This is a genomic window from bacterium, from assembly GCA_037147175.1.
In the GTDB taxonomy this organism is placed as follows: Bacteria; Cyanobacteriota; Vampirovibrionia; order Gastranaerophilales; family UBA9971; genus UBA9971.
Map to the genome: position 1 here is coordinate 1 of JBAWVS010000016.1, position 49,334 is coordinate 49,334.

At 32.5% G+C, this 49,334-nt stretch carries 46 protein-coding genes and 2 tRNA genes; 25 read left to right on the forward strand and 23 right to left on the reverse strand.

Annotation, left to right across the window (positions count from 1 at the left end):
- The first annotated feature begins 153 nt into the window (after positions 1 to 153).
- Complete coding sequence (locus tag WCG23_05370; protein ID MEI8389298.1) at positions 154 to 1,365, forward strand: IS256 family transposase; 1,212 nt, start codon at positions 154 to 156, stop codon at positions 1,363 to 1,365.
- A gap of 245 nt (positions 1,366 to 1,610) precedes the next feature.
- Here the strand turns inward: WCG23_05370 and WCG23_05375 are convergent, their stop codons facing one another.
- The 4 genes from WCG23_05375 to WCG23_05390 form a co-directional block, all read right to left on the reverse strand.
- A complete protein-coding gene (locus WCG23_05375) occupies positions 1,611 to 4,538 on the reverse strand; it encodes a hypothetical protein (GenBank protein ID MEI8389299.1) in 2,928 nt (975 codons plus the stop codon).
- A 279-nt stretch (positions 4,539 to 4,817) separates the two neighbouring features.
- On the reverse strand, positions 4,818 to 6,674 hold the full coding sequence (locus WCG23_05380) for an AAA family ATPase (GenBank protein MEI8389300.1): 1,857 nt from the start codon (positions 6,672 to 6,674) through the stop codon (positions 4,818 to 4,820).
- Positions 6,675 to 6,676: 2 nt separating this feature from the next.
- Complete coding sequence (locus tag WCG23_05385; GenBank protein MEI8389301.1) at positions 6,677 to 7,165, reverse strand: ABC-three component system middle component 2; 489 nt, start codon at positions 7,163 to 7,165, stop codon at positions 6,677 to 6,679.
- On the reverse strand, positions 7,158 to 8,258 hold the full coding sequence (locus WCG23_05390) for an ABC-three component system protein (GenBank protein ID MEI8389302.1): 1,101 nt from the start codon (positions 8,256 to 8,258) through the stop codon (positions 7,158 to 7,160). The genes WCG23_05385 and WCG23_05390 overlap by 8 nt, the downstream gene beginning before the upstream one ends.
- 159 nt (positions 8,259 to 8,417) lie before the next feature.
- Between WCG23_05390 and WCG23_05395 the strand changes: the two genes are divergently transcribed.
- The 11 genes from WCG23_05395 to WCG23_05445 all read left to right on the forward strand — a co-directional run bounded on the left by WCG23_05395 (position 8,418) and on the right by WCG23_05445 (position 21,412).
- Positions 8,418 to 8,711 carry a hypothetical protein gene (locus WCG23_05395; protein ID MEI8389303.1) on the forward strand — a complete coding sequence of 98 codons (294 nt, stop codon included), beginning with the start codon at positions 8,418 to 8,420 and terminating at the stop codon, positions 8,709 to 8,711.
- 61 nt (positions 8,712 to 8,772) lie between these two features.
- Entirely contained in the window at positions 8,773 to 10,671 is a 1,899-nt protein-coding gene (locus tag WCG23_05400) for a TonB family protein (protein ID MEI8389304.1), read from the forward strand.
- 11 nt (positions 10,672 to 10,682) lie between these two features.
- Positions 10,683 to 10,955, forward strand: coding sequence for a cupin domain-containing protein (locus WCG23_05405; GenBank protein MEI8389305.1), 273 nt, complete (start codon positions 10,683 to 10,685; stop codon positions 10,953 to 10,955).
- Between the two features lie 39 nt (positions 10,956 to 10,994).
- Complete coding sequence (locus tag WCG23_05410; GenBank protein MEI8389306.1) at positions 10,995 to 13,646, forward strand: AAA domain-containing protein; 2,652 nt, start codon at positions 10,995 to 10,997, stop codon at positions 13,644 to 13,646.
- Between the two features lie 336 nt (positions 13,647 to 13,982).
- On the forward strand, positions 13,983 to 15,194 hold the full coding sequence (locus tag WCG23_05415) for a LuxR C-terminal-related transcriptional regulator (GenBank protein MEI8389307.1): 1,212 nt from the start codon (positions 13,983 to 13,985) through the stop codon (positions 15,192 to 15,194).
- A gap of 79 nt (positions 15,195 to 15,273) precedes the next feature.
- The gene (locus WCG23_05420) at positions 15,274 to 16,590 is read left to right on the forward strand and encodes a DNA methyltransferase (GenBank protein MEI8389308.1); all 1,317 of its coding nucleotides are present in this window, start codon (positions 15,274 to 15,276) and stop codon (positions 16,588 to 16,590) included.
- The gene (locus WCG23_05425; GenBank protein ID MEI8389309.1) at positions 16,574 to 17,011 is read left to right on the forward strand and encodes a DUF5681 domain-containing protein; all 438 of its coding nucleotides are present in this window, start codon (positions 16,574 to 16,576) and stop codon (positions 17,009 to 17,011) included. Before WCG23_05420 ends, WCG23_05425 begins: the two co-directional genes overlap by 17 nt.
- Positions 17,004 to 18,533 carry a phage terminase large subunit gene (gene terL, locus WCG23_05430; protein ID MEI8389310.1) on the forward strand — a complete coding sequence of 510 codons (1,530 nt, stop codon included), beginning with the start codon at positions 17,004 to 17,006 and terminating at the stop codon, positions 18,531 to 18,533. Before WCG23_05425 ends, terL begins: the two co-directional genes overlap by 8 nt.
- Before the next feature lie 106 nt (positions 18,534 to 18,639).
- Positions 18,640 to 19,086: a hypothetical protein gene (locus WCG23_05435; protein ID MEI8389311.1), complete on the forward strand. Its 447-nt coding sequence runs from the start codon at positions 18,640 to 18,642 to the stop codon at positions 19,084 to 19,086.
- A 206-nt stretch (positions 19,087 to 19,292) separates the two neighbouring features.
- The gene (locus WCG23_05440; protein MEI8389312.1) at positions 19,293 to 19,739 is read left to right on the forward strand and encodes a DUF2924 domain-containing protein; all 447 of its coding nucleotides are present in this window, start codon (positions 19,293 to 19,295) and stop codon (positions 19,737 to 19,739) included.
- Entirely contained in the window at positions 19,736 to 21,412 is a 1,677-nt protein-coding gene (locus WCG23_05445; protein MEI8389313.1) for a recombinase family protein, read from the forward strand. Before WCG23_05440 ends, WCG23_05445 begins: the two co-directional genes overlap by 4 nt.
- 234 nt (positions 21,413 to 21,646) lie before the next feature.
- Here WCG23_05445 and WCG23_05450 read toward each other — a convergent pair.
- Positions 21,647 to 21,719, reverse strand: a tRNA-Ala gene (locus tag WCG23_05450).
- Positions 21,720 to 21,864: 145 nt separating this feature from the next.
- Between WCG23_05450 and WCG23_05455 the strand changes: the two genes are divergently transcribed.
- Together WCG23_05455 and rpiB are read left to right on the forward strand one after the other, a co-directional pair.
- The gene (locus WCG23_05455) at positions 21,865 to 22,467 is read left to right on the forward strand and encodes an L-threonylcarbamoyladenylate synthase (GenBank protein MEI8389314.1); all 603 of its coding nucleotides are present in this window, start codon (positions 21,865 to 21,867) and stop codon (positions 22,465 to 22,467) included.
- Positions 22,467 to 22,904 carry a ribose 5-phosphate isomerase B gene (gene rpiB / locus WCG23_05460; GenBank protein ID MEI8389315.1) on the forward strand — a complete coding sequence of 146 codons (438 nt, stop codon included), beginning with the start codon at positions 22,467 to 22,469 and terminating at the stop codon, positions 22,902 to 22,904. The genes WCG23_05455 and rpiB overlap by 1 nt, the downstream gene beginning before the upstream one ends.
- 18 nt (positions 22,905 to 22,922) lie before the next feature.
- Here the strand turns inward: rpiB and WCG23_05465 are convergent, their stop codons facing one another.
- Positions 22,923 to 23,654 carry a hypothetical protein gene (locus WCG23_05465; protein ID MEI8389316.1) on the reverse strand — a complete coding sequence of 244 codons (732 nt, stop codon included), beginning with the start codon at positions 23,652 to 23,654 and terminating at the stop codon, positions 22,923 to 22,925.
- 270 nt (positions 23,655 to 23,924) lie between these two features.
- Between WCG23_05465 and WCG23_05470 the strand changes: the two genes are divergently transcribed.
- The 4 genes from WCG23_05470 (at position 23,925) to WCG23_05485 (ending at position 27,312) form a co-directional block, all read left to right on the forward strand.
- On the forward strand, positions 23,925 to 25,862 hold the full coding sequence (locus WCG23_05470) for a BamA/TamA family outer membrane protein (GenBank protein MEI8389317.1): 1,938 nt from the start codon (positions 23,925 to 23,927) through the stop codon (positions 25,860 to 25,862).
- Positions 25,863 to 25,882: 20 nt separating this feature from the next.
- Complete coding sequence (locus WCG23_05475; GenBank protein ID MEI8389318.1) at positions 25,883 to 26,359, forward strand: OmpH family outer membrane protein; 477 nt, start codon at positions 25,883 to 25,885, stop codon at positions 26,357 to 26,359.
- Positions 26,360 to 26,497: 138 nt separating this feature from the next.
- A tRNA-Phe gene (locus WCG23_05480) sits at positions 26,498 to 26,570 on the forward strand.
- A 112-nt stretch (positions 26,571 to 26,682) separates the two neighbouring features.
- On the forward strand, positions 26,683 to 27,312 hold the full coding sequence (locus WCG23_05485; protein MEI8389319.1) for a hypothetical protein: 630 nt from the start codon (positions 26,683 to 26,685) through the stop codon (positions 27,310 to 27,312).
- Between the two features lie 2 nt (positions 27,313 to 27,314).
- Here the strand turns inward: WCG23_05485 and WCG23_05490 are convergent, their stop codons facing one another.
- The 4 genes from WCG23_05490 to rlmB all read right to left on the reverse strand — a co-directional run bounded on the left by WCG23_05490 (position 27,315) and on the right by rlmB (position 32,590).
- Positions 27,315 to 28,478, reverse strand: a complete 1,164-nt coding sequence (locus WCG23_05490; protein MEI8389320.1) for a DNA recombination protein RmuC — start codon at positions 28,476 to 28,478, stop codon at positions 27,315 to 27,317.
- A gap of 26 nt (positions 28,479 to 28,504) precedes the next feature.
- Entirely contained in the window at positions 28,505 to 30,403 is a 1,899-nt protein-coding gene (gene mutL / locus WCG23_05495) for a DNA mismatch repair endonuclease MutL (GenBank protein ID MEI8389321.1), read from the reverse strand.
- Between the two features lie 254 nt (positions 30,404 to 30,657).
- On the reverse strand, positions 30,658 to 31,701 hold the full coding sequence (locus WCG23_05500) for a sigma-70 family RNA polymerase sigma factor (GenBank protein ID MEI8389322.1): 1,044 nt from the start codon (positions 31,699 to 31,701) through the stop codon (positions 30,658 to 30,660).
- Between the two features lie 136 nt (positions 31,702 to 31,837).
- Complete coding sequence (gene rlmB, locus WCG23_05505) at positions 31,838 to 32,590, reverse strand: 23S rRNA (guanosine(2251)-2'-O)-methyltransferase RlmB (protein ID MEI8389323.1); 753 nt, start codon at positions 32,588 to 32,590, stop codon at positions 31,838 to 31,840.
- Between the two features lie 76 nt (positions 32,591 to 32,666).
- On the opposite strand from rlmB, the gene aroH reads away from it, so the two are divergent.
- Positions 32,667 to 33,044: a chorismate mutase gene (aroH, locus tag WCG23_05510; GenBank protein ID MEI8389324.1), complete on the forward strand. Its 378-nt coding sequence runs from the start codon at positions 32,667 to 32,669 to the stop codon at positions 33,042 to 33,044.
- A gap of 190 nt (positions 33,045 to 33,234) precedes the next feature.
- Positions 33,235 to 34,614 (forward strand): peptidase T, encoded by a 1,380-nt coding sequence (gene pepT, locus WCG23_05515; GenBank protein ID MEI8389325.1) that lies wholly within the window; start codon positions 33,235 to 33,237, stop codon positions 34,612 to 34,614.
- A 1-nt stretch (position 34,615) separates the two neighbouring features.
- Here the strand turns inward: pepT and WCG23_05520 are convergent, their stop codons facing one another.
- The 9 genes from WCG23_05520 to speD form a co-directional block, all read right to left on the reverse strand.
- Positions 34,616 to 35,512, reverse strand: coding sequence for an alpha/beta fold hydrolase (locus tag WCG23_05520; protein ID MEI8389326.1), 897 nt, complete (start codon positions 35,510 to 35,512; stop codon positions 34,616 to 34,618).
- A gap of 254 nt (positions 35,513 to 35,766) precedes the next feature.
- Positions 35,767 to 36,921 (reverse strand): N-acetylglucosamine-6-phosphate deacetylase, encoded by a 1,155-nt coding sequence (gene nagA, locus WCG23_05525; protein ID MEI8389327.1) that lies wholly within the window; start codon positions 36,919 to 36,921, stop codon positions 35,767 to 35,769.
- Positions 36,922 to 36,939: 18 nt separating this feature from the next.
- Positions 36,940 to 37,530: a class I SAM-dependent methyltransferase gene (locus WCG23_05530; protein MEI8389328.1), complete on the reverse strand. Its 591-nt coding sequence runs from the start codon at positions 37,528 to 37,530 to the stop codon at positions 36,940 to 36,942.
- A gap of 9 nt (positions 37,531 to 37,539) precedes the next feature.
- Complete coding sequence (pyrE, locus tag WCG23_05535) at positions 37,540 to 38,100, reverse strand: orotate phosphoribosyltransferase (protein MEI8389329.1); 561 nt, start codon at positions 38,098 to 38,100, stop codon at positions 37,540 to 37,542.
- 11 nt (positions 38,101 to 38,111) lie between these two features.
- Positions 38,112 to 39,044, reverse strand: coding sequence for a dihydroorotate dehydrogenase (locus WCG23_05540; GenBank protein ID MEI8389330.1), 933 nt, complete (start codon positions 39,042 to 39,044; stop codon positions 38,112 to 38,114).
- Positions 39,044 to 39,811 carry a dihydroorotate dehydrogenase electron transfer subunit gene (locus WCG23_05545; protein MEI8389331.1) on the reverse strand — a complete coding sequence of 256 codons (768 nt, stop codon included), beginning with the start codon at positions 39,809 to 39,811 and terminating at the stop codon, positions 39,044 to 39,046. Before WCG23_05545 ends, WCG23_05540 begins: the two co-directional genes overlap by 1 nt.
- Before the next feature lie 78 nt (positions 39,812 to 39,889).
- Entirely contained in the window at positions 39,890 to 40,741 is an 852-nt protein-coding gene (gene speB, locus WCG23_05550) for an agmatinase (GenBank protein ID MEI8389332.1), read from the reverse strand.
- A gap of 286 nt (positions 40,742 to 41,027) precedes the next feature.
- On the reverse strand, positions 41,028 to 41,870 hold the full coding sequence (speE, locus tag WCG23_05555; protein MEI8389333.1) for a polyamine aminopropyltransferase: 843 nt from the start codon (positions 41,868 to 41,870) through the stop codon (positions 41,028 to 41,030).
- A 128-nt stretch (positions 41,871 to 41,998) separates the two neighbouring features.
- A complete protein-coding gene (gene speD, locus WCG23_05560) occupies positions 41,999 to 42,415 on the reverse strand; it encodes an adenosylmethionine decarboxylase (protein ID MEI8389334.1) in 417 nt (138 codons plus the stop codon).
- A 320-nt stretch (positions 42,416 to 42,735) separates the two neighbouring features.
- On the opposite strand from speD, the gene WCG23_05565 reads away from it, so the two are divergent.
- Positions 42,736 to 43,254, forward strand: coding sequence for an NAD(P)H-dependent oxidoreductase subunit E (locus tag WCG23_05565; protein MEI8389335.1), 519 nt, complete (start codon positions 42,736 to 42,738; stop codon positions 43,252 to 43,254).
- A gap of 194 nt (positions 43,255 to 43,448) precedes the next feature.
- On the opposite strand, the gene yihA is transcribed toward WCG23_05565, so the two are convergent.
- On the reverse strand, positions 43,449 to 44,033 hold the full coding sequence (yihA, locus tag WCG23_05570) for a ribosome biogenesis GTP-binding protein YihA/YsxC (GenBank protein ID MEI8389336.1): 585 nt from the start codon (positions 44,031 to 44,033) through the stop codon (positions 43,449 to 43,451).
- On the reverse strand, positions 43,984 to 44,295 hold the full coding sequence (locus WCG23_05575) for a hypothetical protein (GenBank protein MEI8389337.1): 312 nt from the start codon (positions 44,293 to 44,295) through the stop codon (positions 43,984 to 43,986). The genes yihA and WCG23_05575 overlap by 50 nt, the downstream gene beginning before the upstream one ends.
- Positions 44,296 to 44,544: 249 nt before the next feature.
- Between WCG23_05575 and WCG23_05580 the strand changes: the two genes are divergently transcribed.
- The gene (locus WCG23_05580; GenBank protein MEI8389338.1) at positions 44,545 to 44,733 is read left to right on the forward strand and encodes a ribbon-helix-helix domain-containing protein; all 189 of its coding nucleotides are present in this window, start codon (positions 44,545 to 44,547) and stop codon (positions 44,731 to 44,733) included.
- A 221-nt stretch (positions 44,734 to 44,954) separates the two neighbouring features.
- Here WCG23_05580 and leuB read toward each other — a convergent pair whose 3' ends face one another.
- Complete coding sequence (gene leuB, locus WCG23_05585) at positions 44,955 to 46,043, reverse strand: 3-isopropylmalate dehydrogenase (GenBank protein MEI8389339.1); 1,089 nt, start codon at positions 46,041 to 46,043, stop codon at positions 44,955 to 44,957.
- A gap of 23 nt (positions 46,044 to 46,066) precedes the next feature.
- Entirely contained in the window at positions 46,067 to 46,564 is a 498-nt protein-coding gene (leuD, locus tag WCG23_05590) for a 3-isopropylmalate dehydratase small subunit (GenBank protein ID MEI8389340.1), read from the reverse strand.
- 245 nt (positions 46,565 to 46,809) lie between these two features.
- On the opposite strand from leuD, the gene WCG23_05595 reads away from it, so the two are divergent.
- The 3 genes from WCG23_05595 to WCG23_05605 all read left to right on the forward strand — a co-directional run bounded on the left by WCG23_05595 (position 46,810) and on the right by WCG23_05605 (position 49,295).
- Positions 46,810 to 47,673, forward strand: coding sequence for a hypothetical protein (locus WCG23_05595; protein ID MEI8389341.1), 864 nt, complete (start codon positions 46,810 to 46,812; stop codon positions 47,671 to 47,673).
- A 48-nt stretch (positions 47,674 to 47,721) separates the two neighbouring features.
- Positions 47,722 to 48,255, forward strand: a complete 534-nt coding sequence (locus WCG23_05600; protein MEI8389342.1) for a hypothetical protein — start codon at positions 47,722 to 47,724, stop codon at positions 48,253 to 48,255.
- Positions 48,256 to 48,734: 479 nt separating this feature from the next.
- Positions 48,735 to 49,295: a hypothetical protein gene (locus WCG23_05605; protein MEI8389343.1), complete on the forward strand. Its 561-nt coding sequence runs from the start codon at positions 48,735 to 48,737 to the stop codon at positions 49,293 to 49,295.
- Positions 49,296 to 49,334 lie beyond the last annotated feature (39 nt).

Genomic DNA, 49,334 nt, shown 5'->3' on the forward strand with positions numbered 1-49,334 from the left:
GCTTAAATTAACGGAGTACTAAGTTTTAACTGTAAGAACAAATGGGGTAAGGTCACCGCTGCGATAGCGTTCTTTGATAAATTCGGGACCTTAAGAAATTTTATTGATTCTCCGATAAAAAAAGAAGAGAAAAAGTAATCGGAGGAAAAAAGAATGTCAAAGTTATTTACAAAGGAACAAGCAAGAAAATTTCTAAAAGAAGGAAATTTTAAAAATGCAGAAGGCATAGCAAGCGCCATAAAAGAAAGTTTCAAAGAAGTATTGCAAGAAGCCCTTGAAAATGAGCTTGAAGAAGAGCTCGGCTATTCTCGATATGATTGGGCAAACAAAAATACAGACAACAGCAGAAACGGTCATCATAAAAAGACTGTTCGCTCAGAGTTCGGCAAAGTGGAACTTGATATTCCGCATGATAAAAAAGGCGAATTTGAGCCTGTCATCGTGCCAAAGAACTCAAGAGAAGTATCTCCGAGCATAAATGATATGATAATTTCAATGTATGCCAAGGGAATGACAACTCCCGACATTCATTTTCATATGCAAAAAATATACGGGCTTGATATTTCAGAAGATTTAGTATCAAAGATAACGGATAAAATCCTCCCGAAGGCAAAAGAGTGGCAAAAAAGACCGCTCGATTCTATTTATCCTATAGTTTATCTTGACGGTATGGTTTTTAATGTTGTAGATAACGGCTCTGTCGTGAAGAAAACAGCATATATTGTTTACGGAGTGAACACAGACGGGCATAAAGATATTCTGGGAATTTGGATAGGAGAAGCAGAATCTTCTAAATTTTGGATGTCTGTTTTGTCTGACCTCAAAGAACGAGGGGTAGAAGATATTCTTATTGCCTCAATAGACGGACTGACAGGATTTAAAGATGCTATTAAGGCAGTTTTTCCTAGAACAGAAATCCAAAGATGTATTGTGCACCATATCAGAAATTGTACGAAACACGTTGTACATAAAGACAGGAAAGAATTTTGCAGTGATATGAAGCCTATTTACAAGGCAATAAATGAAGAAGCAGCAATTGAAGCTTTTGATGAATTTTCTGAAAAATGGAAAACAAAATATCCTTATGCCGTAAGGTCTTGGAACAACAATTGGAATGAACTTATGGCATTTATGAAATTTCCGGCTGAAGTAAGGAGGCTGATTTACACCACAAATCCGATAGAAGCTTTTAACAGGGGCGTAAGAAAAATTACAAAATCTAAAACTTCTTACAGAACTGACGAAAGCCTTTTTAAGATTTTATATCTTGCATCTATTGATATACTTGATAAATGGACTATGCCTCTTCAGAATTGGAGTTTGATTTTTAATCAATTAGTGATATATTTTGAAGGAAGAATTTAAAAGATGATAATTTCTTTTTACAAAAAAATTATCATCTCAAACAAAAAGTATAAATTTAATTTTTATCAGAATCAAAAGAATTATTTAAAATCCCATAAATTCTTCATTTACTAAGGGTGATTTCTTTTTGTTTCTCATGTGAAAAACCTCCGTTTTCTACTATACGTATTTTCGGAGGTTTACACAAAATTATTTATGGATTCAATTTTTGGAAAATTTTTGCCGCAAGTTTTTTTAGTTAAATTTTAAAATTTAAAATAAGTATTATCACGAGCTCTAAATGCAGGCATTGTACCCTCTAAAATATTTACCAATTTCTCGTTAATTACAGGGTTTTCAATTGACCCAACTATATATTTTATTTTAGGGAAATCAGTTGAGCTAAATTCTGAATATATAATTTGTTCTGAATCGCAGACTACAGCCAAGTTAGGGTTATGTGTAACAATAATTACTTGTCTTTTTTTCTTTGCATTTTTGATCATTGGTACTAATACATTATGAATAGTTTGATTATCCAAATTTTCTTCAGGTTGATCTAATATTAATGGAACAGTAGATTTATCAGCCAATAAAAAGAAAATCAATAACAGTAGACCTCTTTCTCCTGGTGATAATAGAGAAATTGTTTTGTGATTGAATTCTAAATCATAACCTACATCAAGGTAATCTAGTGAAAATATATATTTATACAGAGCTTTCCAATTTTCTAAGCCACTAATTTTTAATGAATTAGCTATAGTTTGTTCATTTTTATCTGTAATTTCTTGAATAAAAGAATCACACATTTTCAAAAGAGTGCCTTTGCTATCCAAGCTTGTATCATAGAAAAGAGTTTTAAATGTTTGTTCTTTCTTCTCTCCATAAAAGTTTCCACGTTTAGCTATATAACTCATTATTTTATTTTCAAAATCATCTTGGTTTATTTTTATATCAGTATTGAAGGAAATATCGATATTTGCTTCCGGAATTTCTTTAAACTCTTTAATATAATTTTCAACATCATTACTTAATGATTGATACACATCTTTTATTTCTATTAATTTATCAAAAATTTGACCTGAATAATCTTTAATTTTATTGTATAAATCCAGTTTTTGTTTTGTTATTGCGCAAATATAATCTTTCGAACATAAATGTTCATAATAAAAATATGTATCTTTTATTTCAAATGGAGATTGCTGATTTCCTAATATTTCCTGTTTTCGTTTTTCCAATTCTGTTTTTTTATTTAAATATTCTTGATATAATTTGTATTCTCCAGACAGTTTTTCTTCTTCAATTTTTTTATTGTTTTTTAAAACTTCTATTTCTTTTTCTATTTTATCTATTTCATTTAGTTTTAAATCTTTATTCTGAATAAATATCTGCTTTTTACATTCTATTGGTGATTTATTAATATCAAATTTAGCAATATCAGTAAAATTAATTTGAATAACTTTCAAATCATTATCTAAATCAATCTTAAAAGATTCACATTGTGCTTCAAAAGTTTCTAATCTTGATAAAACATTATTACAAATATGCTCATGTTGTGTAATAACATTTAATTCGTCTTTTAGTTGAACTACAATGAATTCTTTTACTTTAATTACTTTTTCTATATCTACAAGTATTGTATTATCTATTACACTAGAAGGCTTAGATGGTTCAAGTAACGCTATTATTTCAGCTTCAATATCTTGATTTTGTCTAATAAATTCTTCTAATTTGCTTTTATGAAAATTAATATTACTTGTTGCTAAGGTAGTTTCATGATTAACATAATTGTCTATAACTTCATCTAGCTCAGACTTAAGACGAGAAATTTCTTTTTTTATAGAATCTTTTTTTATCTTGATTAAATCTTTAAAGTTTTCTGTTCCTAAACACTCTTCTATTTTTAAATGGTTAAAAATAACTTTTTCAATTTCTTTTTTAAATCCATCCTGTTCATCCGTTAAATTACAAATTTGTTCAAAATAATTTTGAGGTACATATCGAACTCTTTCTATTTGATCTTTTTGTGTCTGACTAGTGAGAGAAAATTCTTCTACTAAAGCTTTTTGTTCTTCACTAAATTGATTTTTCCAATATAATTTTGCTTTATGACTTCTTCCGGGAATAATTTTATAAAATTTCTTACTATTTAAAAATGAAAAATGTTCTATATTATAGCTATTTCCAAGAAGTCCTATAATATCTGCTAATGCACTTTTTCCACTTCCTTTATTACCAATAATAGATATTAGCTCTGGGTTTAATTTGATTTTGGATTCAAACCATTTTTCTGGAGAATCTCCTGAATATACTTCAAGTTCATTTATGTATTTTGTTTTATTTAATTTTATATCATTAAGCTTCGGAGGTTCTTCTCCAATAAAAATTCGTTCATTAGGTTCTCTTATTATTTGCTTCAAACCTTCAAAAGTTAAATCCGCTTTAATCCAAGTAAATTTTTCACCCAAACAATTTCTATCACTAATACCTTCTTTTGTTATTCTTCTACAGTCAGAAGCCATTATATATGACATATTTCTTGCATAATCTGAATTCGTTTTATTGAAAACGCTTTTATAAAAATCACCCCAAGTTTGATCATTTAAAGGCTTTGATATCTGAGTGATTTGAACTTGTTCATTTTGCCATTCTTGAATTCTTCTTTGTCCATTTATTGTTTTGAAATTAAACACTCCATTTGAACTATCCGCATGAGCAAATATGAATAAACTACTTAAACACGCTTGATTAATAATCTCTTTAATTTCAGAAATGGATTTAGCGGAACCTGGTATCGTTGAACCAATAAGTTTAGTTCCAACGGGAAAACATTGTTTAACTATTTCATATATGCTAGTTAAATCAGTATTCTCTGGAAAAATTACTAACAAATGAATACCACTACCATCTGTAGTGGTTATTTCAAATCCTGGAAAAATGACAATATTTTTATTTTTAGCTTCTTCCTGTATATACGGAATTAAACATTCATCAATATTATTACAAAAATTATGGTCGGTTATTGCAATAGCACTTAATCTTTGCTCAACTGCAAAATCAATATATTTTTTAGCAAAATCACGTTTAGCATCAATGCCAGAGGTAGTAACTTTCTCTTCCCAGTCTCTATCAATAGCTGTATGTGCATGCAAATCCCATTTTCGCCACTCTGAGCCACGTGAAAATTTATTCATTGTTAGCATTCCTTTTATAAAGCTATATTGTATCATCTCAATTTACAAAAAATTGCATTATTAAGTTTTATAAAATTTGATAGTAAAATGTAACAGATTCTATTGTTTTGAAAGTTTTAATAAAATGAAATTTTAGTAGGTTAGATCAATTTTTATTTAATAACTAATCTAAATTTATCTTATTTTGTTATGTTAGAATGTATGCAAAGTAATCTTGTTTAGAAAAAGATACATTTCTATCTTGTCCGTTATTTGTCCGCTTTGCCTTTATAAGTATAATTAATTTTCAAAGAAACCTTCTCTGCCAATATTTTTATTTCCTGTAAATTTAATATAATTTATTTTGTCTTTTGTTGTTGCTGAGGGTTCTTTATTATCTAATATTATTATCTGCTTTTCTTTATATTTTGATAGTCCCTCGAAAAATGCTGACTCTAGCTCTAAAGATAGTTCATCGTTTTGTTCTGCTTTCTCGCTACCTTTATATGCCGTTAATGGTGAATCTAAAACAACTATATTCGAGTATTTTAATTTTTTCTTCTTCGTATACAACATTAACCCAATTATGAAGGCAGAAAATAATACAGACCGATGACCTTTACCAAAAGCATTTCGTTCCTCACCGGATATTATTATGTCATTAATAACAGGATCAAAATGAACTGTTTCTGTATTTGGATATTTCCAGTCTTTTAATAAGGCTATAATTTCTATACATAAATCGTAATAAAGATTGCTTTCAATTTCCTTATTACTAATATTTGCAGGTATTTTTTCTAATAATTTATCGTTCAACTCCTTCCTTCTAGTAGTTAAATCTTTTAAGCTTAGTTCTTTTAGTTCTAAACTATCGTATATTTTTTTATATTCTATACATCTCTGTAATTCTTTCTGCTCAACTGAAAAAACAGGTTTTAGTTCTTTTTCTATATAAGATTCAATTTCATTAATTTGTCTTTGAATATCCTCAAAAGTACTGTTTGTTTCCTTTAGATAACTCAACATTGGGGAAGTTGTGTTATCTAAATCTTTCATTTGATATTTTATTTTATCCCTCTCAACGACACAAGCCTTCTGAATTTCTTCCGTTTTGTAAGTTTTGTTTGATTCAATTAAAGCAAATTTGCTTTCATCAAATAAATTGCCACATACGGGACAATCAATGTCTTCAAATTGCGATAAAAGAATATCGCCTTCGATAATGAATTCTAATCTGTCTAAATCAACAACATAATGTTGTTTTAAAAGGTTAAATTTTGCCAATAAACTTTCTACCGTCAATTTTTTATCACTAATTAACTGACTTTGTTTTATTAAACTATTTTTTCTTGTAATGTATTCACTGATTAATTTACTATCTGAACTGATTTTTGCCGTTAATTGATTAATTTTATTATTTATTTGGTTTATATCAGCATCTAAATTATGTATTAGATTATTATTTTCTGTAATTTGTGACTCAATTTCGCCTATAAGATTTTCGATTAGTTCAATTTTAGCCTGAATTTTTGATTTATATATTGCTGGTTTCTCAATTTTTTCAATATCACTATCATCTAACCCGGTTAATAGTAATCTTAATATATTTATTTCCTTTGTTTTAAGAGTATATTGTCCTGAGAACACAGGGGAATTTTCAGTAGTAATTCTTGTTTCATCTATTAATGTTAAATGAGCTATATCTCTGTAACTAAAATTTAAAGTCTCACCCTGCATATTCTTCTTAATTAATTTATCATTAAATTCAATTAAACTAAGTAAAAAATATGAAATAGTATCTTTTCTTCCCTGTATATTATCTGCTAATAGGATTTTAGGTTCAATATTGGATGTTATATCATCAATTTTACAATTATAAAGAGAAAAGTTTCCACCATTTAGTCGTCTCTTTAAAGTTATAAAAGTTCCATCACTTTTTTCAATCTCTAAAAAAGCAGAAGTATAACCCGTACTTCTCTTAGCATTTCGTGGCTTTTTAGCTGTCCCCAGAAGAAAATTTATACATTCAAAAACATATGATTTGCCTGTATTAGAAGCTCCTGAGATTACATTTAACCCTTTAGAAAAAGCAACTTCAGCATTTGGTAGACCAGGTCCTGTTACTCTCAGTTTTTTAATTATAAAACCATTATTCATTTTTATTTACTCCTAAATCCAACCTGTGAGAAGTTTCCACCCCATTTATGTAAGTTATTGGTTATATATTCGCTCAACTCTTTGTCTCCATATAAATGAAACTCGGATGCAATCCATTTAGCAATCCCTTTTGTTTTTTCAGAATAGCTTGAATCCAAGTGATTTATAAAAACTTTTGTCAAGGAAGAAGAGCTGTAAACAATGCCATTTTCATTGAAGTTAGTAGTTATTAATTGTTTTTTGCATAAAAACTCTACCGCTTTTTTTATCAGCTCTCTTCTTGCTAATACATCACCTATTCTAAAAGGATTTTCCGGGTGCAAACTTTCAGGTGCATTTTCAATATCGCCAGAATGTATTAATAAATAATCATAATATGTTAAACGGTTTAAATCACAATATTTTCCATCAAGTTCTGATAGAAGAATAGCTATTCTTAAACTTATCTCCATAAAGTTATTAAAAATGGGTAAATGCTTATTTTTATTCATCTTTTGGTACCCAAGTTATCTCGGTTCTCTCGTCTTCATTTGCTAATTGATGACAAATTCCGTATTTATCTCTAAATTCAAGTCTGGTTATGAGTGGATTATTTGTTATTTGTAAGTTTTTAGCTTCTCGTAAAGTCTCTTTTAAACGTTCATATCCATTCTCATGGACATCTTCTACAACATCAATAATTCCGTGAAGAATTTCATTTTGTAAATCTTCAAAAGGCTTTATTCCTAAAGATTCCATAGAAAATTTTTTTAATGCCTCCGCACAATAAAAAGATACTCTCTGCCTATTAAAATGATTTTTAAATTTAATATTTTTTTCTAAATCATTTTTATCTTTTATCTCTTCCTCGGAAGAATCATTATAAGCCTCAAATAATTGCTGGATATATCTAAATTCCGTATCTTGTATTTCAGTTGGTGCGTTATCTGATTTCAGACGTTGTTTTAGTCCTCCACCAAATCTTGGGACATAATAAGGAGTGGTGCTATGCTCCTCTATAATCTTTAATGGGGGATAATATTTAATAATACTAAAGTTAAATTCTTGAATATATTCCAGTAAGGTTCCTGTACACTCGATTTCCGTGCTGACATTTATCTTGTTTTTGCAATTATTTGTCCAATTATCAATCAATCCATTTTTCATATTCTCAGGATTTTCAAGTAATTTTAATAATCCGGGTGTTATTCCCATTGAAGAGATAAGATAGTAATTCTCGGGAATAGAAAATTCATTTTTATAGGTATAATAACAAAGTTTTCCGAATTCAATCCAAACATCACTGGGTCTTAAAACGTGTCCATAATGTTTACATTGATAATTATCCCACTTGCTTTTAGTAATATCTTCATCGTAATATGCAACGACATCTCTCCCTTTATCATTAGAACCGGGTGCTTTAAGAGCTACAGCATATTTATTATTCAAATATCCATGAATCCATTCATAAATAAAATCTTCAAATTGTGATGAAGAAAATATCTTTAATCTATCTTGAGGTAGTATAGACATTCCATTTTGCACATCAATATTTTTTGTATTATCAAGTAACTCTGGTTTTTGGGGTAAGGTCAAATCGTCCATAAAATAATCTTCTAATACTTAATTACAATTATCTTACCAGAATTAAGGTATTCATGATTGTTATGTTAAATTTCGTTTACCTTATAATTTATTTGACCTGAAAAAGCTAATACCTCAACTGCTTGTAATTTACGTTCTTCTACAGGGTGAGCATATAGCATAGTCGTTAGGACAAAAGATTTTAAGGTATATTACAAAAAAGCACAATTAATTCAGCCGACAGATTTTGAATTTGAAATAATGGAAGCTGTAAAAATTATCTTTGCCGACATATTTATCCCTGATGTGATTTACAGAAGTTCCGGCATCACTTTTGAAGATTTGACTGAACAAACACAGCTTTCTCTTTTTTCTAACGTGCAAAGCAACTTCAAAGCTGAGAAAATAACTTCTGCTTGGGACAAATTAGAAGATAAATACGGAAAAGGAACAATTTTTACTGGTATGAAGTAGATATACATACAATTTTGTTATAAGCTGTTTTTATAACTTTTAAGAAATATAGTGAGTGAAGATGAAAAATAAAATTATAATTGCAATTTTATCTGTTATTATCTGCGTTAGCCTTGCTGTTGTTACTTATTCGCAAACAGATAGCAATAGTGTTCTTTATCCTATAGAAGTAGACGGAAAATATGGCTATATTAATAAAGAAGGTAAAGTTGTTCTTAAACCAAAATTCGATGTAGCAAATGATTTTTCAGAAGGCTTAGCCTCTGTTAAGATTGGAACACTTTGGGGCTATATTGATAATATAGGCAGATTTATTATTAAACCTAAATTTCATATTGCTAATGACTTTCATGAAGGACTTGCTGCTGCAGGTTATGAAAAATATAACTACAACATAGTAACTCAAATAGTTGGTTATATAGATAAACAAGGAAAATATGTTATAAAGCCTAAAGAGTTAGGTCCTTATATTTATGATTTCAAAGATGGAATTGTTGCTGTTCAGTCAAGTGATGCAGCTTGTGGATATATAGATAGAACAGGCAAATTGATTTTAGACCCTCAAAAACTTGGGTATTTCAATATGGTTGATGGTGTATGCATAGAGTTTTCAGAAGGACTACTGCCTGTGGAATACAAAGGTGGATATGGATATATCAATAAGCAAGGCAAATTAGTAATAAAAACAAAAGCATATTTCCCTGAAGACTTTGGAAGTGAAGATTTTATACCAATAGGTTCTTTTTATAATGGTTTTGCTTTTGTAAGAATGGGAAAAAATGAAGTTTATATTGATAAAAATGGTGAAATTATTAAAAATCCACCAATTGAAGCACAAAAAGACTTTTCTGAAGGACTTGTTTGTGAATACTTAAATGATAAATATGGCTATACTGATAAATCAGGAAATATTGTTATTAAACCAATATTTGACTACGCCGAACCATTTAAAAATGGTCTTGCAAGAGCAGAAATCGGAAATAAATACGGTTATATAGATAAATCAGGTAAATTTATTTGGTTTAATATTAGAAAACCTGAGAATACAGAAAATCAAACCACTAATGAAAATGATACAGATTTTGAACCTTATATGCTAAACCTACAAGAGAAGATAAAAGCTAACTGGCATCCACCAAAGGGCGATTCTAGCAAAAAAGTTATTGTTTTATTTAAGGTAGATAAACAAGGAAAAGTTTTAAATTCAAAAATAAAAGAATCATCAGGTGACAATAAGCTGGACAGTTCTGCTCTTGAAACCATTGATAAATGTAATCCTTTTGACCCTCTTCCATCTTCCTTTAAGGAAAATAATGTTGATATTGAATACACTTTTGTCTATAACTTGAAGAACTCAAAAGACTATGAGGCTTTAAGAAAAAATAAAATTGTTCTGTCAGAAGAAAAGTCAAAATATTTTAAAAAAGAATATGGCATAATTTCAAATGATAAGTTAATAGGGCAGGCTTTAGATTTACTAAATAACTCTAAATATTCAAGTGTAATTAGTTCACTCCGTGGAAATAATAAATCAGAAAAACCAATTCAAATATATTTTAAAGAGTTATCATCGTATGGAGATAAATTTGCCAATTTTGATGCATTAGGCTGGACAAACAAAGGTTATTTGTATATTTATATAAATGAAAAACATATTGATGCGCCTGCAGAAGCTATAGCAAGTTTAATAGCACGGATAGAAGTCCATCAAGACGAAGAAGATTCATTAAATGAAGAAATTTATTCTACAACCAGAGAAGTTGGTGTATGGAATGAACTTATAAAAAACAATCCTGAAGTAGTTTTAAAACCTTCTGAGCTTGTTACAAGGGAAAATAAACTGCTTGAAAAATACAAAGAAGGTAATTATACAAATAAATTTATAAAAAATATAATTTATTCTAATTCTGCGTATCAGAATTTGCCTCAAACCTCACCCGGATTTGAAACTATTGAATAAGGAGAAATATAATGTCAAAGATTCTTGTTAAAAAACTTACTGAAGAAGAATTAAAATCTTTAAACTTTGATAACTGGGGAATCTGGACTTGCGAAGTTTCCAAATTCAACTGGGAATACTCAGACAAAGAATCTTGCTACTTGTATGATGGTCAAGTTACAGTTGAAACCGATGAAGAAACCGTAAGTTTTGGAGCAGGTGATTTTGTTGTTTTCCCAAAAGGCTTAAAATGCGTTTGGAACGTAAAGCAACCTGTAAGAAAATCTTACAAGTTCGGAGAATAATACAATAAACTTCACTTATTAATTTTTGAGAAATAAGGTGTGCTGAATAAATACAAACAATTTGAAATATATCTCAAGGGAGAAAATAAGACTGATAGCGTTCAGGCTTTTAAGCGTATCGGCAATAAATATAATGTAACATTCACCAATGGCAAGACTTTTACCTATAATTTGAATAATGTCCGAATAATCGAATCTGCTTTAAATGCCCAGAAGACTCGTGATTGCTTTGATTATCTTAAAGATATCGCTGTTGCAATAGGACTTAATGCTGAGATAGATAAAGGGAAAGTAGTAAATATTCTATCGCATAACTACTCAAAAATTGACTTTGTCACACCTGATAGTATGCTTGGTGCATTCCTTTGCGGTAAAATCCCTGAATCCCCGCTCAATAAATCCGGAGTAGCACATTGCGGAGCATTTTTTAAAGAAATTAAATCACAAAAACCTGTTGTAATAACAGACACTATATATCCGTTTGGTTTCAACGCAAGTCAAAAAGATGCTGTTGACAAGGCATTAACAAACCAACTTAGTATAATTGAAGGTCCGCCTGGAACGGGCAAGACTCAAACTATTCTAAATATAATTGCGAACGCTGTAATGAGAGATGAGAGCGTTGCTGTAGTTTCAAGCAATAACTCCGCAACAAAAAACGTTCTTGATAAACTCCAAAAATATAATGTTGATTTTATTGCAGCATATTTAGGAAATACAGCAAATAAAATAGATTTCATAAATTCACAGAAATCGTTACCTGATATGACCGGTTGGAAATTAACTGCTGAAGCTATTTTAAAATTGCGGCAAAATTTGAAGCTGCGTTATATCAACTTAAAAGAAAAACTTGCTCAACAAAATGAATTATCATCCCTAAAACAAGAATTATCTGCAATCAAAACAGAAGAACAGCACTTCTTGCAATATTTTGATAGTCTTGCTCCCCAGCTAGAACCGCAAGCTGTATATAAAATTAAAACATCTGAAAAAGCACTTGAAATGTGGTTATTGTGCGAAGCACAAGAAAATATACCGCAAAACAAGGGATTTATTGCATTTATTAAACGCCTCTTAGAATATTTAAAAATTGGGGACAGACGCAAACCGCTAATCCATAAATTACTTGAAAAGTATTCATATCAGTATCTTATAGCAGTATTTCAACAGCGATTTTATAAGCTTAAACTATCTGAATTAAATAAACGGATTTCAATGCTGACTAATGAACTTGACTTATTCGACTTCAATGTAAAAATGCGTGAGTATTCTGAAATTTCTGCACAACTTTTGCGTGCAAAGCTTGCCGAGCAGTATTCTGAAAAAGACCGCAAGGTTTATGAGCTTGTTGACCTTCGGAGAAATTCTGAAGGATTTATTAAAGACTATCCTGTAATTTTAAGTACGACATACTCGCTTCGCAGTAGCTTATCTAAAAGCGTAATGTATGATTATGTCATTATTGATGAATCTTCACAAGTTGATTTGTGTACAGGAGCACTGGCTTTATCATGTGCGAGAAAAACCGTTGTTGTAGGAGATTTGAAACAGCTTCCAAACGTAGTAGATACAAAAGCATCGAATGCTACAGATGCTATTTTTTCAAAATATGACTTGCCCGAGGTATACCGCTATAAGAACCACAGCTTGTTATCCGCGATGACAACTATGTTTCCTAATGCACCAAAAACCCTTCTTCGTGAACATTATCGCTGCCACCCAAAGATAATTGAATTCTGTAATAAAAAATTCTATGATAATCAGCTTATTGTGTTGACAGAATATGAGACTGAACGTGAACCTCTGATTTTATACAAAACTATAGAAGGCAATCACGCACGAGAAAGAGTTAACCAACGGCAGATTGATGTTATAAAGGAGGAAATTATTCCTCAACAGAAATTAAATACGATAGATGGCTCTCTTGGTGTAGTCACTCCGTACCGCAATCAAACAAGTGCCCTTCAAAAAGCGTTTGAAGGAATGCAAGTCAAAGCAGATACAGTTGACAAATTTCAAGGGCAGGAAAACAAAGTTATTATTCTTTCAACAGTTGATAACCAGATTTCCGAGTTTGCCGATAATGCAAACCGATTAAACGTTGCGGTGTCACGTGCGATAGAACAATTAATTGTTGTCGTAAACGATAATGATTCACTGCAAGATACAAATATAGGCGATCTTGTTCGATATATCGAGTACAATAATTTCTCAGTTATTGATAGTAATGTATATTCAGTTTTCGACTATCTCTACGGTAGTTATGCTGAATGCAGAAGAAAATTCCTAGCAAATCGCAATCGTATATCGATATATGACAGCGAAAACTTGATGTATGCACTTATTGAAGATGTATTGAAAGATAAAGGTCTTAACAATTTTGGCGTTTCAGTTCACGTCCCGTTAAAAATGTTAATTCGTGACACGAACCTGATGACTCCGCCAGAAAAGAAATATGCGATGAATGATTGGACGCATGTGGATTTTCTTATTTTCGACACAATAGATAAATCGCCACGCTTAATAATCGAGGTGGACGGTGCAAAATACCACGCTGAAGGAACAAGACAGTCAGAGCGTGATGCGATGAAAAATGAAATTCTTAATAAATATGGTTTGCCTTTATTGAGGTTTAGAACTGACGGAAGCAACGAGCGTAAAAAATTAATTGAATTGCTTGATGGTATTTAATCCATTATAAAATTTCTTAAAGCTATTTATTTAAAATTTTTGTTGTTTTTAAATAATTAAAGATAAAATATACGTTTAATTCCTTATTAATTGTACGATATACCATTTATAATGTCATTTTTGCCAGTAATAGTAAGAAAAACATCACTAGGTTAACCCCTGGATCAATGTTTTTTAATTCAAAATATACTATTATTGTAGTATAAGATTTAAAACTTAATTAACAATTTAGTTTGCAAATTTAAACAAAATTTCTTCAGAAAAGATAAAGTATTTAATACAATTTCGGTTACAAAAGATTATTAACAAACATTTTAAACAGGGAAATTTAAAAATATGCATACTGATTCACAGAACACTACTTCAACATCAAATTATATGCCAGCAGAAAATAATCATATTTTGGCTATGGGAGAAAAACTTAAGGAAGCCAAGAAATTTGTCGAGAAAGTTAAAGACAGGATAGCCGAAAACCCTGATACTTGTTACTATGCGTACAAAACATTTGTCGGTGCCTCTATTGAAAGTTTCTTTGAATTCATTTTTGCCAGCCCCGATAGTGATATTAACTGGGAAGATCCCGGATATGAGCTGCATTATAATGTGAATATTGATAAAAATTTGAACCGGGTAGATTTTATAGTAAACGAAAGCCATGTTAAAGATGAAGAAACTTTCAACAAAAAGCTAACCTCTGTTTTTGTCTATATTCATAATGTTTTCCTGCTTGATGCCCTTTCCAGGGACACAGTAGCCTTTAAGCAAGGTGAAAACTACAAATACTTGATAAATTCAGAGAAAATTCTGGATGAAGTAGGACATATATATAATCGCTACGAAAAATCAAAAAGGATTATTGAACTTACCCATCATAAAATACATTTTCCATTCCATTTCAACAAACTTAATAATAGAAAAGCTCTGATTCAAACATTATCCGGTAAATTAACCGTTGAATTTGTGCCGTTAACGGTAGATAAAGAAAAATATATGGGTCATTACCCAATAATTGTATCTCTTTCATGTGATCAAAGCTTGAATAATTTTTGTATTGAAGAGAAAAGAGAAATATTACAAAAAATTCTGGAATCGGTAAGAACTCAAGTATTATACGAAGACGAAAGTAAAACGCCGGTAAGCAAGACAGAACAAAATAAGGAGTTTTTAGAAATATCTGACAACTTTATTGAAATGGGCTTTACAGGCAAATTGCTTATAGATAAATCCCTTAAGTCTGATTTTATAGGCGGAAATACCCTGCAAATTAAAGTAAATAGATTACATGTACAGGAAAAACCTCAACAGAAACTAACTTTTAACAAGCCTAAAGTAAAATTAACCGAAGATGAAGAAAGATTTCTTGTTCTATATGCTAAAGAAGGCATTAAAAATTACGCTAAAATTGCAGAAAAAATGTTTTGCAGTGAACAAACTGTTAAAAACTGGGCTCAAAGTGTTCAATATAAATTGCGTGCAAATAATATACCACAGGCAATATATTTGTATTTTGTGCCAAACAGTGAGGATTTATCACAAACTCTATACTAAAGTTTAAACTATAGTAAGCGATTTCCTATGCCTAATCGGGAACAAAGGTATTAGTTACGAAAAAAAGGTAATTAATACTATGAAGCTAACTGTAGATTATATCAACCCATCAGAAATTAAACCCTACAAATCGAACCCCAAAATTCACAAAAACAAGCAAATTCAGCAGATAGTGAATTCCATCTCCGAGTTCAGGTTCAACAATCCCATTCTGGTTGATGAAAACAATGTGATTATTGCAGGACACGGACGATTATTGGCTGCCAATCACCTGAACATGCCGCAAATTCCTGTGATTAAACTCTCACATCTCTCCGATGCCCAGAAAAAAGCTTATCGAATTGCCGACAACAAACTTACAGAAAACGGCGAGTGGGATTTTGACCTGTTAAAAATCGAGTTTGAAGACTTGAGCAATCTTGAACTTGATTTTAATCTTGATATCACAGGGTTTGATACTGCTGATATAGACGTTATGCTTGATGATACGCTTACAAATAAAGAGGTGAAGCTTGATGAAAAAGCTAATGCCGTTCCTTTTATTCCTGAAAACGAAATAGTTTCACAACTTGGCGACATCTGGCAATTAGGTAAACACAAAATTATTTGCGGAAATTCATTGGATAAGGCTGTATTTGAGCTTTTATTACAAGACGAAAAAGCCGCTATGATATTCACCGACCCGCCGTATAATGTCAAGGTCGATGGACATGTATGCGGTCTGGGTAAAATTAAGCACAAGGAATTTTCTATGGCATCAGGGGAGATGTCAGAGGAAGAATTCCAAAATTTTCTCTCTGTAAGCTTTAACTTGCTTAAAGAATTCTCAACAGACGGATCGCTTCACTATATCTGTATGGACTGGCGGCATATCAAAGAAATAATTAATGCCGGGAGCGTTTATGATGAATTTAAAAATCTCTGTGTCTGGAATAAAGATAACGGCGGAATGGGATCTTTATACAGGTCAAAGCATGAGCTGATTTTTATCTTTAAAAACGGAAAAGAATCACATATTAATAATATTGAACTTGGTTCCCATGGCAGATACAGGACAAATGTTTGGGATTATCCCGGGGCAAATTCTTTCGGCAGCGACAAAAACAACCTCAAATTTCACCCGACAGTAAAACCCGTTGAAATGGTAAAAGATGCCATTCTGGACGTCACAAACAGGGGTGATATCGTCCTGGATGCTTTTTTAGGTTCAGGAACAACATTAATAGCTGCTGAAAAATCAGGCAGGGTTTGCTACGGCATCGAACTTGAACCCCTGTATATTGATACAACAATCAGAAGATGGCAAGAATTAACCGGAGCTTCTGCCATAAATTTATTTTCAGGTAAAACTTACAGGGAATTATTGGAGGAAAAGAAAAATGCCAAAGAAAACTAAAAAATCCGAAAATCCACAAAATCCTGAAAAATATGAAGTCGGATACAAAAAACCTCCAAAGGATTCCCAATTTATACCCGGTCTTTCCGGTAACAGAAAAGGCAGACCTAAAGACCACAGAAACACATACAATATGCTGACGGAAGTTCTGGACCAAAAAATCAGCATAAAGGAAAACGGCAGGGATTTAAGAATCTCCAAAAAACTTGCAATGATTATGCAGCTTGTGAATAAGGCTGTTAAAGGTGATGTCAAAGCCATAAATTCCCTGTTGCCACATATGCTTATGGCGGATGTTAAGGAAGAAGATAAAAACAAGATTCTGGCATCCATTAGCCAGGATGACAGAGAAATTATCACCAATTACTTAAAAAATGTGTCGGATTTTGACGGCATAGAGGAGGTTAAAACACATGATTAACGACAAAAAAGCACTGTTAAATTCTCTCCTTAGAATAAACTTCAAATCCTTTGTAGAAAAGGTGTTTAAGGAAGTTTCCCCGAACGCAACTTATCTTGATAACTGGCATATTGATGTAATTTGTCATGAACTTATGGATGTTCAGGAAAATTATGCAAATCGGCTGATAATTAACATCCCGCCTCGCTATATGAAATCTATTATCTGCTCTATCGCATTCCCTGCTTTCATTCTGGGACATAATCCCAAGGCAAGTATTATTGTAGTCAGCTACGCCGATGAATTGGCTTCAAAACTTGCACTTGATTGCAAAAAAGTTATGGAAAGCCATTGGTACAAGGAACTTTTTCCAAATACTAGATTATCAAAAAAATCCATAAACGATTTTGAAACCACAAAAGGCGGGGGTCGATACGCAACTTCCATTAACGGAACACTTACGGGTAGGGGTGCAGATTACATCATTATCGATGATCCAATGAAACCGATGGATGCATTCTCAGATTTATTAAGGGATAAAACAAATGATTGGTATGGAAGCACACTTTATTCAAGGCTTAATAACAAGAAAGAGGGCAAAATTATTGTTGTAATGCAAAGACTTCACGAAGAAGACCTCTCAGGTTATCTACTCAATACGGACCCGAGTTTTAAACATATTAAAATATCCGCTATAGGTGAAGTTGATGAATGTTGGTGGGCTATAGACAGAGTTACAGGTTTAGAAAAATGGTTTCCCAGAAAGAAAAACGAAGCTCTGCATCCCGCAAGGGAAGATTTAGCAAAGTTATATCAGGCAAAAGAGTATATGGGCGAGTATAACTTCGCCGGGCAATACCAGCAAAACCCAGCACCAAGGGAAGGAGGTGTGATTAAAAAGAAATGGCTTCAGTTTTACAACAAGGAAGCACTATTTAAGGCTATTGAAAATGAAGAAATTAAGATTAATTGCATCATCCAGTCATGGGATACAGCCAGTAAGATTGAGCAACACAACGATTATTCCGTTTGTATAACTATGCTCAGGGACAGAAATGACAAAAATTATGTGCTGGATGTCTATAGGGAAAAGCTGGAGTTTCCATTCCTGATCAAAAAAATTGCACAAAAACATAATGATGCCAAAGAAAAATACAAACACCGAATAGAAGTACTGATTGAAGATCAGGCATCCGGCACAAGCTTAATCCAGACATTAAGGCAGGATTACAAGATATACCCAAAAGGCATAAAGCCCGAGTATGACAAAGAAACAAGGTTAATCTCAGTTTCAAATTTATTAGAAAACGGAAATTGCTTGTTCCCTGAATATAAACCTGACTGGTGGTTGGATTTTGAGCAGGAATTGCTCAGATTTCCAAAATCAAAACATGACGACCAGTGCGATGCTCTAAGTCAAGCGTTGAATGAAAAAGTATATGCTTTTTCTGAACATGACTATCTCTCAAAACCCAGAGCTAAAACTGAAACGGATCGGCTTATGGACGGTTTTTATACAGAACCGGACTGGGATTTAATGTAGCCAATTGTATGGTTCAGAGTTACAAAATCTTAATAAACAGGAGGTTATGCGCGAAAAAACAAATTTACAGATTATTTTTACAAAAAAAAAGAAAAGGATGCAAATTATGAAAGAAATTACAATTCGCGAATTTGACCCTTGTAGATGCTTTAGAAGCCAAGAAGATGCCAGAAATTGGCTTTTAAAAAACATTTACAAGTTAGAGAAACTCATTAATTCTGAAATCAAAGAACCTAAATATCTTGATGATGTCCCGGAGTTTATACGGCCTGATATTTACGGAAAAATAAGAAATTCTCGAGACTTATTGGTAGTTAGTATAAATCTTGATAAAAAAATCACCAACGATGATCTCAAAAAATTTCTTGATACCGTGGCTTTCAACGACGCATCATTAGCGGTTTGGGTACTGACAGAGATTGATGAGAGACTGCAATGTATGCTTGAGTGGATAAGTCAAAAAATGGAGCCGAAAGTGGAGTTTTTAATATTGAAATTGTCCGCATTCGAAGTTGAAAAGTCCGGACCGGCTCTTAGCTTAGACAGAATGTAGTCTTAGCATACCGACATAATACAACCCCAATCTCCTTATGCAAACTAACATACAACTGTTATACGCATAAGGATTTTTTTATGACCGGCAAATTAAATTGTCTTCTCTCAGAAACAAACCAGACAATAAGCTTCTTAAATGCTTGATTTCAGAGACAGAAAGAGTGATTAATGTGTCTGTACTTAAGTATAGAAAGGATTACAGACATGACAGAAACCATCGAAGAACTGCAAAGTCTGCCAAGACAAGAATTAATCCAAAAATGGAAAAAATTGTTTAAAACAAATTCCCCTCAACATGCAAGAAAAGAATTCCTGATAAAGCATATTGTGTGGGAACTTCAGGCAAAAAAACAAGGCGGTTATTCGGCACAGACAAAAAAGCAGCTTGATAAACTTGCGGAGAAACTCGCTAAAAAGCAAGATGTTAATGAAAATGACGTGAAAGAAACCTGTCGACAAAGTTCTGTTTTTGAGATCAAATCGGGTACAAAGCTCATAAGGGAGTATAAAGGCGAGAAACACGAAGTTATAGCTCTTGATAAAGGTTTTAAGTATAAAGATAAATTTTATAAAAGCTTATCAGCCATAGCAAATGAAATAACCGGCACAAGATGGAACGGTAAAATCTTTTTTGGAGTAAAAAGCGCATGAGCATTGCAGGTAAAAAAATAATCAGGTGTGCCATTTATACAAGAAAATCTTCGGAAGAAGGTCTTGATCAGGATTTCAATTCTCTTGATGCCCAAAGAGAAGCCTGCGAATCATATATTAAGTCTCAGCAACACGAAGGCTGGGTTCTTGTCGAAAAACAATATAATGATGGCGGATTTTCAGGAGGCACTTTAGAAAGACCTGCGCTTAAAGAACTGTTTCAAGATATTGAAGCCGGCGAAATTGATACTATAGTCGTTTATAAAATTGACAGGCTTACTCGTTCCCTTATGGATTTTTCCAAAATTGTTGAATTATTTGATAAAAAAGCAGTTTCATTTGTTTCAATAACACAGCAGTTCAATACCACAACCAGTATGGGGCGATTAACACTTAATATTCTTCTGTCTTTTGCTCAATTTGAAAGGGAAGTTACAGGCGAAAGAATAAGAGATAAAATTGCCGCATCAAAGAAAAAAGGTATGTGGATGAGCGGAAAGCCGCCCATCGGATATGAATTAAAAGAGAAAAAGCTTTTACCGGATGTTGAGCATATGAATAAAATAAAAATAATTTTTGAAAAATATCTTGAATTAAAAAGTGTGCCGGATTTAACCGGTTACCTGAAAGAAAATAATATAAAAACTAAAAATAATATATTTTTTACAAAAGGAGCCTTATATCATATTCTGCAAAATAAAATTTATGTCGGTTTAATTACACACAAAGACAAAGTATATGACGGTGAACATCAAGCTATAATTGAGAAGGATGTTTTTGAAAAAGTTCAACAAATATTATCACAAAACAGAATTGACAGAAAAAATTCAATAAATGCTAAAACACCTTCATTCCTTGCCGGAAAGCTGTTTGATGATGCAGGAAACAGAATGACTCCAAGCCATAGTAATACAAGAAACAGAAAGTACAGATACTATGTCAGTCAAGCAATAATTCAAGCCAGAAAGAATGAAGCAGGTTCTGTATCGAAAATTCCCGCAGGTGAAATTGAAAAAGTTGTTACTGAAGAAATTAAAACATTTTTATTTAATACAAAAAATATTCATCAATACATTGAAGATTACGATATTCATAAGCAAAAAGAACTGATGTTATCAATAAAAAGCTTGCAGCATGATATTAAAACCGGGTTTAATAATGCTTTTATCAGGACAATCTTAAGCAAAATAGTTTTGTATAAAGAAAAAATAGAGATTACTTTTTGCAAGGAGCAATTACTAAAAGCACTACATTCGGTAAATTCTAATACAATACTGCCTGAAGAAATTAAAAAAGATACTACTGAGCCAATTTTTATTACAAAAGCTTTACGGCTGTCACAGACTTCTAAAAATGGCGGCATAATAATAATCACGGATTCGCAAAAACAGGATGTTAATATTAACCCTCATTTAATTAAAGCTATAGCCAAAAGTCATTACTGGAATAATCTTTTACTATCCGGCGAAGCGGTAAGCAGTAAAGATATACAAAAAATGGAAAATTTAAATGATAACACTTACATTAAAGATGTTTTACGTTTAAGATTTCTCGCTCCTGATATTACAGAAAAGATTTTAAACGGTACTCAGCCACCGGAGATGAGTATTCAGAAACTTTTTAAGATTAATACGTTTGATTGGACTGAACAAAGAAGATTATTGAATATCTAAAACATCATTTTATTTTTGAAGTTGCTGCTAAAACCGGCAGCTTTTTTCTTTGCTTAAAATAAAACGGGGGCTAGTGAAAAAGTAAAAAGAGAATTTTGCATAACTTTACACAAAATTTACACGAAATCTCTCTTATATGAATTCTCTTTAATTTTACAACTGGCAGAAATCGCCGTGGGTGCGGGAAATTTGGCAACAAAAAAGGGGCTTCTCTCCCCTGCTTTGAAAAAGATATGGAGCGTAGGAGATTCGAACTCCTGACCCCCACACTGCCAGTGTGATGCGCTACCAACTGCGCTAACGCCCCAATTTTTATGAAATTATATAAAAATTTTTCTGTTTCGCCTAAAATTAATATTACAAATCAATAATAATTGTCAATAAAATTGTTTTTGCAATCCGACAAATAATTATTAATAATTAAACATTTAAGAGTTTAAGAGTTTATAAATATGACTTATTTATCCGATAAAGAAGCTGAAAACATAGAATCCATATTTGAAAATGACGGAGTAATTGCATTTCCAACCGATACCGTGTGGGGAATAGGCTGCCTGCCTGAAAATATAAAAGCAGTAGAAAAAATTTATTCAATAAAATCAAGAGATGCAGGAAAACCCTTGATTCTACTGGGTAAAAACCTTGAAAGTCTTCTACCGTACATAGAAAAATTGCCCGAAACAGCAAAAAAAATTACAGAAAAATATTTTCCCGGAGCGTTAACTCTTGTTGTTAAAAAAAGCCCTCTTACCTCTGATTATATTACTGCCGGCTTTAATACCGTAGGGATAAGAATTCCTGACTGCCCTGTTTTTATTGAAATGCTGGAAAAATGCACATATAAAGGTGTTATCGCCACAACAAGCGCGAATATTTCTGAGATGGGCGCCGTATCCACAAAAACAGAAGTAATAAACTCAATTGGTGATAAAATTGATTTCATTCTTGATGATTTTGGCTTCATCTCGAAGGGGAAAGAGTCAACGGTTATTTCTATAGACGAATCAGGAATTATTAAAGTTTTAAGACAGGGAGCAGTAGAGGTAAAAATATAATGGAAAAACCAAAAATAGCAATCGGATCAGACCATGGCGGATATGAATTAAAAGAAATCGTTAAATTATATATTGAAAAACATGGCTACGAATATAAAGATTTTGGGACACATGACGGAAATTCCATAGATTACCCGATTATTGCAAAAGAAGTCGCCAAAAAAGTTGCCTGTAAAGAATTTGATAAAGGAATACTTGTTTGCGGCTCCGGTTTAGGGGTTGCAATAGCGGCAAACAAAGTCAAAGGTGTCAGGGCTGTAACCTGTCACGACACATATTGCGCAAAAATGAGCAGACTTCATAACAATGCAAATGTTTTAACTATGGGCGGCAGGGTTATTGGTGCTGATGTCGCTTGCGAAATTGTAAAAATCTGGATAGAAACTGAATTTGAAGGCGGTCGCCACCAGAGAAGAGTTGATATGCTCGAAGAATAATCTGGATTTAGCCAAATATTATTTATTGAGCTCTTTTGAAATAGCAAGTCCTGCTTCATCACAAGGCAATTTTTCATTAATATAGTTATTTTCACTATTTGCTTTACTAAAACCAAAAAGTTCTCTCATTGGTACAATAAATTTCCCATGAAAATTAGTTGCAAATTCGCCAAATTTTCCTGTTGTGCCTGCAGCAGCTGTACCGAACATGTGATAATACTTGCCTGCAAAATCTTTATTATCTTTAATTGGAGTTAATATACTTGCCAAATATGCCTCACCCATTTTATCAGCCATACTTTCATTAAATTCACCGTCATGCTTTTTTACATAATTATTGAAAAATTTTTCGCCAACAAGTTTTTCAATTCCTACTTTATCATCATAAACAGAACCGATTTCTCTTGCCCTACCTGTCATTTTCAAAGCATCCTGCGCTGTAATTAAAGCCTTAACTCTATCTCCTTTATTTAGTTCAAGAGAAATTTTGTATATATCCTGCGGTTCTACTTTTTTTCCGCTTTTTGCTTTTATAGATGAAAGTTTTCTTACATCTTCCATTAATTTATTTTCTTTATGAGTTCTATACCCTGACTCTAAAACATCATAAGGCATAAGATGTCCAAAAACCATACCTGTAGTACTAATATCCTTATCTACAGTTACTTTGTTTTTATGAGTATTATTATAATTTTGTTCTACTTTTTTGAACAAAACAGGCAGTTTAGCTAAATTCACATTGTTTCCCATAAAATTCTCTCTCCCGTCATAACCATACCTATATATATAAAAACAAAATATATGGAATAATTGCTTAAAATTTAAAACTCATAAATATTTAATTTCTGGAGATTATTTTTCTTTAAATATTTATGGAAAAATTTTGTTTTTTTGCGAGTTCAGGTTAGAAAAAAATAAAATATTTATTGGTCAAAATATTTATTTAATAATAGAATGATAAATATAATATTTTTTTATTTTGATCGGGAGCTTTAATATTAGTTGGGCAGGATGTTTTTGATGAATTTTACTAAAAGAAAAATATATTCAAGTTTAGTGATTACCGCTATTCTTTTGAATGTTTTTTCTCATTCTTCAATTGCAAAGAACAATCCGGCAACAGATGACGAAAAGCACTCTGTAGAAGTAAAAAATATTGATGCAGGAAGTATTAAACCACTTGAAAACAAAACTTATGACAGTGCTGTTACAATAAAAGAAATTGATATAGACGGAAATAACCTTGTAAATACTCAAAATATATTAAGTAAACTTAATATAAAACCCGGAGAAAAATTTAACAGGGATTCAATACAGGAAGATTTAAAAAATATCTATAAAATGGGATATTTTACCGAAAAAATAAAGGCTGTTCCCCAACAAACCAATGATGGAATCACTTTACATATTCAGGTTGAAGAAAATATTCCTGTTACAGGGTTCAATGTTACAGGTAATAATGTTGTTTCGAATGAAGAAATTCTAAAACTGCTCAGCAGTCAAGAAGGTTTGCCTCAAAATATTACCGAATTAAACAATTCTATTAAAGATATAGAAAATTTATATGCAAGCAAAGGTTATATTCTTGCAAAAGTACAGAAAATTTCCGATGATCCTGATGGTGTAATAAATATTCAACTGAATGAAGGCAAAATTCAGGAAATTAATATTTCCGGAAATACTAAAACAAAAGATTTTGTAATTAAAAGAAATTTAACGATAACTCCGGGAGAAGTTTATAACGAAAATATCCTAAAACAGGATTTAGCAAGATTATTTGGGACTCAGGCTTTTTCTGATGTTCGAAGAGTTATTTCCGCATCTGCCGAAGATCCTGATAAATATAAAATTACCATTGAAGTTGACGAAAAAAGAACGGGCTCGATTTCATTAGGTGGCGGTGTTGATACTGAAACAGGCTTTTTTGGTTCTGTAGGTTATGCAGATAACAACTTTAGAGGATTAGGTCAGGAATTAAATACTAATTTTACTATGGGAAGCGGAGTAATTTTTAATGATTCTTCCGTTGTTGATAAAGCTCCTCTTCAATTTGAAGCCAATTTTGTAGAACCGAGATTAAAAAATACTCTTAATTCATTGCGATTAACAGCTTTTGCAAGAGATCTGGCAAGCTATCAAGTTCCGCTGGGCATAGAAAAAAGATTTGGGGGAGAAGCAGAGATTGCAAGACCTATAAAAAAAGTTCCAAATTTAGCTGGCAGCATTTCTTTGGGCGTTGAAAAAGTAAAATTATCCGAAGGTGACGAAGCAGGTATAAAACAAAAGTTTGTAGATGGCGGATATACTGATACATTCAGAATATCAAAAAGAGCAGACCAGTTGCAGGGTGGAACATATCTCACCTTAGGGCCGGGAGTTGTTTATGATACGAGAAACAGTATTATCAATCCTACTGAAGGCTGGTATGCATCAACATCATTAAAAGAATCTTTCATGTTGTTCGGGGATGCAGGAACATTTGGAAAAATCAGCGGTTCAGTTAGAAAATATTATCCCGTAGGCGAAAAATCCACTGTTCTTGTAAGCGGAAAGCTTGCTTCAAAAGTAGTCGGAGATTTGCCTGAATTTGCTGCTTTTAGACTTGGCGGACCTTATTCAGTAAGAGGATTTAGAGAAGGCGATATTGGAAACGGTCAAGGCTTTATGATGGCAACAACAGAATTCAGAACACCTATACCTTATATGGACAAAGTTAAATACAAATTTCTAAGAGATATTAGAGCAGCTTTCTTTGCTGATGCCGGTACTTTATTCCATAAAACTTTTGTAACCGATCTATACAATAGACCCGGTTATGGAATTTCTGTCGGCAGCGGGTTAATAGTTCCAATTCCTATGTTAGGTCCAATAAGATTTGATTATGGTTATCCTATAACTCACGTAGGTGCCGGCAACAGAAAAGGTATATTTACATTTGCTGTAGGTGACAGATATTAGTGTATAACGGAGTGAATATTATGAAAATGTTTAAAAAAACTATTGTTTTGCTGGCTGTTATGTCCATAATTTGCGGATATACAGCAAAATCCTATGCGGCAGGAATAGCTGTCGTTGATCTGGATAAAATCAGGGATAATTACACTAAATCACAAGAACTTGCAGCCGATTTAAAAGTTAAAGAATCTGAACTTCAAAAATTTGTAGTTGATGCTCAAAAACAGGTTCAAGATGCTAAAACTCCTTTAGAAAAGAAAAATCTGGAAGATAAATTAGGCGAGCAGTTTAATATAAAAAGAAATGCTTATGCAAACGATCAATCTCAAAAATGGGGTGTGATTGAAGATGCTGTTATTAAATCAATAAAAGAAATTTCTGCCTTAAACAAATATGACATAATTTTGAACAAACAGGTTGTTATTGACGGCGGCTTTGATATCACTGATGACGTGCTTACAAAATTAAATACACCGGCTAAAGCCACAAATAAAAAGTAATTAAGTTTATAAAGAAATTCTATATTGACTTAAGTACTGCTTGTAGTATTATTTTAATCGGAAGAGGCTTTGCCGTTCGTATAAAACAAATTTGCCTTAATTAATTCATACAAAACAAACGTAATCAATAATAAATATGCCGAGATAGCTCAGTTGGTAGAGCAAGGGACTGAAAATCCCTGTGTCCACAGTTCAATTCTGTGTCTCGGCATATTTTTTTTGTTTAATATTTTATTAAAATCAAATTCAAACATCCTGCAAATGTTCGTTTTTGTTTTGCAAAAATACAGTAAAATGATTACTAGAGGTCTTTGAGGGCAGAGATGAATTTAAACATAATCAGACATAAAATATTTATTATTTTTAAATTATTTGTAATTTTAATAATAGTTTTTTTACTATGCGGTTATGGTTATGCAGGTGATTTGCCGCAGTTGGGAAAATCAATAAAACCGGATGACGAAAAAGAAATTCAGGACAAACAGCAGGCTCCTGCAAAAATAGATAGTGAATTTGAATTTCCTGCAACAAAAACGTTTTTCCCGAGAATTTATTCAAGCCGTAATATAAATAAATACAGCGATTACTTGCAGGATATAAAACAGATTGAGCCTATTCTAACAAGCTTGAAACAAGTTATTAAATCTGATAATTCAGATAAAGTTCAGCAGTTTTCCGCAAAAGTAAATATTATTAATTTATACGTTGATGATTTGAAAGAAAAATACGCTAACAGACAGGAAAAAAATTACGAATCTTTTAAACAGCTTGTTGTTCTTAATAAATACCTCACCGAAGCTGCAAATTATCAAAGAATAGCAGCTAAAAACAAAAAGAACTCAAAAGGCACTGCTTCTAACAAACTTGACTATGAAAAATATATAAGTCAAAAAATAAATAAATATTCAAGTTCACTTGATGCGGTTCTTGAAATAATACAAAATGCAAATTAAATTTAAATTTCTTCTTTAGAATATTTTTCGGGAATTATTTTTGAAGTTTTAGCACCTAAATCCCGTAATTTTTCTACCTGATTAATAAGATTTCCGCGACCGTCGAGTTTTTTTCTTGCGGATTCGAAGCTCTCAGAAGTTTTATCAAAGTAGGTTTTAATATTTTCAAGGTCACTGAGCAACCCGACAAATTTATCGTAAAGTTTACCGCTTTCTTCAGCTATTTCAATTACGTTTTGCGTTTGTTTTTCGTGCTTCCAGAAAAGTTCTATAGTCTTAAGCGTTGTTAACAGGGTCGAAGGCCCAACGAGAAGTATTTTGTTACGCCATGCAAAGTCTATTATATCGCTGTCCTGCTGGAAAATTAAATTAAACGCGCCTTCCACAGGAATAAACATAAGCACGAAATCAGGTGTGTTAATATCTTTTATCTCTTGATAGAACTTACTTTTAAGGTTTTTAATATGGTCTTTTGTGGAATTTATAAAATCTTTTAAGTTATTTTGATCATTTTTTTCATTATTATAAAATCTTTCGTAAGATAAAAGTGAAACTTTAGAGTCTATAATTAAATGCCTGCTGTTAGGCAAGTGAATTGTTACATCAGGTCTGAGAATTTTATTATCAGAATCCTTAAAAGTTTGCTGCAAAGTGTAATGATGATTTTCTAACAGCCCTGAGATTTCCAGCAGCCGGCTCAAAATAAATTCGCCCCAGTTTCCCTGAGTTTTTACCTGACCTTTGAGCGCATTTGTAAGATTATTAGCCTCCTGACAAATCTTTTGGTTATTTTCGGCAAGCAGTTTTATATGAGTTTCAAGAGAAGTTATTTCTTTTGCTTCTTCCAGTCTTGTTAGTTCGATCTTTGTTTCAAACTCAATAAGCTTTTCCCTGAATGGTCTCAAGAGGTTAAAAATTTCTTCCTGATTTGTTTTAGAAAACTCACAGGAATTTTGTTTAAGAATTTTAGCGGCAATTTCTTCAAATTCCCTGCAAAATTTATCCTGCAACTCAGTTTCTCTGGTTAAAGAGCTTTCAAGTGTTTGCTTTTCGGCTTCCATATAGGTTATTTTGTTATTTAAAACGATAAATTTCTTTATACCAAACAATAAGACAATTAAAATCCCTGAAAAAAGCCCTATTATAAAACTAATAAAATATTCCATCGCCCGGACACCTTTTTTATCTTACTTTACTGAATTCTTCCAAAAAACTTTGCTATTTCTTTCATTGGAATTGTATGGCTGATTTTTCTGCCATGTGGGCAAGTTTTATTGAATTTTGTACCTATCCAGTTTATTATAAGCTCTTCCATCTGCCACAAAGACAGTTTTTCGCCTGCTTTTACCGCTGCCCTGCATGCAATTCTTTCCAGTATTTCGTTTTCTATGTTTTCAGCATTTGTTTGGACGGATTCTACTAAATCAAAGATGATTTTTTCAGGATTTTTATCCGCCAGCATTTGGGGAATCCGTTTTAATCTTACGCCAAAATTAAGATTTACTTGTGTTTTAGTATCGACAGGTGCTTGCATCGCTATTGCATTATCGCTTAATGTTTTAGAAATCGGTTCAAACGGCACAAATTCAAGTTCAAAACCATATTTTGAAAGCAGTTCTAAATTGTCTTGAAGCATTAAAACTTGCTCTGTATCAGGCTCTACAACTTCAGAAGTTAATAAAAGCTGAGAATTTTGAGTTTTATTGTCTTTAAGTCTTTCATAAAGGTATCTTTCATGGGCTATGTGCTGGTCAATAACTTGCAATCCTTCTTCTGATTCGATAAGAATATATGTATTATTGAGCTGACCAATAATTTTTGGCTTTAGAACAGAAATTTTTTCATTATTTTCATGGATTAATTCAATTTTGTTTTGATAGACTTCAGTATTTTTAACAGGAATAGATATTTCTGTAATCTCATCATCTCTTAAGTCAGCAAATCTTGAAAAATCCACAACTTTTGAGTCATTATTCGAGAATTGTTCAGACATATGAGTTTGAAGTGTTGAAGCATCAAAGGGAAAATTTTCTTGTTGTTCCTGATGCACAATTCTTAAGCTGTTTAGCGATTGCTTGCCCTCAAGAGCTGACTTTATTGCCGAATAAACAAAATTAAAAATCAAATTAGGCTTTGTGTATTTGATTTCTCTTTTTGCGGGATGTACGTTTACATCAATTTCATTTGCCGGCATAATTATATTTAGCGAGGCAAAAGGGTATTTACCTGAGGGGATAAGGTCTTTCAATGCAGTATCTATAGCTTTTGATATGATAGAACACTTTACTGTTCTTCCATTTACAAAAATATAAACGGCTTTTTTGTTTGAGCGGGTGAAATTAGGATTGCTTATGTATCCATTAATCTTTAAATCGAACTGATTATCTTCAAAACTAACAGCAGAAAGCTCTTTTATAATGTCTTTTGAATAAATTTCACCTATTACTATAGCAAGATCTGAACTTCCTGTAGTCTTTATAATTGAATGTTTTTTATGTATGAGGTTAATAGCAACTTCAGGATGGGCAATAGCAATGTTCTGAAGAGTTTCTGTTATGTTAGCAAGCTCTGTTTGTTGCTGCTTAAGAAATTTAAGCCTTGCAGGAATATTATAGAATAAATCTTTAACATCCATGATTGTTCCGACAGCGCATCCTGTTTCTGAAATCTTAACTTCAGAATTTTGGCAATCTGCTTTTAACCCATGAGAATCTTCTGCAGTTCTTGTAATACAGGTAACTTTTGCGACAGAAATGATGCTTGCAAGCGCTTCACCACGAAACCCGAGTGTATTTATAGCCCACAAATCATTTTGATTTTTTATTTTGCTGGTCGCATGCCTTGAGAATGCCAGAATCAAATCATCTTTGTGTATGCCATATCCGTTATCAGCAACTCTGATATCTCTAGAGCCGTTAGAGATTTCTATTTCAATTTTTTTCGCACCGGCATCTATGGAATTTTCGACAAGCTCTTTAACTACAGAAGCTGGTCTTTCTATGACTTCTCCGGCAGCAATCTGGTTTATTAGGTTTTCAGGAAGCAGTTTTATTCTTTTCATCATCATCGCACTTGTTATAAAACGCTTCAATTATAACATTTATATATTTTTAAAAGTTTTAATATTTATTAAGTCTTTATTTAAATCGAATTGCTAAATCGCCCAAATTGTCATTGCGAGCAAAGCGAAGCAATCTATAAAAAATAAAATGGATTGCTTCGTCGAGTCAAAAGCCTCTCCTCGCAATGACGCGTAAATTTAATTAGCAACCAGCGTTATTTAGAAGCTGTCTTGTTAAAATAAAAATCGCCTTGTCAAGCGAGCAATTTTTACAAAATAGGCTCTTATAGTTCTTCGCCAATGTAATTTTTCAGGCTTTTTACGCCTCTATTATTTCTGCAAAGTCTTTTCAGTTTACTTATAGCCCTATTTTCAATCTGTCGAATTCTTTCTCTTGATACTCCGTATCTTGTACCGATTTCTTCAAGAGTTTTTTTGTTTCCATCATCATTAAGCCCGAATCTCATTATCAAAACATCTCTTTCTTTTGGGCTGAGCTGGTCAAGGATTTTCTTGATTTCGGAAAATAAATTTTCTTGAATTACCTTTGTATCAGGAGAAGTAGAGCTGTTATCTATTAAAAAATCACCAATTCTTGTTGATTCTTCTTTTTTATTAAGTGGTGTTTCAAGACTTATTGTTGATTGAGCAGATTTCATAACCGCTCTTAATTTTGACAACGGAATATCGAGCCTTTCAGCTATTTCTTCTTTTGAGGGCTTTCTGTTTAATTCATTTGTCAGATCGTATGTAGCTTTTTTAATTTTTCCGATGGTTTCTATCATGTGGACAGGAAGTCTTATAGTTCTTGATTTATCGGCTATGCCGCGAGTAATAGCTTGCTGTATCCACCAGGTTGCATACGTACTAAACTTATATCCTTTTGTGTAATCAAATTTTTCGGCAGCTTTGATTAATCCCATATTTCCTTCCTGAATTAAATCAAGAAACGAAAGTCCTCTGCCTATATATTTTTTTGCAATACTGACAACTAAACGCAGATTTGCGTTAACAAGTTCTTCTTTAGCTTTTTTGCAGTGATTTTCTTTTATTTGTTTAGCGACTTCAAATTCCTGATCAGGAGATAAAAGTGAAATTCTTCCAATTTGTTGAAGATAAATTTTTACGGCATCGTCAGAACTTGTTGTTTCTTTTTCAACTACAACTTCAGGCTCTTCTTCTTCCGGTATCTCAAAATCCTCGGCATCATCTTCAAAAGAAGCCTCTTCTGATTCTTCATCGAATATATCATCCTGTTTTTTAAAAGATTTAGATTTCATTTTAACCGGTAAATCCTCTATATTTTTTCTACTTTTAGCTGCATCCATTAATATTTCCCCTTAAATTATTTTATTACAAATTTCATTTTTACGATACATCCGTTAACTCAAATTTCATCCATATCGTTGATTTAATTTGAAACTTGTACAATTAACAATTTTAATTGTTGCGTATATCATTCAATCAATTAATTTTTTTTAATATTCTCTGCCTGACTATTTCATAAATTAATATACTCGCAGCATTAGCTACATTCAAAGAATTAATATTATCGGACATCGGTATTTTAACCAGCATGTCACAGTTCTTAGTTACTAAAGAACTAATTCCCTGATTTTCACCACCTAGAACAAGTGCGCAGTTCATGTCATATTTTTGGTTGAAATAATAAGTCTGCGCAGAACCTTCTGCTCCGATTATCCAGAAATTGTTTTCTTTTAAGGTTTCTATCGTGGTATTTAAGTTACTGACTTGAATTATAGGAACTTTTTCTACTGTACCCGCGCTTGATTTTTCAACTGTAGATGTTATTTGGCTTGAATGTCTTTTTGGGATAATTAGTCCGTCAACACTTGCCGCCGCAGCTGTTCTTATTATTGATCCTAAATTATGCGGATCTTCTACTTTATCTAAAATTATTAGCAAAGCGTCATTTTTATCTTTTAATTTCGGCAACAAATCTTCTAGTTCTGTATATTCTACGGGAGAAACGGAAGCAGCTATTCCCTGATGAACTCCGTCTGCAAGCTTATCCATTTTTTCTCTGGGGACATCCTGAACATTTATTTTGTTTTGCCTTGCAAGTTTAAGAATATTTTTAATTTTTGAATCAAATTTTACACCTATTACAAGATAAATTTTATTTATTCTCTTTGGATTTACTTCCAAAAGCCCTTCTACAGGATTTTTTCCGTATACAATTTCTTTTTCGTCCATTATTTCTTCCTTGTTTTAAAAAATTTTATTAATAAGTATAATTAAAACATAAGATAATGAATCAAAGGGAAAATATATGCAAAATATACTTGTTTCTAGAGCAGTCAGAGGCGCAACAACAGTAGAAAATAACATGGCAGAAGAAATTTATCTTGCTACAGTCGAATTGCTAAAAAAAATGATTGAAAATAACTCTATTGATTCTAACGAAATAGTAAATGTGATTTTTACTTTGACGCATGACCTTGATGCAGCGTTTCCGGCTAAGGCGGCACGTGTTCATCTTGGCTGGGATAATGTTCCTATGATTTGCACACAGGAAATCCCCGTCCCTGACAGCTTAAAAAATTGCATCAGGGTGCTTATAACTTTTAATACATCAAAACCTAAAAATGAAATCCGTCATATTTACCTGAGAGATGCCCAATCCCTCAGACCTGATCTGATAAAGTAAGCGATACTGCTTTTTTCTAATCATATACCCTCTTTTGCATATTAAGAAATATTAAAACGAATTTCGCCTTTAGAGAAGAGGCTTTTGATAAAATCATAAAGTTTTTTCTAGTCTTTAATGTTAATTAATTTTTTTACCATTTTTATAAATATTGTTAGTTTAATAAATAATTATAATGAAAGGATAATTAATGAAAATACAAGATAATAATTTTGTTTATTCAAATACAAGAACTAAGCTATCTTTTAAAGGGCTAAAAAACGCATCATCACTTATAAATTCTGCACGAATGACGGATCAGTTCATAAAAATGGCTAAAATTGATACCGGCTCAAATGAAGTAAAAGCAGAAAATGGTCAAATTCCAAGCACACCTTGCCAAATAGAATTTGCTAATAAACTGGCAACTGAGCTTAGACAAATGGGTTTAACAGAAGTAGAAGTTGATAAACACGGTATACTTACCGCAACTTTGCAAAGTAACATTAAAAACAGCAAAAATCTGCCTGTCATAGGGCTTATTGCACATATTGATACAAATGAAGACGTCCCTACAGGACCTGTAAACCCTAAAATTCACAAAAATTATCAAAACGGTAATATTTTACTTGAAAATGGAGTTAAAATTACAGAAAATGAATTAAAAATTCATAAAGGGGAAGATATTATAACTTCAGACGGAAAAACATTGTTAGGATCTGACGATAAGTCAGGCATAGCAGAAATAATTGAAATTTTAAATGTTTATAAAGAAAATCCTGAAATAAAACATACTAAAATCAGAATTGCATTCACACCTGATGAAGAGACAGGAATGGGCGCAGACAAATTTGATATTAAAAAATTTGGTGCAGATGTAGCTTATACTATAGATGGTGGAAAACCCGAAGAAATAGAGTCAGAAACATTTAATGCTTACAATCCTGAAATAAAAATAACAGGTAAAAATGTTCACCCCGGTTATGCCCACGGAATCATGATCAACGCTTTAAAAATAGCAGCAAAATTCATAACCAAATTACCAGAAGATGAAGCGCCTGAAACAACAAAAGGAAGAGAAGGATTTTTTCATGCTTTTGATATTAATGGCAATGAAGAAAGTACAACTATAAAAATGCTTGTAAGGGATTTCGATGGAAAAAAAGCTGAGGAACGCGTGAAATTTGTTGAAAGTTTAGCCAAACAGCTTGAAAAAGAAAACCCGCAAAGTTCAATTACAGTTAAACCGAATTATAAATATGGAAACATGAAACAAAAGCTTGAAGAATTGCCTGAAGTTATTACATTTGCTAAAGAAGCAATTCAAAACAACGGATTAATTCCTGAAGAACTTCCTATAAGAGGAGGAACTGACGGTTCCAACCTTACATTAAGAGGTTTGTTAACACCCAATCTTGGGGCTGGCATGAATAATATACATTCAAAAAATGAATTTGTAACTATTCAAGATATGTCAAAATGTGCTGCAAATATTCTTAATATTGTAGACGTTTGGACTAATAAAGCACTTTCCAATGAAGGCGGAATAGTTGACAAAATTAATCAAAGAAGAACTTTAAACATAGAGTAACTTATTGCACTGAGTCTAAAAACTCTTTTACTTCTTTAAAAAACCATTCGCTTTCGTGGTGGCTTCCTGTCTCAGAAATAAACAGCTTTGCTTTGGGGTTTAATATAGCCAGTTTATAAGACATTTCTACAGGAACTGTTTCATCATTTTTTGAACCGCCTATTAATAATGGCGATTTGATTTTACAAATTTTCTTATCCGTAGAAAATTTTGTGATTAACGGAACATATTTTACAAATTTTGTTGATAAAGCACACCAGAACCCGAGTTTACTTTCTAAAATAGAAGTACTGGTTAGATGAATTGCTTCATCTCTTAGATTTGTAAACGTACTTTCAAGTATTATACCTTTAAATTTATCTCTTGATGCGATATCCGCAACTATTGCACCACCCATAGAGCGTCCCCAGAGAATTATATTATCTCTTTTTACATTTTCATTATTTACAAGATAATTTATAGACGACTCAAGATCGATATATAGCCCTTGCTCATAAGGCACGCCTTCGCTTTTGCCGTGCCCCCTGTAATCAATCATAAATATTCCATAACCGTTATTAGACAAAAATTGCGCTACATTTTGCCACTCACTCAAGTTTTCTCCCTGTCCATGACAATAAACAATGGTAGATTTATTATCTTTAGCCTTGATATACCAACCGTTTAGCTTAATGCCGTCTCTGCTGTAAAAATAAGTATCCTGTACAGGCTTGTCAATATTAATTCTTACTTGCGCAAAGTCTTTATCAATAGGGTAGAAAATCAGCTTATCTTCCATTCCTGAAAAAAACAGGCTGCTCACAAAGATATTCGCCCCTAATGCCGAGCTTAACAGGCATGTTACAACCTGACCCGGATTTTTTTTTGTGAACAATTTCGCTATTTTAGAAAAAAACATTTACATACCCCGAACCTTCATAAAATTATTTATTATTAGTAGCATTTTATACTTTCTAATACTAAAAAGACAAATCAAGCGATTGATTCGTCTTTTTAGATAAATTCAGCTATTGTCATGTTGAGCAAAGCGAAACATCTGTCCCTTTTGGGTTTTAAGCTTAGATGCTTTTTGGCTGTTTCTTAAGACTAAATCACACAAAATAAAAATCGCAGTATTTAGGTGGATTTGGACTATCCGGCAATTCACGCTAATTAATATGCAATATTACCGCTGATAATAGTTTGTTTAACCTGAAAATTCTCGTCCCACAAAACCAAATCCGCATCAAATCCCTTATCGATAAAGCCCTTAGTGGTCAAACCTAAGTTATTTGCAGGATTTAGAGAAGAAAACATTAAGAAATCTGAAAAACTTATTTTATCTTGGTTTTTCCTGAAATTATCGTCTAAAAACGCCAGACTTCCTGCGAAAGTTCCTTTTTCATTAACTGCTTTTTCATTTTTCCGATAAATTTTTTGTCCGCCGAATATTATATGGTCTTCCGCATTTTTATTTAAGGGCAACGAGTCGCTTATAAAAATAATTTTCGATTTTGGTTTTGTCCTCAGGATTAAATCTAAAATTATAGGGTGAAGATGCTCATTATCAGCTATTACTTCTGCATAAATTTCATCGTTAACCAGTGTTTCGCCAATAATGCCCGGATTTCTGTGATGAAGCTGCGGCATTGCGTTAAATAAATGCGTAACTTGCTTTAATCCAATACCTGCCGCTGTTTTTAACTCTTCATGAGTTGCTCTTGAATGTCCCGCTGAAGGAATTATATCTTTTTTCAGTAAATATTTTGTAAACTCCATATTTTTGTCCAGTTCAGGAGCAAAAGAAACTATTTTTATATAATCGTTTTCAAATTTCTCAAAGTTCTTTATATTTGGCTCAAGTATATAGTTATCAGGGTGAATCCCTTTAAAATCAGGGTTAAGGAATGGTCCTTCAAGATGAATCCCGATTATCTTCGCGGAATTTTCAGGTTGCGTTTCTATTGCTGCTGAAATTTCTTTTATTTGACGCTTAATATTTTCCTCAGAATCGGTCATTATTGTTGCAACAAGAGAAGTTACTCCATATTCAGGCATCTTTTTAGTCAGATATAATATTTCTTCAGCTTTTGCATTATTAAAATCAATCCCATAACCGCCATGAATGTGCTGATCTACAAGTCCTGGGGTAATAGTTAATTCATTTGCGTCAATAAATTCAACTTCATCAAAATCTTTAGCAATTTCAAAGTCATAAGACGATGAAATATCAATAATTTTGCTTTTATAAACGGCAATATTTCCAATTATTTTTGGGCAATCAGGATTTTGAATAAAACCATTTTTTATAATTGTTAATTTTTTCATAATTCACCGTGCTTGAATTTATTTATTTATTTTTAAAGATACCAGCAAGCCTGCGCCTATATCTAATTTAACCGTTTGATAATCTTCATGTGCCGTCATCATGTCAATGTAGTTCCATAGCTTGCTTTCGTGAGAAACTACATTATCAGCTACAATCATGCCGTTTTTTTTGAGCATCGGATGAATGAGATTGAAATATTCAGCGTATTCCAGCTTGCTTGCATCAACAAAAGCAAAATCTATATAGGGGATATCGTTATCTTCATGGAGATAAAAAAGCTTAAGATCAAGCCTTTCGAGAATTTCGATAATTTTACCCTGAATAAGTGTTACTTTATCGAGCAAATTACATTCTTCAAGGTTTTTTCTTGCCAGTTCTTTTCTTTCTTCAGAGTATTCAATTGATACAAGATGTCCGCCTGTTTCTTGCAGTGCCAGCGCCAGCCATATCGCAGAGTACCCGTTTGAAGTCCCGAGTTCCAGAATATTTTTGTAATTGCCAGATTTTATAAGCAAGTTCAGAAAATTCGCAACTTCCGGACTTATATTCCAAAATTCACTGCGAGTTTTCTGAAGTTCCACCAATTTTTGTTGAATTGTTTCTTCCATAAACCTTCACTATACAGCCGTTTTAGTTCTACTACCCGGTTTCTCGATACTTTGACCTGATTTACACATAAAACATTCATCAGGAGCGTAAATTTCAGGATTAATTTGCAGTAACGATTTTATTTCCAAATCAGTCTGACCGCTTGTTCTATCAACCAGACTTCCGATTCCAGCTACTTCAGCACCGAAACTTTTGATAATTTCTATAGTTTCTTTTGTTGATTTTGCGGTGGTTATAACATCTTCTATAATAAGGACTTTCTCTCCTTTGTCAAGGCAAAATCCCCTTCTTAACAACATTATACCATCTTTTCTCTCGGTAAAAATAAATCTCTTGCCTAAAGATTTTGCGACTTCGTAGCCTATAATCACTCCGCCTAATGCAGGTCCGACTACAACGTCTATTTCGCTTTCCGAGAAGAGATTTGCAATTAGTTTTCCTGCTTTTTCCGCATATTCCGGATATTGAAACAGTTTTGCACACTGAAAATACTGATTGCTGTGAAAGCCTGAACTTAATTCAAAATGTCCTTTAAGCAAGCTTTCTGTTTTAATTAATAGGTCTAGCATAAATATTTTCCTTATTTATTTTCATATCTTAAATTATTTAACAAGTCGTCTAAACTACTGTAATTTTGTTGTTTCATAAAACTATTTAACTCATCAACCAGTTTTTCACTGATATCAGGATGAGTAAAATTCGCTGTCCCTATCTGAACAGCATCAGCACCAACAGCAAAAAATTCCAGCATATCCTGAAAACTCGAAATTCCTCCCATTCCTATAATGGGAATGGCTGTGTGTTGCCTGATTTCATAAATAAAATTCAATGCCAGAGGCTTGATACAGCTTCCTGACAAACCGCCTTTTATGAATTTAAATCCTTTAAAGTTATTATTTATATCTATATTCATCGCCTTAACTGTATTAATGGCAGAAATTGCGTCAGCTCCTGCCTTTTCTGCTGTCATAGCCATTTTTTCAGGGAAAGAAACATTTGAACTCAATTTTACAATTATTGTATTTTCAAAGTTTTTACGCACTTGACAAATCAGCCTGTAGAGGGTTTCTTCATCCTTCCCAAATTCCAAACATCCGCATTTTACGTTAGGGCAGGACAAATTAAGTTCTATAGCAGGGATATTGTTTGTTTGACAAATTTTTGCAAGCTCAACATATTCTTCAATACTTGAGCCTGCTATATTTACAGCAAAATTTATATTATTTTCTTTTAATACAGGAAGTTTATTCTCAATAAAATCGTAAATTCCTGTATTTTCAAGCCCGATAGAATTAATAAGACCGTTTTTAATTTCTTTAATTCGAGGTTGGGAGTTGCCGATTTTAGGATTTAGAGTTATGCCTTTTGTGATTATAGCCCCAATATTAGCTACTTTCATAAAGTCATCGTACTCATTAGTGTATCCGAAAGTCCCCGAAGCCGTTAAAATGGGATTTTTCAGTTTTAATTTTCCGATATTTACAGAAGTATCCGGCTTTAATAAATTTGACATTATAATAAAACCTCACTTCCATTAAAAACAGGTCCGTCTTTGCAGATTCTTTTGTTTACTAATTTGCCGTTTTCTTTGATTTGAACGGTACACCCCATACAAACACCTGTTCCGCAGGCAAAATCTCTTTCCAGAGCAACTTCTGTTTGGATATTATATTTTTCTGCGACCTGAATAATATATTTTATAGCAGCATTTGGTCCGCATGTGTAAATTTTTTGCGGTTTCGTTTCTTTTATAATATTTTCCAGATGTTTATCCAATCTTCCTTCAAGCCCTGCCGAGCCATCTTCGGTTATAATGATTTGATTATCACTGTGAGCGTAGTCTAAATAAGTCTGCGAACATTCCATAAAAGTATAATTTATTGCCGACTTGTTTAATATTTCTGACAAAAAAATAATCGGGGCAATTCCTACACCGCACCCGATTAATAGTGAATTTTTATTTTCCGCATTGAATCCTTTGCCTAAAGGACCTATTACATCTGTCAAATCTCCACTATTAAGGGATGAAAGATATTTTGTGCCTTTGCCTTTAATTTTATAAATTATTTCAAAAGTGTTGTTTTTAGAATTTGCAATGCTAAAAGGTCTTCGCAGCGTTAAATCTTCGCATAATATAGATACAAACTGCCCCGGTTTGGCGTTTTCTGCAATTATTTGATTTTCAAAAGTAAGTTTCCACGTATCTTCAGAGAGTTTTACATTGCTTAAAACTTTTACCTGATGCGGACCCTTTATTTTGATTTTTGTTTGTAACTGCATATAGTCCCTGATTATTTTATTATTCTCTAGTAAATTACTCTAAGAACGCATTATTTTCAAGTTAAGGTTACGAAAATATTAATTCATTAAAAGCAAAACTTCCCTGATAACTTTTGCGGCAGTAACTGTTGAAACTCCCGAACTGTCATAAGGCGGAGATAGTTCCAGAACATCTGCTCCCACAATATTCAGGCCTTTAAGAAGCATCAACCAGCTCATTAACTCATTATAAGTCATACCGCCCGGTTCAGGCGTACCTGTTCCGCTCATCAGGCTCGGATCGAGGACATCCAGATCTATAGATAAAAAGACAGGTTTATTTTCGAGAAGTTTTAATCTTTCTTTTAACTTATCCTGAGTTTTTACTATAGTATTATTGTCTTTCATCCATTGGAATTCTTCTTGTGTACCTGAGCGAATGCCTATCTGGATTAAATTATCAGGAGTAATTACTTCGGAAATTCTTTTCATAACGCAAGCATGAGAAAGTTTTTCATCTAAATAATCTTCTCTGACATCAGCATGCGCATCAAAATGAATTACAAAAATCTCGGGATATTTTTCATTGTAGGCTTTTATAACAGGAAAAGTTACAAGATGCTCTCCTCCTATTCCCAGCCATTTTTTGTTGTATGCAAGTGTTTTTTTAGCGGCTTTTTCTATTGTTTGAAGTATATTTTCTCTATTGCCCAGCTGAAAATCGATTTCTCCCGCGTCATAAAACTTGACTTCATCAAGATCTCGCTCTTGAATTGGAGAATAAGACTCCAGTCCGTACGAGGCTATTCTTATGAGTTCCGGTGCAAATCTTGTGCCGGGTCTGTAGGAACACGTTCCGTCATAAGGAAGTCCAACCATTACGCAGTCAGCCTCTATAAAATTTTCTGTGGAATTTGTCCAATTCCTCGGTAAAAATGGGACATTTAACATTTTGATTTTCCATATTCTGATTTATAAAGAAATTTTATCATGTTTGAATCGAAATTCGATTAGTTACTTATTGTTAAGAAATATTAAAAAAATTATTTTTGAATATCAATATTTGTGTCTTAAATTTTTATAAACAATATTACAGAGGAGAAGCAATTATTTTCTTGTGCAAACTTTAAATAGTCAGAAGTAAAAATAATTAATTATAAGAAATGTGTCAGATAAATTTTATGATTTTAGAATGAAACATAATTTTTAAAAATTTATTAATGAAAAAAATTTTAATTTATTGTTTTACGATATCCCGAATAAAGTTCGGCAGGACGAAAACTGATTTGTGAAACTCTCTGTTGTACAACTTAGCATGTTTTTCAATTTCTTCTGCGGCTTTGATATTTTTGATTTCGGTCGGATTTACAGTTTCCGAACAGAAAGTCCAGCTCCAAAAAGAACCCGGATATGTCGGAACAGGTGCAATATAAGTTTTAACAACAGGAAAAACTTTTTTGAGCAAACTTGAAATTAATCCCAGCTCTTTTTGGTTAAGAATCGGTGATTCGCTCTGGGCAGCCATTACACCGCCTTCTTTAAGTGCATTTTTGACGTTGGTATAAAAATCTTCTGTAAATAAACCTTCGCCAGGCCCCATCGGGTCGGTTGAATCAATCAAAATCACATCAAAATTCTTGCTTTGTCTTTTCATATATTCAATAGCGTCTTCAACATTGATTTTAACTCGTGAATCATCAAGCTTTCCTGCTATAGAAGGCAGATATTTTTTGCTTACTTCTATAACTGCCCCGTCAATTTCACAAAGCACAATTTCTTTTACCGAAGGATGTTTTAAAACTTCTCTTACAGTTCCTCCATCACCGCCACCAACTATGAGTACTCTCTCAGGGTTTTGGTGTGCGAGCATCGGAATATGTGAAATCATTTCATGATAGAAAAATTCGTCTTTTTCTGTAGTCATCACAAGTCCGTCAAGAAGAAGCATCTTCCCGTAGGCTTCAGTTTCGATAATTTCAACTTTCTGAAAATCAGAGTATTCACTGTGCAAAATATCCTTGATTTTAAATGTTAAACCAAGTACATCTTTATATTTTTCTGTATACCATATATCTGTCAATTTTTTGTTCTCTTTTGTTATTATTTATTATACTAAGCAAGCTAACCGGCTGCATGATTGTGGAGATTAGAAGCCCAAAACAACACTGTCAGACTCTAAATTTAATTTGCATGCTATAAAACACCCAATTATATTTGAGTTTTGATCTGAAAGGGAGTTTCGATAATTTCATTATTTTCTGTGTTTAGCATTCCGCGTTTTAATTCACTGTAAGATGAAGATCCTGCGTGGAATTTTTGTTTCAGATATTCATAAGCAACAAGCGGATCGCAAGAATCGCCGCATGTAAAGAGATCTACAGCTGCATATCCAAATTCCGGCCATGTGTGAACGGCAAGATGCGATTCTGATATTATTACAACACCACTTACTCCGAAGGGGCTAAACATATGAAAGTTTTTTTCAACTACAGTCGCACCGCATTCAACTGCTGCTTCGACCATATATCTCTCAATTAATTCAACATTATTTAATACATTGGAATCACAGTTATAAAGTTCTGCCAGAACGTGTCTTCCGAGGTTAACAGTTTTATTTGTCGTCATTTGTGGATTTGTCTGTAAATTCAATTTTTTTTAATCTCTCTCTAAACTAACCAGACCGCTTATTTTATATGTTATTTATGAAAAATTATCATAGAAAATAATGATAATCAAGAAACTTTATCATCTTGGATTAATAGAATAAAGTGTCTTTTCGTTAGTATTATTTTGTATTCGTCTATAAAAAAGATATTTGTTTATAACAAAATGTAAATTATTATTTAAATAAATAGCCAAATTTCCATAATATTGGAGGTTTAGAGCATTAATTTTTTTATAGTCCATGTTAATTTGAAGTTTTACAACTATAAGACAAAATTTATATGAAAAAAAAAATAAATACAGCCGGGAGGGTTCCTTGCAAATGCAGAATAGTTAGTCTGGATTTACTTTCGATTTTTCTTAAATATCAGGACAGAAAAGACTGTATTGTGTCTTTGTTGACAGATATAAAAAACAAATTCGGGTGCATTACAGAAGAAGACCTGATTTGTATAACTGAACATTTTGATATTTCCGAAAACGAAATCATGGAAGTTGTAAGTCTTAATAATGAACTTGAAATAACACCTATAAAACAGCATTTGATACGAGTTTGCAGAGGAATTGTCTGCCAAATTTGCGGTTCCGATAAATTACTTGAAGCAGCGAGTAATGAACTTAAAATTATTCAGGGAAACTGCACAGAAGATAACAAATTCAGGCTGGAAGTGGTTGAATGCGTAGGATTTTGTGAAATTGCACCCATTATGGCCATTGATAATGCTTTTTACGGAAATATTGACGTATCTGATGCCACAGCACTTATCGCGCATGAAAAACAGAAAAACAAATCATGCTAAACATGTTGTTAAACAACCCGGGTCGCCAACTAGCTAAAATTATTGCAAATATTGATTTTTGAGAATGTCATCCTGAGCAAAGCGAAGGATCTGTCCAATTTGTGATTTTAGCTAAAAATGCTTACTGGACAGATTCTTCGGGCTTTAGCCCTCAGAATGACAATTTGTAAAAATAAATTAATTAACGACAGGGATTAAACGAAATCGTTTATAATTCCTGTAAAAACCGTTAAAATCTTATCTTTTCCAACGCCTGTTTTCGATGAAAACTCTATAACTTCTGTTTCTAAAAGTTTTGATATATTTTGAAGCGACCTGAAAGCTTCATTTTTTGAAAGCGTATCTGTTTTAGTTACCAGTGTAATAATCGGAATCCTATAAAACTCTAGCCAATCCCTCATTTGAAGGTCATTATTTTGTACGTCATGCCTTGAATCAATAAATTGAATTACTGCTTTTAAAGATGTCCTGCCTTTTAGGTATTCTTCAAGTGTCTTGCCCCATTTTTCCTGTTCTGTTTTGGAAATTTTCGCATAGCCGTATCCCGGTAAATCTGCAATAATTATTTCTTCATTTATATTAAAAAAGTTAATAAGTCTTGTTTTTCCGGGGGTATTACTGGTTTTAGCCAGCTTCTTTCTGTTTGTTAAGGTATTTATGAAAGAAGATTTGCCCACATTTGAACGGCCTATCAAAGCAATTTCGGGCAGGTTGAAATCAGGACAATTTTTAAGACAGGTTGAGCTGGTTATAAACGTTGCGTTGGTTACTTTCTTCATTTTTTATGCCATTAATCTTTTTTTTATGTCTTTTCCAGGTATTTGATAACAAATCATAAGTTTTCTTATCATTTATCACAGTTATTTGCGCAGAATCATCTTTTTTAAAATCAATATTGAAAAGTTGATTTTTATGTGAAGAAAAAATATTTTCTGTTTCCAACATTACTATCTCAAGAAATTTATCCTTAAGAATACTTAAGGACTCCCTGTTAAAAATTTCGAACGTTCTTAAAATATCAAATGTTCTTTTCTTTTTCACTTTTCGCCTTTTTTCTTTATAGAAATTATAGAAATTTTAGCAGATAAATCAAAATTTTGAAAATATGTTTAAAAATTGAACTCAAGTTGCTAACTATTGCAAAGAATTGTAAATGTTATGAGCCGTATATAACAAATATAGCAATTTTATATAACGCGCTGTTTTTATATAAGTATAGAAGATATTTCAAAATAAAATATCAAAAAAATAAATAATATCAAAGTTAGTTAATAAAAATGGAGATTAATTATGGCCAGAGTACTGATTTCAATGCCCGACGAATTCCTTTCTATGATTGACAACATTGCCGACACAGAACAGAGATCCAGAAGTGAACTAATTCGTGAAGCATTAAGGACTTATATTCATAAGTCAAAAGTTAGAGAAAATAGTTTAGCCGGTGAAAATGCAAATCTTCTAGAATCATTATTTGAATAATTACAAAATTTATATAAAAACCCCGTTTATTAACAAACGGGGTTTTATTGTGTTTAAGTACACGTAAAACTTAGAGCCTATCTTGTTAAAAATATAAAAATCGAGATATACAAGTTTTATAGGCTCGTTTTAAGGACTGCGGTTAAAATCGGAAACGGCTTGTTTGACAAGGCGGTTTTGATTTTAACAAGACAGCTTCTTATATTATTTAATAAAAATGCCTAGGATAACTCAAGAATTTTCTTAGAGATCAAATCACCCATTTCTGAAGTACCTACAAGGATTTTTCCGTCGCTCATTATATCAAATGTTCTATATCCTTCTTTAAGGACATCTTTTACCGCATTTTCAATAATATCAGCTTCCTTATCAAGATTAAAACTGTATTTAAGCATCATAGATGCTGACATTACAGTTGCTATTGGGTTTACTTTATTAAGTCCTTTTAAATCCGGCGCACTTCCATGAGAGGGTTCGTACATAGCCGGACCTTTATCGGTAAGGCTTGCGCTTGCAAGCATCCCCAGCGAACCTATAAGCATAGATGCTTCGTCTGAAAGAATATCGCCAAAAATATTTCCTGTAACAACGACATCAAATTGTTTTGGGTTTCTGATTAATTGCATGGCCGCGTTGTCAACATACATATGAGAAAGTTCGACTTCAGGATAATTTTTTGCTACTTTTTCTACTGTTTCTCTCCAAAGCCTTGAAACATCGAGAACATTTGCTTTATCAACAGAACAAAGCTTTTTATTTCTTTTCATTGCTATTTCAAAAGCTATTTTGGCGATTCTTTCTATTTCATATTCCCAGTAAATCATGTTATTAAAGCCGACTTTTTGTCCGTTTCTTTCTTCTACGCCCTTAGGTTCTCCAAAATAAACATCGCCTGTTAATTCTCTGACAATCATGATATCTACACCTTTGATATACTCTTCTTTTAATGTAGAAGATGATACAAGCTCATCATACATGACAGCAGGTCTTAAGTTAGCAAAAAGTCCCAACTCTTTTCTGATTTTCAAAAGACCTTTTTCAGGTCTGATAGCAGGGTCAAGAGTATCATATTTCCAATCACCTACTGCGCCAAGAAAAACCGCATCCGAGTTTTTGGCAAGTTCGAGTGTTTTGTCGGGAAGAGGGCTTCCTGAATCATCTACTGCGATTCCGCCTATTAAACCGTACGTATATTCAAATTTATGTCCGAATTTTTCCGATATTGATTTTAAAACTTTGATGCCCTGTTCAATGACATCAGGACCTATTCCATCTCCCGGAAGCACTGCTATTTTATATGTTTTTGACATTATAAGAACGCCTTTCGTATAATCTACTTAATCCCCAGTTTTTTTTGCGTATAATTAATCAAACCGCCTACTTCGATAAGCTCTTGAATAGATTTTGGAAACGGGTTGGTCTGATAGGTTTTATTTTTGGTTAAATTTTTGATTTCTCCGTTATCAAGATTCACTTCGATTTCATCTCCTGAATCAGTTTCATTAGCGATTTCAGGATTTTCTAAAATAGGAAGCCCGATATTAATTGCATTTCTGAAGAAAATTCTTGCAAAACTTTTTGCTATTACAACAGAAATACCGCTTTCTTTTATAGCAATCGGAGCATGTTCTCTTGAGCTTCCGCAGCCAAAATTTTCTCCAGCGACTATAATATCCCCGATTTGAACGTTTTTAGCAAAGGTTTCATCGATGTCTTCCATACAATGCTCGGCAAGTTCTTTTGCATCTGTAGTGTTTAAGTATCTTGCAGGAATAATAACGTCTGTATCGACATCATCTTTATATACCCATGCTTTACCAATTTTTGTCATAATTTTTCTCCTCTTATGATAGTTTTCAAATTTTAAATTATTATATAACACAAAATTATTACAAAATGTAAATATGGATTTTTCTAGCAGATTCTTTGGCTGAGGCTATTTTCTGATTTTTAGCAAAATTTTTCTCATGATTAAGTGTCACTTTTTTATATTCACGGACATTAAGTAAACAGATGTTATAAAAATTTAATTTTTATTTAGATAAAACTAAAAATCAGGAAAGCGAGAGTTTAAACATGGCAATTAGTTCTGTTATGAGTAGATTTATTCCAAAAACAGTAGATCTGAAAACATTTCAACAGCTTTTAACTTCAAAACACAGCCCTAAAAACACTAAAATATTTGCTGTTACAGCTGATACCTTTATGAAAGCTACACAAGATTTGACGGAAATAACCATTCCTCGAAATCTTTTACTGAAAGTAATTGGTTCAGGAACAGTTAATAAAAAAGTTATTCTGGAAAAAGGCAGTCAACTCAGGGCTTATAAATTAAAGATTAAAGGCGATGTTAAAACAGAAGGCAAAAAACTTAAAGTTTTTGCTACAAATAATTTAACTACAGATTGGGGAGCAAAAGCCAAAGTTGAAATAGTTGAAGGTGATGCCTTAAATAAAGAAGGTCGACAAACAATTAAAGTAGTAGACGGCGATTCATACAACTTCGGCAAATACCAAAAAATAGGAGAAACAACTGACGGTATAAATTATGGAAACACACAAATAATTGGCAACGCATGGGGAAACCTGGAAAATCACGGTAAATACCAAAGAAGTAAGTTTGTAGAAGGAGATGCCAACACGTACGGAGGTCTACAAATTAATTCATCTGTTAATAGTGCTAATAACTTTGGAAAAGGTATTCAATTATCTGGTGTAACAAGAAATGCAGACAATTATAATTATCTTGTTAAAACTGAAGGAAATGTTTTAAAAATGACTGAAGATCCTGATAATCTTAAAAAAGGGGTTCAATTAACAGGTATTGCCGTAGGTGAGTCAACAAATCATGGAAACAAAAATACCAAAGGGATTCAATTAACAGGCATCAGCTCAGTAGAAAAGATTTTAGGCAGGGTACTGAGCGTATTCAATATTTAATATAAGTATGTTTCAAATAAAAATACAAAAAATTAGAAGGAGAAAAAAATGATGACAAAAATTTCACTTACACAACCAATGCCAAATAAAGCACTTTCTTTTGGTAGATCTTATCATTACAACGATTTGTTTTCTGAAGCCATACAAAGTAACTCAGTAACAATAACCCCTCAGGAAGAAGAAAAACATCTGGAAGATATGTTTAAAAAAATGAAATCAAAAAAATTAGCGCCTATAGATTTGCTTGATCCGCGTCTGTGTTCAAGTAGACCTATGGTTCCGGAGATAATGAAACTTATTGACCCTCGAAAAGATGACATATGGACAGACTATAAAGAGCATTTTTTTGAAGAAGGTGCATCCGGAAAGAAAGGACGTATAGTAAAAATCAGGATGCCTGAATATACGCCGGAAATATTTCCGGCTCCATTGCGGATAGTAGAAATCCCTCTTGATATAGAGTCTTACGGAAAAGGAATTTATACGCAATACGATAGTACTATGACAGAAAGATCCAAAAAACTCTTTAAGGCTATTTTAAGCCATACAACAAAATTTAAAGAATGGGTAGGACGTATATAAAGTCCCTGAAACTAAACAAAAAGAGAAACCTATTGAAACCGGATATGTTTCTCTATTTCGTCATCGTGATTAATATAAGTTTTTTTAAATGAAAATAATGAGAACTTGGCTCTGAAAGGAAAAGGAAAGAAAAAATGAACTTTGGAATCGCAACACAAAAAAATCCGTAAAAGGAGGTAAAAATGACCAATTAAAGACTGATTTTAAACAATTTTAGTAAATTTTATTCGAAATATTTAAAATATTTAAATTGAGAGTGCTATTCGAATAAAAGAGTTAATTTTTCAACGCTCTCTAAGAAGAAACTGTCTTGTTAAAATCAAAACCGCCTTGTCAAACAAGCCGTTTACGATTTTAACCGCAGTCCTTAAAACGAGCCTATAAAACTTGTATATCTCGATTTTTATATTTTTAACAAGATAGGCTCCAAGTATGTTTCACGTAAAAATATAAAAAGTATAAAGTATAAGGAGAAAATTATGATGACAAAAATTTCACTTTCACAACCAATGCCAAATAAAGCACTTTCTTTTGGTAAATCTTATCATTACAACGATTGGTTTTCTGAAGCCATACAAATTAACTCAGTAACAATAACCCCTCAGGAAGAAGAAAAACATCTGGAAGATATGCTTGAAAAAATGAAATCAAAAAAATTAGCGCCTATAGACCAGTTTGATCCGCGTCTGTATTCAAGTAACCCTATGGTTCCGAAGATAATGAAACTTATTGACCCTCGAAATGAAGACACTTGGACAAAGTATCTAGAGCATTTTTTTGAAGAAGGTGAGTCCGGAAAAAAAGGTCGCATAGTGAAAATCAGAATGCCTCAGCGTTCAACAGAAATATTTCCGGCTCCATTGCGGATAGTATCGATTCCTCTTGATAAAGAGTCTTACGGAAAAGGGATTTATACTCAATACGATAATACTATGACAGAAAAATCCAAAAACCTCTTTAAGGATATTTTAAGAAATACAGCTAAATTTGAAAGATGGCTAGGACGGATGCCTTATGAGGAAGTCCTAGTGTTCAGTTAAGTTAAAAGTTTAGAACAAATTTTCTTTTTTCACGTCTTG

Excerpts from the sequence above, each read along its gene's own strand:
- WCG23_05370 (MEI8389298.1), top strand. The coding sequence starts at position 154 with ATGTCAAAGTTATTTACAAAGGAACAAGCAAGAAAATTTCTAAAAGAA.
- WCG23_05375 (MEI8389299.1), bottom strand. The coding sequence starts at position 4,538 with ATGAATAAATTTTCACGTGGCTCAGAGTGGCGAAAATGGGATTTGCAT.
- WCG23_05380 (MEI8389300.1), bottom strand. The coding sequence starts at position 6,674 with ATGAATAATGGTTTTATAATTAAAAAACTGAGAGTAACAGGACCTGGT.
- WCG23_05385 (MEI8389301.1), bottom strand. The coding sequence starts at position 7,165 with ATGAATAAAAATAAGCATTTACCCATTTTTAATAACTTTATGGAGATA.
- WCG23_05390 (MEI8389302.1), bottom strand. The coding sequence starts at position 8,258 with ATGGACGATTTGACCTTACCCCAAAAACCAGAGTTACTTGATAATACA.
- WCG23_05400 (MEI8389304.1), top strand. The coding sequence starts at position 8,773 with ATGAAAAATAAAATTATAATTGCAATTTTATCTGTTATTATCTGCGTT.
- WCG23_05405 (MEI8389305.1), top strand. The coding sequence starts at position 10,683 with ATGTCAAAGATTCTTGTTAAAAAACTTACTGAAGAAGAATTAAAATCT.
- WCG23_05415 (MEI8389307.1), top strand. The coding sequence starts at position 13,983 with ATGCATACTGATTCACAGAACACTACTTCAACATCAAATTATATGCCA.
- WCG23_05420 (MEI8389308.1), top strand. The coding sequence starts at position 15,274 with ATGAAGCTAACTGTAGATTATATCAACCCATCAGAAATTAAACCCTAC.
- WCG23_05425 (MEI8389309.1), top strand. The coding sequence starts at position 16,574 with ATGCCAAAGAAAACTAAAAAATCCGAAAATCCACAAAATCCTGAAAAA.
- terL (MEI8389310.1), top strand. The coding sequence starts at position 17,004 with ATGATTAACGACAAAAAAGCACTGTTAAATTCTCTCCTTAGAATAAAC.
- WCG23_05435 (MEI8389311.1), top strand. The coding sequence starts at position 18,640 with ATGAAAGAAATTACAATTCGCGAATTTGACCCTTGTAGATGCTTTAGA.
- WCG23_05440 (MEI8389312.1), top strand. The coding sequence starts at position 19,293 with ATGACAGAAACCATCGAAGAACTGCAAAGTCTGCCAAGACAAGAATTA.
- WCG23_05445 (MEI8389313.1), top strand. The coding sequence starts at position 19,736 with ATGAGCATTGCAGGTAAAAAAATAATCAGGTGTGCCATTTATACAAGA.
- WCG23_05455 (MEI8389314.1), top strand. The coding sequence starts at position 21,865 with ATGACTTATTTATCCGATAAAGAAGCTGAAAACATAGAATCCATATTT.
- rpiB (MEI8389315.1), top strand. The coding sequence starts at position 22,467 with ATGGAAAAACCAAAAATAGCAATCGGATCAGACCATGGCGGATATGAA.
- WCG23_05465 (MEI8389316.1), bottom strand. The coding sequence starts at position 23,654 with ATGGGAAACAATGTGAATTTAGCTAAACTGCCTGTTTTGTTCAAAAAA.
- WCG23_05470 (MEI8389317.1), top strand. The coding sequence starts at position 23,925 with ATGAATTTTACTAAAAGAAAAATATATTCAAGTTTAGTGATTACCGCT.
- WCG23_05475 (MEI8389318.1), top strand. The coding sequence starts at position 25,883 with ATGAAAATGTTTAAAAAAACTATTGTTTTGCTGGCTGTTATGTCCATA.
- WCG23_05485 (MEI8389319.1), top strand. The coding sequence starts at position 26,683 with ATGAATTTAAACATAATCAGACATAAAATATTTATTATTTTTAAATTA.
- WCG23_05490 (MEI8389320.1), bottom strand. The coding sequence starts at position 28,478 with ATGGAATATTTTATTAGTTTTATAATAGGGCTTTTTTCAGGGATTTTA.
- WCG23_05500 (MEI8389322.1), bottom strand. The coding sequence starts at position 31,701 with ATGGATGCAGCTAAAAGTAGAAAAAATATAGAGGATTTACCGGTTAAA.
- rlmB (MEI8389323.1), bottom strand. The coding sequence starts at position 32,590 with ATGGACGAAAAAGAAATTGTATACGGAAAAAATCCTGTAGAAGGGCTT.
- aroH (MEI8389324.1), top strand. The coding sequence starts at position 32,667 with ATGCAAAATATACTTGTTTCTAGAGCAGTCAGAGGCGCAACAACAGTA.
- pepT (MEI8389325.1), top strand. The coding sequence starts at position 33,235 with ATGAAAATACAAGATAATAATTTTGTTTATTCAAATACAAGAACTAAG.
- WCG23_05520 (MEI8389326.1), bottom strand. The coding sequence starts at position 35,512 with ATGTTTTTTTCTAAAATAGCGAAATTGTTCACAAAAAAAAATCCGGGT.
- nagA (MEI8389327.1), bottom strand. The coding sequence starts at position 36,921 with ATGAAAAAATTAACAATTATAAAAAATGGTTTTATTCAAAATCCTGAT.
- WCG23_05530 (MEI8389328.1), bottom strand. The coding sequence starts at position 37,530 with ATGGAAGAAACAATTCAACAAAAATTGGTGGAACTTCAGAAAACTCGC.
- pyrE (MEI8389329.1), bottom strand. The coding sequence starts at position 38,100 with ATGCTAGACCTATTAATTAAAACAGAAAGCTTGCTTAAAGGACATTTT.
- WCG23_05540 (MEI8389330.1), bottom strand. The coding sequence starts at position 39,044 with ATGTCAAATTTATTAAAGCCGGATACTTCTGTAAATATCGGAAAATTA.
- WCG23_05545 (MEI8389331.1), bottom strand. The coding sequence starts at position 39,811 with ATGCAGTTACAAACAAAAATCAAAATAAAGGGTCCGCATCAGGTAAAA.
- speB (MEI8389332.1), bottom strand. The coding sequence starts at position 40,741 with ATGTTAAATGTCCCATTTTTACCGAGGAATTGGACAAATTCCACAGAA.
- speD (MEI8389334.1), bottom strand. The coding sequence starts at position 42,415 with ATGACGACAAATAAAACTGTTAACCTCGGAAGACACGTTCTGGCAGAA.
- WCG23_05565 (MEI8389335.1), top strand. The coding sequence starts at position 42,736 with ATGAAAAAAAAAATAAATACAGCCGGGAGGGTTCCTTGCAAATGCAGA.
- yihA (MEI8389336.1), bottom strand. The coding sequence starts at position 44,033 with ATGAAGAAAGTAACCAACGCAACGTTTATAACCAGCTCAACCTGTCTT.
- WCG23_05580 (MEI8389338.1), top strand. The coding sequence starts at position 44,545 with ATGGCCAGAGTACTGATTTCAATGCCCGACGAATTCCTTTCTATGATT.
- leuB (MEI8389339.1), bottom strand. The coding sequence starts at position 46,043 with ATGTCAAAAACATATAAAATAGCAGTGCTTCCGGGAGATGGAATAGGT.
- leuD (MEI8389340.1), bottom strand. The coding sequence starts at position 46,564 with ATGACAAAAATTGGTAAAGCATGGGTATATAAAGATGATGTCGATACA.
- WCG23_05595 (MEI8389341.1), top strand. The coding sequence starts at position 46,810 with ATGGCAATTAGTTCTGTTATGAGTAGATTTATTCCAAAAACAGTAGAT.
- WCG23_05600 (MEI8389342.1), top strand. The coding sequence starts at position 47,722 with ATGATGACAAAAATTTCACTTACACAACCAATGCCAAATAAAGCACTT.
- WCG23_05605 (MEI8389343.1), top strand. The coding sequence starts at position 48,735 with ATGATGACAAAAATTTCACTTTCACAACCAATGCCAAATAAAGCACTT.